Genomic DNA, 55,829 nt, shown 5'->3' with positions numbered 1-55,829 from the left:
TGCGTTTCTTCGAGGACCGCTACGGTGATTTCGTGCGCTACGAACCACCTTTCAAGCCCATCACCTGGCTGCTGTGGCTGGGTCCGTTCGCGCTGCTGGCGCTGGGCTTCGCGGTGCTGTGGCGCACCGTGGCGCGGCGGCCCCGCAGCCGGCCGCCGCTGACCGCCGACGAACGCGCCCGCGCGGCGCGCTACCTGGATAGCGGCCCATGACCGCGCTCTGGCTATCCGTACTGGTACTGTTGCTGGCCACCCTGCTGTGCCTGGTGCCGCCGCTGCTGCGCCGTCCGCCGCCGGCCGAGGACAACGCGGCCGATGCCGGCCTGCGCGCCTTCTACCTGGCGCAGCGCGAGCAGCTGCGGCGCGACCAGCGCGATGGCGCCCTGAGCGCCGACGCGGCCATGCGCGCCGACGAGGAACTGCAGCGCGACCTGCTGCAGGACCTGGCCCGGCGCGGCGCGGCGGCGCCGTCGGCCGCGGGCCAGCGCGCCGGCATCGCCGTCGCCTGCCTGTTGAGTCTGGCGGTGCCGCTGGCGGCGGCCCTGCTCTATCAGCACCTGGGCAACCCGCGCGCCGCCGCCACCGTGGCCACGGCCGGCGCCGCCGAACCGCATGCCGGCGACGACGGCGACGCCATGGCGCTGGCCATCAACGCGCTGGCCCAGCGCCTGCGCGCCGCGCCGGATGACGCCGATGGCTGGTACACGCTGGCGCGCTCCTACGAAACCCTGGGCCGCTACACCGACGCGGCCGCCGCCTACCGCGAAGTGCTGCGGCTGGCGCCGGCGCAGCCGCAGGTGCTGGCCGACCTGGCCGACGCGCTGCTGTCCGCCAACCAGGGCGCGCCGGACGCGGCCTCGATCGCGGCGGTGGCACAGGCGCTGGCGGTCAACCCCGACCAGCCCAAGGCCCTGGCGCTGGCCGGCATGATGGCCCTGCGGCGCGGCGACGCCGCCCAGGCGCTGGAATACTGGCAGCGCCTGCAAAGCTTGCTGCCGCCGGATTCCGAGGCCGCGCGCCAGATCGAATCCAACATCGCCCAGGCCCGCGCGGTCGCATCGGCTGGCGGCACGCCACCGGCGAGCCAGGCCGCCGCCCCGGGCCGCCTCAGCGGCCAGGCTCGGATCGCCCCCGCCCTGATGGCCCAGGTGCAACCGACCGACACCGTCTTCATCCTGGCGCGCCCCGCCTCGGGTTCGCGCATGCCGCTGGCCGTGTTGCGGCTGCGCGCCGCCGACCTGCCGCGCGCCTTCACGCTCGACGACAGCAACGCCATGTCGCCGCAGGCGCTGTTGTCCAGCGCCGGCCGCGTGCGCGTCGAAATCCGCGTCAGCCGCTCGGGCACGGCGATGCCGCAGCCCGGCGACGTGGGCGGCACGCCGGTGGAAACCGACGTGCCGGCCAGCGGGCTGGAACTGGTGGCCGACACCGTGCTGCGCTAGCGCCCCAGCGCCGTCGCCCATCGCGGCGCCGGCGTTGCCCGGCGCCGCGACGCAGCCTCAGGCCCGCTCGATGCGCGCCGGCAACCCCTGCCGCACCGCCGCGCCCGAGACCCAGTCGATCCAGACGTTGGCATGTTCGCCGCGCGTCGCATCGCCGAACCCCAGGTCGTTCAGGTTCACGCCCGCCGCCAGCGCCGGATCGTGCGGCATCGGCTGACCATCCACCAGATGGGCGCGCGCGCCCAGCTCGGTATGGCCGTAACCGTGCTCGATGCCGACCGCCCCCGGCTGGATGCCGTCGCGCAGCAACGCCAGGCCGGTCACCGCCCCGCCCGGCGTGACGATGCGCACCCGGTCGCCATTGCGCAAGCCCATCCGTTCGCCGTCCTGGCGGTTGATCGACACCGGGTTGTGCGGATGCACCTGGCGCAGCCGGTCTACCCCGATCGACATCGAGCTCATCAGGTTGGACTTGAACGAACTCAAGAGGAACGGCCAGTCCGCCCGCGGATACTGCTGGCGCACGTCGCGCCCGTCGGCCAGCCGCGCCGGGTACCAGGTCGGGCAGCCGCTATAGCGCTCGCCCGTCATCGCGTGGCGAAAGCCCGCCAGTTCCTCGCTCCAGACCTGCAGCGGCTTGGCCCAGGCCTGACGCGTCTGGCCGGCATCGTTCCAGGCATCCGGCATGCGGTCGAAGCGTCCGCCCCGGCTCATCACCATGGCCACGCGCCGCCATTCCTCGGGCTTGAGCTTGCCTTGCAGCGTATCGCGATAGCGCGCCACGCCGGTCAGTTCCAGGTCGTCATCGCTGGCCTCGGGCACCGGCCGCCCCGCGCCGAAGGCGATGTTGGCGATGCCGCGCAGGAAGAAGTCCTCGGCCGTGTCCAGCGGATAGCGGTTGCCATCCTGGTCGGCGATGGCGTTGGCGCCGAAGCCCGGCATGCCGATGCGCTTGGCGCAGGCGATCAGGAACGACTCCAGGCACACCGGCGCGCCGTCGGCGCTGCGCGCCACGCGCGGCTCGACCGCCGGCCAGCGCACCGTCGACGCCTTGGCCACCACGTCGGCCCACGGCGCCGACACGCCCCAGCTTTCATAGGTGACGGTGTCGGGCACGATGTAGTCGGCCAGCGCGTTGGTCTCGTTGATGAACGGATTGATCGACACCGACAGCGGCAGGAGCTTCGGATCCTTCAGCTTGTCCAGCAGCACGTTCTTCAGCCCGGCGATGCCGTAGACCGGGTTGCTCATGTGGTTGAACCAGACCTTGGCGCGGTACGGATAGCCCGCCAGCGCCGACGCCAGCATCTCGGAACTCAGCCCGCCGGTGGCCGGATACCAGGGCGCCGCGGCCGGATAAACCGGCTGGCCGGCGGCCTGCTTGCGCTTGAACTCGCTCGATTTCTCGTACGGGAAACGGTTGCGCGACAGGCCCACGCCCTTGGGCGTGGCGCGGTTGGCGAAGCCCGCGATGTTGTAGCGCGGCCCCGCGCCATACGGCGGGAACGGGCCGGCGTCCAGCACCAGGCCGCCCTCGACGTTGAGGTTGCCCACCAGCGTGTTGAGCATGGCGATGGCATACGCGGTGTAGAAGCCCGCCCCGCTCATGGTGCCGCCGTGCGCATCCGCCACGGCGCGCTTGCCGTGGCTGGTGAAACGTTCGGCCAGCTCGGCGATCTTGGCCGCCGGCACGCCGCACAGCGCGGCGTATTCCGCCGGCGACTTGCGCCGCGCTTCATCGCGCAGCAGCGCCAGCGCGCTGCATACCCGCAGCGCGGCCGGCGCGCCCGCCAGGCCCGGCGCCGCGACCGCCTCGTCCACGAACAGCGTGGCCGGCAGCGCGCCGGTATGCGGCGCCAGCGTGCCGTCCTCTCGCCGCACCACGTACACGTCTTCCCATTTCTCGCCGGCATCGGCCGGCCTGGCCCAACCCAGGTCGGCGCCGCGCAGGAAGCTGCCCAGGCGCGGATGGCCGGGTTCGGCGATCACCAGGTGCGTGGCATTGGTCCACGCGGCCTCGCCCGCCGCCGTCATAGCCGCGGGCCCCGGCTGCGCCAGCGCCCGCGCATCGAAGCGCTCGTTGTCCAGGATCCAGCGGATCAGCCCCATCGCCAACGCCAGGTCGCTGGCGGGATTGACCGGCACCCACTCATTGCCCGAGCCCGCCGACAGACTGGACGAGGCCGGCAGCATCGGCGACACCACCACATAGGTGAAGCCGGTTTCCTCCGGCCGGGTGCGGGCCTCGGCCAGCTGGCGCGCCTGGCGCTGGAACGGGTTGCCGGCCTGCGCCGGCGCCGCGCCGATGAACAGGCCGAAGCGGGCGTTGTCCCAATCCGGCTTGCCGTGCGGCATGCCCTTCAGATCGCCCAGCGCCGCGCCCGCGCCGACGCGGAAGCTCTGGCCGCAGTACGAGCCGTGGTTGCTGAAGTTGACGGTGCCGAACGACTGGCCGGCAAAGCGCTGGATCAGCGGCGTGCGGCCTTCGTTGGACGCATCGGTGAACAGGAACTGGTTGACCTTGGCGCCGTACTCCGGGTTGGCCGGGTCCAGCGGCGTGTCGCGGTCGAAGATCGCGCGCAGGCCGTCCACGTGGCCCTCGCCGAACAGGTCGCCGCCCTCGCACACCTCCTGCACCAGCTGCTCGAACGAAATCGTCTGCCACTTGCCTTCGCCCCGGCCGCCGACGCGCTTGAGCGGCTGCAGCACGCGGTACGGACTGTGCATCTGCTCCAGCATGGCCGAGCCGCGCGCACAGGACGTGGCGCGCCCTTCCAGGCCGTTGTCGCCGCCCAGTTGCGCGTAGGTCTCGCGCACCGGCGTCTCCATCGCCGCCGGCCGCGTGGTGGCCAGCGGGTGGTACGGGTTGCCGGCCACCCGCAGGATGCGGTTGGCCGCGGTATCGACGCGCAGGCGCACGCCGCACTGGGTCCAGCAGCCCAGGCAGCTGGAAGGGCTGACGGTCTGGCCCGGCTGGGCCGACAGCAGCCCGCTGACCGGATCGATGCGGAATTCCGGCGTCAGCGAATTGCCGCGCACGGCGTGCGCGGTGGGCACGCCGGCCGTGCCCTGCGCCAGGCCTTTCACGGCCTTGGCGACGGTCTCGCCATAGCCGGCCGCGAACGCGGCCATGCCGCCGGCGACCACACCGCCGCGCGCGATCAGCTTGCGGCGCGCGGCGTTGTCGGGTTGATCGGGTCCGTCCGCGTGGGCGTCGGGCTTGTCGTCTTGGTGTCGCTTGTCCATGGTCATCTCGATGCGAATTCGTGTCGGGCCGGCGCCCTCAGGCGGCCAGGCCGCGGGTGCGGGCCGGGAACAGTTCCAGCGCGTAGGTCACGGCGGCGACCAGCGCGGCGCACAGGCCCAGCACGCCGATCATGCCGAGCAGGCCGTCGCTGCCCCAGGGCATGTCGTACAGGTACAGGCCGGCGCCATACTTGGGCACGCCCTGCACGCTCATGAACACCACCCAGCGGAAGATCCAGGCGGCGGCCAGCATGGTCAGCGCCAGCGCCGCCGACGGCAGCGGCGCCGCCAGCGCGCGCGGCGCGCGTTGCAGCAGCGCGATCATGCAGAACCCGGTGGCCACGGCGCCGGCCAGGCTGGCGCGCCATACCGGGAATTCGCCGAACAGGCGCAACGCGGCATCAAACGAGGGGTCCTGGCCGAGCAGGCCCAGCAGCACCCAGGCGCCCGCGCCGATCAGCATCATCACCACCGCCGTCACGCTCAGGCGGCGCAGCAGCTCGACCGGCAGCGCCTTCAGGCCGCCCGGCAGCCAGCGCGCCACCAGGAACATCGCCCCCAGCGCCCCCAGCCACGCGGTCAGCGCGAAATTCAGCGGCAGGAACGGCGTGTGCCACAGCGGCCGCGCCCGCAGCACCATCACCTCGGCGCCGGTGTAGACCAGGATCGACACCGCCGACAGCGCCAGCGCGATGCCCAGCAGCCGCACCCAGACCATGCGCCCCCACCACCAGGCGGCGCAGAACAGCACCGCCAGTCCGGTGAAGACCGGCAGCAGCAACGCCCCCAGCCACATCCACGACCACGGCGTCAGCCGGGTATAGAAATGCCAGAACCGGCCCGGCTGGTGCAGGTCGGCCAGCAGCGACACGGGCGCCGCGATGGCGCACACCAGCAACACGGTGACCGCGGCCGGCAGCAGGCGGCGCGCCGACGAGCCGGCCTCGCCAAAGGCGGCGCCGGCGGCGGTCAACGCCGCGGTCGCGGCGATGCCGATAAGGAAAAAATACTGCACGGCCCACGGCAGCCAGGCGGCGTCGTAGACCGGCGTCAGCAATTCAGTGATCTGCATGGCGCTCCCCTTCTCAATGACCACCGGCCAGCCGCACGCCGGCCTGGCCGTCGATCTGGTGCACGAAGGCATCGGGCAGGCCGATGTAATAGACGTGCGGATCGGTCTTCATCTCGGGCTTGAGCACCTTGATGTCGGCGCGGTGCTCGGCCAGCCGTTGCGAGATGGCGCTGTCGGGATCGTTCAGGTCGCCGATGACGCGGGCGCCGCCCACGCAGCTTTCGACGCAGGCCGGCAGCAGGCCGGCTTCGAGCCGGTGCTCGCAGAAGGTGCACTTGTCGGCGGTCTGGGTGTCGTGGTTGATGAAGCGGGCGTCATACGGACAGGCCTGCACGCAATAGCCGCAGCCGACGCAGCGCTGGTTGTCGACCAGCACGATGCCGTCCTCGCGCTGGAACGTGGCCTGCACCGGACAGACCGGCACGCAGGGCGGGTTGTCGCAGTGGTTGCACAGGCGCGGCAGCATCACCATGGCGCAGGGGCTGCCGCTGTCGGGCTGGACTTCGTATTGCAGGACGGTGGTGCGGAACTGGCCGACCGGCGGCAGGTTCTCGAGCGAACAGCTGACCGTACAGGACTGGCAGCCGATGCATTTGCGCAGGTCGACGAGCATGCCGTAGCGCTTGCCGGGGATGCCGGGACGACGAGGGGGTTGCTGGTTGATGCCGGTGCCGGCTTCGGCACGGATGGGGATGATGGTGGCGGCGGCGCTCAGGCCGAGCAGGTTCTTCAGGAAACCGCGTTTGCCCGGGAGGGGGACTTCGGGTGGGGGGTGAGGCACAGACTTCTCCGCGAATTGTGTTGTTGTGGCATTAACTTATCGCTTTTGGTTATATAGAGAGTTGATACGGGTCAATGGGGGACGGGTTTATTTAGGAATTGTCTTAGCCTGCGCGGTCGTGCCCATCGGGTCCGGGAGGCGGGCGATCTGCGCGCGGACCCATTCAAGGTCCTCGTCGTCCAGGCCGCCCTGGGTCAGGACGCGCTCCCAGGTGCGCCGGGCAAGTCCGAAGTCGCCTCGCTCGTAGGCCGAGGCGCCCTTGAGCATCAGGGCGTTGGCGTGGGACGGGTCGGCCGCCAGGGCGCGCTGCAGGAGCTCATCGGGCTTGCCGGAAAAGCCGCCTCGGTAAATGGCGAGGGTGGCGGCGAACAGGGCCAGTTCGTCGGGGTCGTCCTGCACCAGGGGCCACGCCTTGCCGAAGGCGTGGACGGCGTCGGCATGGCGGCCCATGGCGCGATAGCCGTGCGCGAGCAGCCGCTGGGCGGCGTAGTCCTGCGGCGCCTGGGCGGTGCGTTGCTCCAGGCGAGTGACCGCGGCGATGAGCTGGGCGACGTCGCCGCTTTCACGGAAGGCGACGGCCGGGTCGCGGGATGACCAGAACTGCACCGCGCCATAGCAGGTCAACGCGCCGGCCACGAGCACGATGGCCACGCGGCGCGACGGCCGCGCCGCGCGCAGCATGCGCCGCGTCAGGCTCAGCGGAAGGTGTTCAGGCATTCCAGGTCCACGCGCACGAAGGCGGCCAGCAAGGCGCCCACGGCCGGGTAGAAACGGAAGGCCAGGCCATCGACCGCGTCCATCCGGGCCTGCCAGGCCGCCAGCCAGGACGTCAGGGCGGATTCGATGAATGCCGCCTGATCGCGCGCCTGCGCCGTGATGTCCGCGGCGCGGTCGCACGCCTTGGTCCACCACGACAGCAACGCCAGGATGACGGACAGGTGGTCTTCCGGTTCCTTGAACTGTTCATCGAGGCGCAACTGACTGGACGCCAGGAACGACCGCATCAACTGCGCCGGCTTGCCATAGAGCAGCCCCCCGTCGCCCAGGTAGTACGAGGCATAGGGGATCGGGCAATGCCGCCCTTCCAGCAGGAACAGCGCGGCAAAGTCGGCGGCGTTCTCCAGCAAGGCATCACCGTGTTGCGCCCACTCCCGCAGGACGCCGTCCACCGCCTCGGCCTCCCGCGCCAGCCCCAGGTTCGAAAAGACGGACAGCAGCGGCTCGACGCCGCCCGCCAGGTAAAGCGCCATGGCTTCACGGCCCAGCTCCTTGGCGAAGACCGTCGAAAACCAGCCATAGATTTGCGACCGCGCATGGGAGATCGCGGCCCAATCCAGATCGATACGAGCGTTATCCAATTGATGCTCCAGGAAAACCGGGTGCCGGCCGGGCACGCGCGCGGATGGCGGCCCGGCGATTGCGTCAATGCCCCGCCAGGACCTTGCCGCCGATGTCCACCTCGATGGGGCCGCCGAACGCAGTCACCGCGGGCGCGGCTCCCTGGAACAGCTCGATTTCCACCAGGCAGGTATTGGCGCTCGGCGCCTGCGCCAGTTCGGAGGTGCCGATGTCCAGCGTCAGCGTGTTGGGATCCCCGTAGGTATCCAGCGCGCCGATCTCGGGGCCGGTGGGCCCGTACCAGGCCCCTTCCTGGATGCGGACGACGCCCGGCGGGAAGTTGGCGGAAATGGACGCCCCCGCCAGCAACTGGCCCCGGCCGTTGAAGACGCGCACCAGGTCTCCGTGCCTGATGCCGCGCCGCTTGGCATCCTCGGGGCTGAGGTAGACCGGCTCGCGCCCCTGGATCGTGTAGGTCGCGCGTCGCGTCGGCGATTCGCAGGTCTGCGAATGCAGGCGGGTATCCGGGTGCGCCGATTGCAGCCAGAGCGGATACTTGTCCGAATGCGGCCCGTTGTGGGAACGCTCGGCCTTTTCCATCCAGACCGGATGCCCCTTGCAGTCGCGGTAACCAAATCCCGCGATCTTGCGGCTGTAGATCTCGATGAACCCGGACGGCGTGCCCAGCGCGTTGACCTCCGGGTCCTCGCGGAAATCGGCGTGCCGCACCCAGGGCTGGCCTTCGGGGAACAGCACATAGCCTGTCTCCCAGAATTCGGCGAACGGCGGCATCGCATACCCCTTGCCGGCGTTTTCCTTGCGGCAGTCTTCGTACAGCGATTCGACCCACTGCATCTCGCTCATGTTGCGGGTGTATTCGACGTCGCGCTGCATGCGCTTGCAGAAGTCCGTCCAGATGTCGAAATCCGAGCGCGAGTGATACAGCGGATCGACCAGCTTGTGCATGGCGATCACGCCGCGGTTCGAATATGAGCCATACGCGTCGATGTCATTGCGCTCGTACGGCGTGCAGGCCGGCAGCACGATATCGGCGAAACGGCAGGTGGCGGTCCAGTTGTAGTCGATGGCCACCACCGTCTCGAGCTTCTGGTAGGCCGCCTTCATCCGGTTGCGGTCCTGCTGCCGGTGCCACTGGTTGCACCCCGAGAACAGGGCCACCTTGTACGGCGGCAGTTTCACCTTGTGCCCGTTGAAGTTGATTTCCTTGCCCGGCTCCAGCAGTGCGTCGATGACGCGGGACACCGGCACGACGGCGCTGTATCCCTGGTAGTCGCTGTTCTCGTGGCGGGGCGTGCGCCCGGTATCCAGATTCAGGGGAAAGGCGCCAGGCATCGACGCGCCGGAGGACGACACGCCCACCGAACTGTAGTGATGCGAAAAGCTGATGCCGCCGCCGGGCAGGCCGATCTGGCCCAGCATCGCCGCCAGGATGGCGCCCATCCAGTAGGGTTGCTCGCCATGCTGCTGGCGCTGTATCGCCCAGCCGAACATCAGCTGGGTGCGATGGGCCGCCATCAGGCGCGCCAGTTCGCGTATCCGCGCCGCCGGCACGCCGCAGATGGACTCGGCCCATTCCGGCGTTCTTTCGATCTTGTCCTCGGTCTTGCCATCCAGGTAGGCGGTGAATTCGTCGAAGCCCACCGCATAGGTCTCGAGGAACTTCTTGTCGTGCAGACCTTCCTTCCACAGCGTATGGGCGATACCCAGCATGAAGGCCACGTCCGTCAGCGGGTTGACGTACTGCTGCTCGCACTCCAGGTAATTGCGCGTCTTGCTTTTCACCGGATCGACGCAGATCACCTGGATCTCGTTGTTGGCCACCTTCTGCTTCAACTGCTCGAAGTACGCGTAGGCCTCGTGCGTCTCGGTGTTCCAACCCACCTGCAGGTTCTTGATCGGATCGCTCGCCCAGAAAACCAGTACCTGGGTTTCCTTGAGGATGATGTCCCAGGACGTGCCCTGCGAATACACCTCGGTCGACCCCAGCACGTAAGGCAATATGGTCTGCCCGGCGCCGGTCGAGTAATCGCCCGCCGTCCCCACGCTGTAGCTGTGCATCCCCATGGCCCGCAGCATATGGTTGCCGCAGCTGTGCATCAGCCCCACCGAACGCCAGCCCACGTTGCCCACGTGCAGCGCCCACGGTCCGTAGTCCTTCTGGACCCGCTCGACCTCGCTATAGACCAGGTCCAGCGCCTCGTCCCACCCCACCCGGATGAAGCGGTTGTCGCCGCGCAGGCCGCCGGACTGGCCGCGCTTGCGGTACCAGTCCAGCCGCACCATGGGATAGCGCACCCGCGAGGCGCTGTACAGCACGTCGAGCGTGCCATCGAGGATCGGCGTCGGGTGCTTGTCGAACTCGAACGGCTTGATTTCGACCACGCGGCCGGCCACGACGCGCGCCCGGAAGGCGCCCCAGTGGGCGCCGGAAAATCGCCAGCGCCCGGGGCCGGCATCGCCCGAGCCCCCCTGCGCGGCGCGCACCACATTGCCATTGCGCAACAGCGGCGGGATGGCGAAAGAACCCAGCGAAGCGGCGATACCGCCCATGAACCGGCGACGGGAAATCTTCATGACTATCTCAGTGGGCCGAGGCCACACCGTCCTTTACAACGAAATCAGAGGAATGCAATTGCAGATACTTCAGGACCAGCTTCGCGGTCGGGTCGTCCATGTTGGTGAATCCGACCATGCCGCCAAACAGCCCGGGCCATTGGTTGGCGTCGTGCGAAGCCTCGTTCGGCTGGCGATGGCACACGCTGCAGCTTTGCGAATAGCTCTGCCGGGCCACGCCCCAGATCGGCTCGACGTTGTCGACCAGCCCGCCGCCGCGCAGCCAGACCGTGGCGGAAATCTTCTGCCACTCCAGGCCGGTGACCTTGTCGACCTGGGTCTCGAGCACGTGGATCAGGTCATCGTCCCGCGAGACCTCCTTGGCCAGCACGGCGCTGGTGATGTTCAGGCCGAAGCGGCCGTACAACACGCGCGCATACCCCTTGTTCTTCCGCCAGAGCTGCAGCTCGACCTGCACCGCGTCGTTCTTTTTCTGCAGCACCTTGGCGTCGGTGGCGATCTCGATGGCGCCGATCTCCCGCGTCAGTTCCGGGTCCGCGTAGAGCGGCTGGGGCATGACGCTGTAATAGCGCTTGCCGGTCTCGATGGCCGCGCCGCGGGCCTCGGATGTGAGCGCCGCCAGCGCCGGATTGCCCTGCGACTTGACCTCGGGCAGGTGGTGCGCGATGCCCTTGTGGCAGTCGACGCAGCTGGCGTTGCGTTCCGCCGCGCCATGCATGATGGTCTGCGACGTCACGCGCATCTTGTCGAAGTCCATGCTGGCGTAGTCATGGCAGTTGCGGCATTCCTTGGAGTTGTTGGCCTTGAAGCGGGCCCACTCGCGCGTGGCGAGCACGATGCGGTGCTCCTTGAATTTCTCGGGCGTGCCGATGGTTCCCATCAGATGCCCCAGCACCTCGCGCGAAGCCTGCATCTTGCGCGCCACCTTGGACGTGAAGTCGTGCGGCACGTGGCAATCGGGACAATGGGCGCGCACCCCCGAGCGGTTCTTCCAGTGCACCGTCTGCTTCAGCTCGGGCAGCACCGTGTCGCTCATCGAGTGGCACGAGATACAGAAGGCCTCAGAATTGGTGGCGTTCATGCTGGTATTGAACAGCGCGAGGAACGTCACGCCGCCGATGAATCCACCGATGACCAGGACGCCCAGTCCGATTCTGGTGGAGGGGCGCAGCAACAACGCGAGCACCCAGTGAATTGCAGTCTTGACTGCCTTGAAGCGATTTTTCATGTGTAGGCCCAACCGGCTGGTTTCTCGGATTTCGTTTTCAGGCCGGCGGGCCCCAAAACAGAATCTGTCCGAACCACACGATGAATCCAAACACGCAGATCATCAGGAAGGCCACGACGGGACATGCGACGAAGGCCAGCGACAGGAATTTCGCCCACTCCGCGGCCATGCCGGTTTGATGCTTTGATTTGTTTTTCACTGGATACGACTTTGCAAATTTCATCTACGACCGGCCGCGCGCCGTGCGCTTGCACGACGCGGGACCGCTACAACCAGCGCGGCCTGTGGCCAGACCGTCGCCTTTTTTTATTTGACGCGACGGTGCGACATTCATGTTGATCTCGGTCAATCGTCGACCCCGCAACACGGCCTCAGCGGAACAACTCGGACCGATCCGAATCGGCCACCCGCCAGCAGTTGAATTCGCGCGAACCGCGGGCATTTTTGCCTACAGGTAAATCAGTCCGACAAAGTCGAAAAACGGCCTGAACGGGGCAAACCGGCGGCGCGGATTATTTAATATCCCACTCCGTTGTCGGCGTCGCGCCACCTTGGCCAAGCGGGGGTTGTTTACATGAATATCTGGATGGGCGCCGGCCATGCTTGAAGCACGCGATCTCACCTGTTCGAAAGGGGACCGCCTGCTGTTCCCGCCCCTGTCGTTCCAATTGCGGGCCGGGCAGATGCTGCGCGTGGTCGCGCCCAACGGCCATGGCAAGACCAGCCTGCTGCGCACCCTGTGCGGCCTGGCCCGCGCGGATAGCGGCGCGGTGTGGTGGCGCGGCACGGACATCCAGCGCCTGGGCGCCGGCTTCCGCCAGCATCTGCTCTACCTCGGCCATGCCGATGCGCTCAACGACCTGCTGACGCCGCTGGAAAACCTGCGCCTGCTCTGCCAGGCCCAGGCCCTGCCCGCGACGGCGGCGGCCTGTCGGGACGCGCTCTGCCGGATGGGCCTGGAAGCCGGGCTCGACCTGCCCGTGGGCGTCCTGTCGCAAGGCCAGCGGCGGCGCGCCGTGCTGGCGCGGCTGCTGCTGCATCCGGCGCGTGCACTGTGGTTGCTGGATGAACCCTTCACCGCGCTCGACGCCGCCACCGTGGCGCACCTTGCGCGCCTCCTGACGCGTCATTGCGATGACGGCGGACGGGTCGTCCTGACCACCCACCAGGACGTGCCGCTCGAGCGCGCGCCGCGCGTGCTCGACCTGGCCGGAGGCACGGCATGAAGCCGTCCGCCCAGCCCGCCTCCCAGGCCGCGCCCGCAACCGCCGCGTCCCGGTCCGCCGCATCGCTGTGGTCCACCCCCTTCTTCGCCGTTCTGCGGCGAGACCTGCTGCTCGCCTGCCGGGCGCGGGCCGACCTCGTCGTCTCCCTGCTTTTTTTCGTGCTGGTCGCCTGCCTGTTTCCCCTGGCCGTGGGCGCCGACGCCGCGCGCCTGCGGGCGATGGCGCCCGGGATACTGTGGGTCGCCGCCCTGCTGTCGGCCTTGTTGTCGCAACACCGGCTGTTCGCGCAGGACCACGCCGACGGCGCGCTCGAACAATGGCTGCTGTCGCCCGAGCCCGCCGCGCTATGGGTGCTGGCCAAGATCCTCGCGCACTGGATCGGAACCGGTCTGCCTTTGGTGCTGATGGCGCCGGCCATGGGCCTGCTGTTTGACCTGAGTCAGTGTTCCCGCTGGACCCTGTCGATATCGTTCGCGCTGGGAACGCCGGTACTGGCGCTGCTGGGCGCCCTCGGCGCCGCGCTGACATTGGGACTGCGCGGCGGCGGCGTGCTGCAGGCCCTGCTGCTGCTGCCCCTGTTCGCGCCGGTGCTGATCTTCGGCGCCGGATCGGTCACGGCGTGCGCGGCGGGCCAGGTCCCCGCAACGCCGTTCCTGCTGCTCGGCGCCGCGCTGCTGGCGGCGCTGGCCCTGGTTCCTCCCGCTTGTGCGCTGGCACTGCGGTTCGCCGTCGAATGATGAAGATGCACAGACCGTCCCCCGACCTTCCCGCCCCGCCGCGCCGACCCGCGCGCCTGCTGCGATTCGCCGCGCCGCAGGTCTTCTATCCGCTGGCGGGCAGGCTCATCCCCTGGTGCGCGGCCCTGGCCGCCCTGTTCGGCCTGGCGGCGTGCTGGACCGGCTTTTTCGTCGCGCCCACCGATGCGACCCAGGGCGAGGTCTACCGCATCATCTTCATCCATGTGGCCGCCGCCTGGATGTCCATGTTCGTCTATCTGTTGATGGCCTTCTGGTCGGCGCTCGGCCTGATCCTGCAGACCCGCCTGTCCTTCATCATGGCCCGCGCCCTGGCGCCCACCGGCGCGATGTTCTGCTTCGTCGCGCTCTGGAGCGGCGCGTTGTGGGGACGGCCGGCCTGGGGCGCCTACTGGGTCTGGGATGCCCGCCTGACCTCGCAACTGCTGCTGTTCTTCCTGTACCTGGGCTACCTGGCGCTCACCGCCCTGCATGTCGATCCGCGCCGCGGCGACCGCGCCGGGGCCCTGCTCGCCCTGGTCGGCGCCATCAACGTTCCCGTCATCTACTTCTCGGTGACGTGGTGGAACACGCTGCACCAGGGCGCTTCGGTCAGCCTGACCCGGGCGCCCTCGATGGCGACCACCATGCTGGTCGCCATGCTGCTCATGACGCTCGCCGCCTGGGCCTACACGGCGGCCATCGCGCTGATGCGCGCGCGCACCTTGATCCTGGAGCGGGACTGCCACGCCGGCTGGGTCCGGGACCTGATCGAGCCGCGCGGCATCCCGGACAGCAAGGACGCGCGCGCCCTCAAGCAAGGAGCGGCCTGATGCAATGGGAATCCTGGGCAGCGTTCTGGCACATGGGCGGCAGCGGCGCCTTCGTCTGGGGCAGCTACGGCGCGCTGGCGCTGCTGGTGCTGGCCGAGTGCGTGGCGCTGGCGCGGCGCCGCCGCCGCGCGATCCGCCGCATCGCCGCGCGCCATCGCGCCCGCCGCGCCCCCGGGGAACCGCTTTGATGCCCCCGCGCCGCAAACGCCTGTTCCTGCTGCTCGGGGCGCTGGCGCTGCTGGCGTCGGCCGTCGCCCTGATGCTGACGGCGATGCGCCAGAACCTGGTGTTCTTCCATACCCCCAGCGAGATCGCCCGCGGCGAGGCCCCGCGCGAACGGCTGCTGCGCATCGGCGGCCTGGTGCAGGCCGGATCGCTGCGGCGCCAGGCCGATGGCCTGACCGTCCGCTTCGTCATCACCGACACCGCTCGCAGCGTGCCCGTGACCTACCGCGGGTCCTTGCCCGACCTGTTCCAGGAAGGCAAGGGCGTGGTGGCCCAGGGCATGCTGGGCGGCGACGGGGTGTTCGTCGCCACCAGCGTGCTCGCCCGCCACGACGAAAACTACACTCCGGTCGAGGCGCAACATGCCCTCGACCGCGCCCACGACGCCGAAAAGACGCTACAGCGATGATTGCGGAACTGGGCCATTTCTCGCTGATGATCGCGTTCGCCCTGGCGCTGGTCCAGGCCATCCCGCCCCTGTATGGCGCCTGGCGCGGCCGCGCCGCGCTAATGGCGGTCGGCCGCGCCGCCGCGCGCGGGCAGTTGCTCTTCATCCTGCTGTCCTATGCCTGCCTGAACCTGCTGTTCATCGGCAATGATTTCTCGGTGCGGCTGGTCGCCGCCAACTCGCACACCCAGACCCCGCTGATCTACCGCATCACCGGCGTCTGGGGCAACCACGAAGGGTCCATGCTGTTGTGGATCGTCTCGCTGTCGCTATGGACGGCGGCGGTCACGCGGTTCAGCCGCCACCTGCCCGAGGCCTTCATGGCGCGGGTGCTCGGCATCATGGGCTGCGTCAGCGCCGGCTTCATCGCCTTCACGCTGCTGACCTCCAACCCCTTCGAACGACTGCTGCCCGCGCCCGCCCAGGGCAACGACCTGAACCCGATGCTGCAGGACCCGGGCATGATCATCCACCCGCCCCTGCTGTACCTGGGCTACGTCGGCTTCAGCGTCGCCTTTGCCTTCGCCATCGCCGCCTTGCTCACGGGTCGCCTGGACGCGGCCTGGGCGCGCTGGTCGCGGCCCTGGACCGTGGCCGCCTGGGTCCTGCTGACGGCGGGGATCGCGGTCGGATCGAGCTGGGCCTACTACGAACTGGGCTGGGGCGGCTGGTGGTTCTGGGACCCGGTGGAAAACGCCTCGTTCATGCCGTGGCTGCTGGGCACCGCCCTGATCCATTCACTCGCCGTGACCGAAAAGCGCGGGGCGTTCCGCAGCTGGACCGTGCTGCTGGCCATCGGCGCCTTCTCGCTGTCGTTGCTGGGCACCTTCCTGGTCCGTTCCGGCGTGGTCACCTCGGTGCACGCCTTTGCCACCGATCCGGCGCGCGGCCTGTTCATCCTGTGCCTGCTGGTCGCGGTGATCGGCGCGTCGCTGATCCTGTTCGCCTGGCGCGCGCCAAGGCTGCAGGGCGGCGGCAGCTTCCAGCTGATATCACGCGACGCCGCCTTGCTGGCCAACAACGCGCTGCTGGCGGTCGCCTGCGCCGCGGTGCTGCTGGGCACCCTGTATCCGCTGTTCCTGGACGCGCTGGACCTGGGCAAGATCTCGGTCGGTCCGCCCTACTTCGACTCGACGTTCGTGCCCTTGATGACGCCGGTGCTGGCGCTGGTCGTGCTGGGCACCTTCGTGCGCTGGAAGGCAGATACCGGGCAACGGCTGGCGCGGCGCCTGGGGCCCACACTGCTGGCGAGCGTCTTGATGGCGATGGGCCTGGCGGGCGGACTCGGGCATTTCACCTGGCGCACCTGCCTGGGCCTGTTCCTGGCGGCCTGGCTCGTCCTGGGCAGCGCGCAACTGCTCAGGGACCGCCTCGCCAGCGGCGCCCGAGCCGCGCTGGCGACGCGCCTGCGCGGCATTCCCGCGGCCTGGTGGGGCATGTGGCTGGCCCATCTCGGCCTGGGCGTGTTCGTCATCGGCGTCACCATGGTCAACAGTTTCCAGTCCAGCCTGGACGTGAAGATGCTGCCCGGGCAGACCGCGCAATTGGCCGGATACACCTTTACTTTCGACGGCGTGCGGCAGGAACAAGGCCCCAACTGGGTCGCGGCGCGCGCCACGCTCGAGGTCGCGCGCAACGGCCGCCACGTCGCGACCCTGCGGCCCGAAACGCGCACCTACGTGGCGCACGCCATGCCGATGACGCAATCGGCCATCGACGTCGGCCCGCTGCGCGACGTGTACACCGCCCTGGGCGAACCGCTGCCCGACGGCAGCTGGATCGTCAATCTCTTCCACAAGCCGTTCATCAGCTGGATCTGGGCCGGCTGCGGCCTGATGATCCTGGGCGGCCTGTGCGCGGCCAGCGACCGGCGCTACCGCAAACTGGCGCAACGGGACGTTGGCGGCGCCGCCCGGGCGGTCCCGGACGCGGGCACGGCGGGCGCGCCATGAAGCTCAGGTTCCTCATCCCTTTCCTGCTGTTCCTGGGGCTGGCCGGCTTTCTCGCCATGGGCCTGGGCCGCGATCCGCGTGAACTGCCATCGCCCCTCATCGCGCAGCCCGCGCCGCCATTCCGCCTGGCGCGGCTGGATGCGCCGGAGCGCCACTTCGGCCTGGACGACATGCGCGGCAAGGTGTGGCTGTTCAACGTCTGGGCCAGCTGGTGCGTCGCCTGCCGCGCCGAACATGCCGTGCTGCTGCGCGCCGCGCGCGACGGCCGCATCCCCATCATCGGCCTCGACTACAAGGACGACGCCGCCGACGCGCGCGCCTGGCTGGCCCGGTTGGGCACCCCCTACGACGTCTCGGTGGCCGACCCTGACGGCAGGGTCGGCATCGACTACGGCGTCTACGGCGTGCCCGAGACCTTCCTGATCGACGCCAACGGCATCATCCGCTACAAGCATATCGGCCCCGTCACCCAGGAGGTGCTTGACACCATCCTGATGCCGCGGGCGCGGGAGGCGCGGGATGAACGCTGATCGCGCCTTTTCACTGCGCCCCGGCCTGCGCGCAGCACCGTCCCGCCGGTCCAGTCCGGCACGCCACCGCGCCCGCGCCTGGGCGACCGCGCTTGCGCTGACCCTGGCCTTCGGCGCCCAGGCGGCCAACGAAGCCCCCGCCGCCGCGCCGGACCCGGCGCTGGAGGCTCGCGTCCAGGCCTTCACCCGGGACCTGCGCTGCCTGGTGTGCCAGAACGAATCCCTGGCCGATTCGCGCGCACCGCTGGCGCGCGATCTACGCCGGGAAGTGCGCGAGCTTTTCCTGGCAGGCCGCAGCGAGGCGCAGGTGCGCCAGTTCCTGGTGTCCCGCTATGGCGACTTCGTGCTCTACGATCCGCCGCTCAAGGCCAGCACCGCCCTGCTCTGGACCGGCCCCGGGCTGTTGCTGGCCGCGGCGCTGGGCGGCCTGCTGTGGCGCTTGCGACGCCATGCGCGCCATGCCGAGCCCCCCTTGGGCCAGACCGACGCCGCCGAGGCCAGGGCCCTGCTGGCCGATGAGGCCGCGCCGCGGGTCGATTGCCGTCATCGGGAGGGCCAACCTTGACGCTGTTTCTCATCATGGCGGCCGCCCTGGTCCTGCTCGCCCTGCTGTTTGTCCTGCCGCCCCTGCTGGGATCGGGCGCCCCATCCCCCCCCGAGGCGCCACGCCAGGCGCAGGCATCATTGCGGGTCCTGCGGGAACAATGGGCGCAACTGCGGGCCAACCACGCCGGCGGCCGCATCGCAGCGGCCGACTACGCCCTGGCCTGCGCCGAGCTGGAACGGCGCGCGCTACAGGAAGGCCGCGCCACCGCCACCGCCGTCGATGCGCGGCCCGCGCGGCGCTGGGCCGCGGCCATCGCGCTGCTGCTGCCCTTGATTACCGCCGCCCTGTACGGCGCGCTGGGCAACCCCGCCGGCATCACGGCCGGCGGCGATCCCATGGTCACCGCCAGCGCGGATCATGACGCCCCCGGCCAGATGACCGATCTGCTGGCCGGCCTGATCCAGCGCCTCGAAGCCACCCCCGCCGACCCCGCCGGCTGGACCATGCTGGCCAACACCTACCTGACCCTGGAGGATTTTGCCGGCGGCGCGGCGACCTGGCAGCGCATCGGCGCCAAGGCGCCGGACGACCCCACGGTGCTGGCCGACTGGGCCGACATCCTGGCCACCGCCGCGAACGGCGATTTCACCGGCGAACCCGACCGGCTGATCGGCCGCGTGCTGGCGCGCGCGCCCGATGACGTGAAAGGCCTGGCCCTGGCCGGCACCAGCGCATTCTTCCGCCACGACTACCCGGCGGCCATCGGTTACTGGGAGCGCCTGCTGACCCGGGTCGAACCCGACGACCCCGTCCGTGCCCAGATCCAGACCGGACTGGACGAGGCCCGGCAACAGCTCGACCGGGCACCTGGCACGGCGGCAACCCCGGACGGCGCACGCGCGGTAGAACCCGCCGCCCCCTGAACAAGAAGCCCCCGCGCGGCCACCGCCCGGCCGGCAGCCCCCCGCATCAATCGCCGCGCGCGCAACCGGGCGGCGTCAAAGCCTCGCGCCAGACGGCCAGCTTCTTCTCGAACGACGCGGCGGCATGAGCCGGACTGGTGGAAGGCAGGTCGACGTATTGCAGCGCCAGGCCCGGCAGCCCCGGCAGGACATGGCGCCGAAACAGCGCGGCGGCCTTGCCCCCGTTGAAGCAGATGCGGATCAGGCGCGGATGGGCCTGGAGAAAGGCGGCGAAGTCGTTCGGAACCAGCGTGTCGCCGCGGATATCGGCGTCCAGGCTGCCCGGACGTTCGCAGGCCTGCAACACGTCCCATAACGCCACGCCGGCCTGCCGCAACGCCTGCAGCCGCTCGGCATACCCGGCGGCGGAATCGAAGCCCAACACCTGAGCGGCGATCGGCCAGAAGGCGTTGCGCGGGTGGGCGTAATAGCGGACCTGCCTGAGCGACGCGACGCCGGGCATGGACCCCAGCACCAGGATGCGGGCGTCGGCGGCGGCGACCGGGGCAAAGCCCTGGACGTGGGAGGACTGCCCGGGGTCAGCGATATCGGATTGTCGTGGCATGGCGCAAGAATACCCCGGGGTCGACGCATCGCTTCTGCTGCGAGCCAGGGGCCCACCTGCAGGCGGCCGCGGCAGGCTCGGGCGGCAGCCGCGGATATCAGGACGAACAAGCCAAGGAACGACGCGCCGGAACTGATGCCGGTTGTCTCGCCGCCTCGCAAACTGGAACCAATTTGAATCTCACCTCCCTGTAGTGTCCTATTCATGGAACAGTGCTTATCAATCGCGGGGACTACCGAAAGCAGCCCCGCGCCCTTATCTTGATAGGTATGACGAACGGCCCCGCAGGGGCCGCGCAACAGGAATGACGATCATGAAGAAGATTCTGGGTGTGCATGCCAGCCCGCGTCCCCACTGGGTGGGCGACGGCTTTCCGGTGCGCTCGATGTTCTCGTACAACGACAAGGGCAAGAACGTCAGCCCCTTCCTGCTCCTGGACTACGCCGGCCCGGCGCAATTCGCGCCGGCCACGCAACCGCGCGGCGTCGGCCAGCATCCGCACCGCGGCTTCGAGACCGTGACCATCGTCTACAGCGGCGAGGTCGAGCACCGTGACTCCACCGGCAACGGCGGCGTCATCGGGCCCGGCGACGTCCAGTGGATGACGGCCGCCTCGGGCATCCTGCACGAAGAGTTCCACTCCCCCGCGTTCACCCGCAAGGGCGGCGAGCTGGAGATGGTGCAGCTGTGGGTCAACCTGCCCGCCAAGGACAAGAAGGCGCCGGCCGGCTACCAGAGCCTGCTGAATGCGGAGATCCCGGTGGTGTCGCTGCCCGACGATGCCGGCTCGCTGCGCGTCATCGCCGGCAGCTACGGCGGCCAGACCGGCCCGGCCCGCACCTTCACGCCGATCGACGTGTGGGACGTGCGCCTGTCCGCCGGCAAGACCGCGACCTTCGCGATCCCGGCGGGCCGCAACAGCATGCTGGTGATGCTGCGCGGCACGGTGCTGGTCAACGGCGAAGCAGTGGCGCGCGACGCGCAGCTGACGCTGTTCGCGCAGGACGGTGACGAGATCACGGTCGAAGCCAACAACGACGCCGTGTTCCTGGTGTTGAGCGGTGAGCCGATCGACGAGCCCGTGGTGGGATATGGGCCGTTTGTGATGAACTCGCAGGCGGAGATCGTCGAGGCGATCCAGGATTTCAATGCCGGGAAGTATGGGCAGATGCATTGAAGGGGCGGGACCGGCGGTGGGTTGTCGGTCCTGCTGAATGAGGCCGCGTTTCCTGGGTTGGGGAACGCGGCTTTTTTTGGGGCGATGGGGTGGCGTGGGAGTCGCGTTACGACCCGTTGCTGTCGTTCGTTCTTCGGTTGCCAGTGCCTGTCGATCAAGTCGAGCGGATCGACGTGTTGTCGACAAAACGACATAGGCCCGCTCGCACGACGTCAGGCATTCTGAGCAGCGTATGCATCCTGCTTATCAAGGAAGGCCGACACACGACTATCCCCATGCGCCAAGTCTTGAGATACCTTGAATTCCTCAAAATTTTGTGCTGCTACCACCAATGCTCGGGTGGTAGTAGCGTTGCTAAGCGCAATGCCCCGGAAGAGAGGGTTAGCCCAAGGACGCTGATCGACTTTGACGAAGGCGAGAACCCCGCCGACCATTACCCGATACATGTTGAGGCCTTCCTTGCGATCTGGCTTGGGAGCACGATAGGCGAAGACGCCAGCATCGTCGGGGCTGAGCCGAAGACGCAGTAGCACGGCATCGAAGAAGTTGGGGATAGGCGCTGCCTCAAAGGCGACGCGCTGAAGCTCACTTTTGTAGGGGCCGAGATCGATTTTGCCAAGCTCGCGGCGAGCAACTGCGTATTTCCAGAGCAGCGCTGCATAGAAGCGCAATGTGACGTCTGGCGCCTGTTCAGCACTGACCACCTTGAGCTCCTGCACACCTACTCCAGCATTCCGTAGCGATACGAACGCCTTTGCGGTGCTCTCTTCAAAACGGCCAATAGACGAATCACAGTGTCCACAGAGAATACTTGAGTCCCAAAGGCCTGACTGACTCTCGAGATACCCAGGGCGTGAGGGTAATACGAAGGCATGCGCTTTCCCAACTTGGACCTCTGTAGCCATTACCCGCGGAATCAGGTGCGACTTGATCGTAGGACAAGCGCTGCAAATAAGACAGGTCATTTCGTTTTCGCAAGAATGAACATTGGCCGAATGAAAGCAAGGCTGGAATAGTACTCGCGAAGCAAAGTGACTTTCATCACGCGAAGTTTCCCACATCTGAGTAGCACTTGTACTTGGAGTCAAGTTCCGACGACTGCTTCTGGCCGGCAAACGACCGCTCGCCGGCCGGGATGCATCAAACCTCGGTTTGCTCTGCCATCTCAAGAGCATCGTCGACCTCGATGCCGAGATAGCGAACGGTGCTTTCCAGCTTCGTATGCCCGAGCAGCAGCTGTACAGCCCGAAGATTCTTCGTCCGGCGGTAGATCAGCGAGGCTTTTGTACGGCGCATAGTGTGGGTGCCATATGCGGTATCGTCGAGGCCAATCGATGCGACCCAGCGATGCACAATACGGGAGTACTGCCGCGTCGACAGATGCGGTGACGTATGCAAGCGGCTCGGAAACAGAAAATCCGCCGCCTTTAGTCCTCGCGCCTCGATCCATGCTTCAACGCTCTCACGGGTTTGCTCCGTTATCTCGAATTGAACCGGACGCTGGGTCTTTTGTTGCCTGACGGTGGCTCTCGCGGCCACATGGCTTCCGTGACGTATGTCCTGCACCTGCAATCGCGTGAGATCGCACGCTCGAAGCTTGCTATCGATTGCGAGATTGAACATTGCGAGTTCCCGGACGTTCGACGCCATCTTCAGTCTCGTTCGGATTGCCCAAATTTCTCCTAGCTTTAGCGGTGGCTTCTGCCCGGTGAGTTTGCCCTTGTTCCAAGGCACACGACGGCCAACGGTAACATTCGCGGATTCCATGACAATCTCCTTTCGCGTAAAGGGAGATTCAGTGTGCTCCTACGGAGGGTCTCTATCCCGACCCGGACCAGTCGACGGATATTCCTCGCGCAACGGCGGTTGATGGCCCGACTTCGACCAACAGCGCAAAACCGGGTGCAACGGCGCGCACAATCATCGCTGCCAAGAAGAAACAAGCACGCAAACTACACCGACTGTACAATTATGATGAGTTATTGGGTGGCAATAATTTATTAATTCATAAATATCCAAAAAGGCAACTTATGAGCGAAGAATTGACCAAAAGTTTGAATCGACTTAGTCTTTGTTTTGTTTATTTGGATGGTGCTTATAAGTTATCAAGGGAGAATATAGATGACCACGCAAAAAGGTCCATTCTACGATTCTTTTTCATTCAGCTTGATAATCTTATCGGCCTGACTGCAAGAGCGAAAAATCTCCTCTACAGGAACGGTTCAATTAATATCAAGCAGAAAAAAACGATAGAAGAAAAAATAGCCATCTTGGAAGGAAGCTATGGAAACGCCTATGACGCTATACGCGACAAAGTGGCAGCCCACACCCAGCCGATGGATCTCATAGAACTTCTGGGTTGGTGGAATGATATTGATAAAACGACGATTGAAGTGCTGTACGACGACGCCGAAGAGATAAAATCAAGCGTGGCTAGAGCTGCGCATATAACCTTTTCGGCTCTCCCTGAGCAAATACCGCTTCAGTTTCCGGATAATGGCAAAATCGCCGTCCGCTCGTCGCGGACGCCTTCAGTGTCAGCGGACCGATTGTCGTTAGCGAAGCAGAACGTTGTATCGATGATCGAGGGGCATGAAACTCAGAAGAAGGCACAGGCGGTGCTTTCGATCATCGACTTCCTTGAGTGCAATTTTTCGCTGACAGTCGCCGTCGACAATCCAGAAACTCTCTACAAAAGAGTGGTATTCGATATTGGATGGCTCCTTGCGATTGTCGATTTATGCTCGTTGATCGATAACTTGTTTAAGGATGATAAGTACGACAAATCCCTCCTTACATACTGGAAGGAGCATGGAATAAAGGGCCATGACATGCTATTTTCGCTTTTTCAGGCTAGGGAGTTGAGTCTTGAAAATGAACTTCGCGATATTAGAAATAAACTGGCCGCACACATTGATACCGAAGAAAGCATCCTAGATACCATAATTCGTTTCGAGAAAATTGATTTGGCGCAAGTCCATTCCTACGCGATAAGAATAGTTAACGCTTTCCGTGACGCGTGTCGTGTGGACATCAGGACCAAAGTCTTTCTTATCCACGGAATGACGGTCAATGCTGTCTCGATCGCTCGTGACTCTAGTGTCCCGTTCAGCGAGTAATCTGACTTTCGCTGCTGCGGGTTGCAAAAACCCGCAGCGCTACGCATACATGACGGCTCCGGCATAGGCGCCAAGTCGTTCGTGCCCAGAGGCTAGTTCGGCCTGCGAGCGGTCAGTCTAACTACACCTGTCATGGACCGCTTCTGGCCGAAAGCGGTCCTTGCCAAATCACATCAATAGCCCACATTAAGCTGACCAAGCACTTCCCCGACACTCGCCAAGGTTCCCTCCCCCACCTCAGACAAACCCGATTTCCCCCACCCCCCGCCCATCCCCCCACCCCATCGACTATAAAAACAAACCAATTCCCATTCGCACTTCACCCCCGCCGTCCCCACCCCATGAAAAAGTGCCTCGCCCCCACCGCCCACCAGGTCGGTGGCCTATACCGCGAGCATCACGGTTGGCTGCGCAACTGGCTTCGCACTAAAGTCCGCCGCGCCGAAGACGCCGACGATCTGACCCAGGACACTTTCGTCCGCGTGCTGTGCGCCGCCACTCCCCTCCATATCGACACCTCCCCCCTGCGCGAACCGCGCGCCTATCTGGCTACCGTGGCCGGACGGCTGGTGGCCAATTTCTACCGGCGGCAGGCGCTGGAAATCGCCTATCTCGAAGTCCTGGCCACCCTGCCGCCGCAGCAGGTGCCTTCCCTCGAAACCCAGGCGCTGGTGCGCGAGGCGTTGTTCGAGTTCGATCGCATGCTCGACGGCCTCGACCCGAAGGTGCGGCAGGCACTGGTGCTGTCGCAGTTCCAGGGGCTGCCCTACACGCAGATCGCCTTGAACTTGAATGTCTCGCTGCGCACGGTGAAGAACTACATCGCGCGCGCCATGGCGCACTGCTGCCTGGCGGCCTTCTGATCCCCGGGCAGTTTGCATGGCCGAGTCCCGCCCGCCGTCGTCCGCCGAGGAATCGGCCGTACACGAAGCCGCCCGCTGGTTTGCCTGCCTCATGGCAGAGGACGCAACGCCGCGCGATCGCGTTGACTGGCAGGCCTGGCTCGACGCCAGCCCCACGCATCGCCAGGCCTGGGAACGGCTGCAGAAGATGCGGTGCGCCTTCAGCCGCGTGCCGGCCAATGTCGCCACGGCCGTGCTCACCCCGTCCGCGCGCCGGCGCGCACAGCGCCGCAGCCTGCTGTCGTTGATGGGGATGGGCCTGCTGGCCACCGGCGCCTATGGCGTCATGCGGCCAGGGGAGCCGGGCACCTGGCAGACCGCGACCGGCGAGCTCCGCCAATTTCAACTGGACGACGGCTCGCAGCTCTATCTGAACACCGCCACCCGCGTGACGCTGGATTTCAGCGACGCGCGGCGTCGGGTGGTGCTGCGTGCCGGCGAGATCCTGATGCAGGTCCATCAGGACCAGACCTCGCGGGCCATGCCGCGCCCGTTCGTCGTCAGCACGCCGCATGGCGACATCCTGCCGCAGGAGGCCCGCTTCACGGTGCGCCTGGATACCCGCGACACGCGGGTGCAGGTGTTGCAACAGTCGGCCACCATCCTGCCCGGCCAGACGCAGGATCACCCTTCGATCCGCATCCCTGCGGTGCTGCTGCGCGCCGGTCAGGCGGTGTCGTTCGATGCCGACGGCGCGGAGCCGGTGAGCGCCGCGTCCGTGGATGCGCAGGCTTGGCTGCATGGCCGCCTGGTGGTGGAGGATCGGCCACTGGCCGAGGTCGTCGCCGAACTGGCGCGTTATCGGCCCGGCATCCTGCGGTGCGATCCGGCGGTGGCCGATCTGAAGGTCTCCGGGGTCTTCTCATTGCGGGACACCGACGAGGCGCTGGAAGCAATCTCGGACAGTTTCCCTGTGCAGGTGCGGCGGCATACGCGCAACTGGGTGACGGTGCTGGCTCGTCCAGGAGCGTAGCCGGGGCGGTGGCGCAGGCGGCGGCCTCGTGCCTGACGCCATGGATCAAGCGCAAAATCGATCACATAAGTATTTTTTTCAATCGCATTTGCACTTTCGTAGCACGTCGCGTGTCCTCAATGACGATGGCGCTCGCCATGGACGCGAACCGAACCGGTTCCGGTCATGGCCTCGCTTCCCGTTCAATCACTCTGCCGCGATATGTCCATGCACGATCCCTCCTCCGCTTCACCGGCCAGCGCGTCTGGCCGCTCCTCGCACCATGCCGCGCCGGGCGCGCGCCAGTTCACGCTGAATCTCACGCTCATATGCCTGTTGGCCGCCTTCACGCCGCTGCGCGCCACCCACGCGCAAACGCCCTCGGCAACCCTCACCGCCAGCACCTTGCAGGTGGACATCCCGGCCGGTCCGCTGACCACGGTGCTGAACCAGTACGCGCAGGCGGTCGACGTCAGCCTGTCGTTCGACGCCTCGCTGCTCGCGGGAAAGGAATCCGCCGGGTTGCGGGGAAGTTTTGAGGTGGAGGCGGGTTTCCGCCGCATCCTGCAAGGCAGCGGATTCGAAGCGGTGGCGCGTGCGCCGGGGCGCTACATGCTGCGCGGCTTGCCCAAGGCGGCAGGCGCGGACGCCACCGATGTGACCCAGCTAAACGCCGTCACCGTCAGCGGCTACTGCGAAGGCGACGCGCCCAACCGGGGCTACACCGTCAGCAGCACGTCCAGCGCCACCAAGCTCGACCTGGCGCCAAAAGAAACGCCGCAGAGCATCACCACGTTCACGGCGCAGCAGATTCAGGATCAGGGGTTGTTGACGGTCAGTGAAGTGCTGGACCAGACGCCGGGCATCACACTGATTACCGCCGGGGTGGCGGGCGCCGGCAACCAACCTGTCTATTCACGGACCTTTCCGGTCACCTCGGTGCAGATGGACGGCGTCATGGCCAGCAGCTACATCCTGTCCGGCTCCGCCAACGGCAACATCGGGCTGCAGGATTCCTTTCTGTACGAACGCATCGATGTGATCCGCGGCTCCAACAGCCTGACTGGCGGCGAAGGCGATGCGTCGGCCAGCTTGAACTTCGTGCGCAAGTATCCCTACCTGGATCGCCACCTGTCGGCGAATTTGAAATACGGCAGCTGGAACAATCGCCGCGCCGAGCTGGACTTCTCCACGCCGATCAATGACCGGTTCCGGGTGCGGCTGGCGGCAGCCATGCAGAAGGGCAATCACTGGGTCGAGCGGGTCAAGAGCGATCGAGGCGCGGTGTCGCTGATCGGGCAATTGGACGTGACGGAGAACAACCGCATCAGCGCCGGCGTGACGCAATTCGACTTCAAGCTGGACGGGGCCTCGCCGCATGGCTTGGCGAGGTATTCGGAAGTGTCAAACAACAGATTCCGGCCTGGAGAAAAGGAATTTCTACCGGAGGGCATACGCGACCTGCCGCCAGGCGACAGCGTATTGCCAACCGGAGGCGTTCCGCGCAGCTTCAATAACGCAACCCCTTGGTCACACACCCATCGCAATTACACCAATCTATTTCTCACCTGGGACCATGATTTCAACGACGACTGGTCATTCAAGGCCAGCTACAACCATGCCAGCAACATAGATGACCAGTTGTACGGGGAAATGGGATCCCGCTATTACGTGCCCCAAGCGGGGTTGGCCAGCTACGTTGCCAAACGCGACCATCAAGAGAACATCGTCAATGCCGTGGATGTTCACCTGAAAGGCCGTATTGAGGCATTCGGCCGGGACCAGGAATTCGTCGTGGGCGCCAATGCCTATAACGTGAATCACATGGTCTACGGTGGCTATGATTCCTTCGGGACGGCGGAATACCCCCTACTCGCTTTCGAGTCATGTGGCCGCCGCAATCGCTCTTGCCTCCCACCGAGGTCGCCCATGGGTCGCACGTCGATAGGTGCCATTCCCATCGAAGGCTGGACCGCTCGCCTTCCCGAGGAATCAGAGTTGGCCGGCTCCCGCAGGGACATGTACAGCGCCAGGGAACGATATATCACCAAGCGCCGGCAAACCGGGTACTACTTCAGCAGCCATTTACGACCGATTTCGCGCGTTCATCTCATTCTGGGCGGGCGTTGGGCCAAGGATGTGGAGACGGACCATGTCGACACCGACTGTCTAGTCGACCACTGCAACTCCACCCACTTCCTTCCCAATTCCACCAACCCCACCATGCGCCCGAAGTTCCTGCCTTATGGCGGTCTGATCGTCGAACTGACGCCGCAGATCAATGCCTACGGCAGCTATACAACGTCCTACGTGCGCGACCCCGTCTATAACGGTTCAAACGGTGGCACCAACGCCATTACCGGCGATTACCTCCCCCCGGTGCGCTCGATCACCGAGGAGGGAGGCCTCAAAGGCGCATTCTTCGACGAACGCCTCAATATCGCAGTCTCCTACTTCAGGATGACACAAAAGGACTTTCCCTTTCAAAGCTACGATCCCAACGCCCCGACCACTGACAACAACGGCTGGCGCGTCTATGGATGGGAATTCAATGCCACCGGCGCCATCACGAAAGACTGGAATATCGCCGTGGGCTACGTCAAACAAAAACAGGTCCTGCCGCCATTCAAGGGAGAGATCATGTTTTCGGCGGTTGACGACCTGACTGGCAGCTATCGCGCGCCCGAACAATCCTTCAAGTTGTTCACCACCTATCGCGTCAAACGCCTGACCATGGGCGCAGGCGTGCGCTGGCAGAGCCGCACACAGTCCGCCTGGATTCCCATGGACCTCGAGCGCCGCAAGCAGGACTACCTGATGCGACAGGACGCCTACTACGTCGTCGACCTAATGGCGCGCTACCAGATCGACCGGCACTTCAGCGTGCAACTGAACGTCAACAACGTATTCGACAAGGTCTACTACCAGCACGAACGCTCCTTTAATTCAGCACCGCCACGGAATGCGTTGCTGACCTTGAGCTACCGCTTGTGAGGGTACCCGGATCATCCGACGCGCAGCCGTCCTCTGCCGCATATAACCGAATCGGACGAAAGGACGCATGGGTTTGCAAAACGGCGTGCACTTTCACTACCGGTCGCGTGTCCTCCTAGATGTGTGGATCCTAGCCGATCAGATCCCAGTCCTGGCGACAACGCTGGCTGCCGGGTTCACCCAGGTCCCCAAAAAAAACCACCCATGTTGCCACTGGGGATCGTTCATCATCCCTTTTCAAGGACACGACCATGCGCAAACTCGCCTCACTTTCCGCCGCCTTGCTGATGACCGGATCCGCCGGCGTCGCCTCCGCAGGCTGGAACCAATTGGACCTCGACCAACCCAGCAACCTGGAAGAACAAGCAAATGTCGTCTACCAGGGCTCGTTCAATTACAACGGTCAGACCTACGGTCCCTCCACTTCCGCGACCGTTCCGACTCAGGCCAGCACAGGCATTTCCAACGTATTCGATCTGAACTCCCTGCAAGCCTTCACCCTGTATGGCAAGAACGGCCCCGGAGGCACGGGCCGCAACGATGATCTGAGCCTGACCTCCAATGACAATTCCGCGGCCGCCGGCGTCAAGTCTCCAGTGGTCTACCGCGTCTACCGTCAGAACTACTCGGCGGCGGTGGTCAACCTTGCACGTGGCACAGTGGGCCGCCACTTCGTCAAGAGCATCGTCGGCGAACAGACCGCGCCGGACACGCTGGTAAATGGCACCTACAACTACGCCGGTGTGACCTTCTCGAACTTCCCGCGTGGCATGTTCGATTACCAGGTCACGGTAACGGGCCCCAGCTCCGCCACGGGCCAGGGGTCATTCTCGTTGGACGAGATCAAGATTCCTGCCAAGATATCTTCGACCGGCAAGGACATTGTCTTCAACATCAATAACGGCAAGCTGGATCCGACGGCTTTGGATGCGACCGGCAACGGTCTGGTCTTCGCCGGAGACGTGACTATCACCACGAACGACGTCAGCAATCCCGACGCGTGGAAGGAAATCGGTGGTCTCGTGGCGAAGCCGGAATATGACCTGACTCTCTTTGGCCCCAACGGCGCGGAAATCGCCGGCGCCATCAGCGGCCTGCCTGACCGCATCGGCTCCGTCGCGGTCATCGGCGCAAAACAGTAATCGCTACCAGAAGGGCGGAGCAATATCTCTTCAACATCAAATAGACATCGACCCAAATCGGACTGCTATTTGATATTGATCGCCATTGAATTGCGATTTTGCCCATCACGGACTGCAGGGATTCCCCTGCAGTCCTTTTGCCTATTCAAGCCGCCGCATCCGGGAGGCCCGTGCCGCACCCTCTCTCGTCCAACCCCTCTCGCCGTCATTCACTGTTCACCGCAATCGTCATCAGCCTGCTGGTCACGGGCTATCCGCTTACGCCCCAGGCCCAACCCGCCACGCCGTCACCCGCCGTCCTGCCGGCTCCCGTCCGCCCGCTGGAGCCGGACACCCCGACGCTCCCCCCTCCCCCTCGCCCCACGCCCGCCATCACGCACCGCCCGCCCACCCAACCGGCCCAGCCACCCGTCGAACTGACCGACCAGGACCTGGCCCACGACCTCAGGCTGACCGAACGCATCCTCAACCAGGCGATGCTGCAAGAGGACTGGAGCACCCTGCGCCGGGTGATGCGCTTCTACCCCTGGATGGCCGGCGTCGATCCGATCCTGCGCGACTACGTGCATGGCGCGCTGCTGCGCCACGACGGGCGGCTGGCCGAGGCCATCGCGTTGTACCGCCAACTGGTGGCGCAGCATCCCGACCTGGGCTACGTGCGGCTGGAACTGGCCACCATGCTGATGGAGGATCGCCAATTCGCGCAGTCCGACGCCGAGCTGGCCGACCTGCGGCTGGGGTCGCTGGAGCCGGCGGCGCAGCGCAGCGTCATGCTTTACCGTCAGGCATTGGCGCAGCAGCGCCGCTGGAATTTCCGCCTGGGCGCGGGCACGGCCTACAGCAACAACGTCAATTCGGCCAACCGCGACCCGATGCTGTACCTGCCGGTCGCGACACGGCAAGGTCCCTTGTGGGTGCCGTTCGCGAAGGGCCGCGACGCGTTGCCCAAGGCGGATTGGGGGTTGAAATACAGCGGCAGCGCCAATGTCGAACGCAATCTCGGCGGGCATCACTACTACACGCTGGGCGCGGATATCGACGGCACCGCGTATCGCGTGCAACGCGACTACAGCGACCGCTCCCTGACCTTGCGCGGCGGCTACAAGTGGCAGGACGCCACGCGCTGGTTTGCCGCGACGCCCCAGGCGGGCCGCAGCTGGATGGGCAGCCGGCGCTATAGCCACAACCGCGGCTTGAGTCTGGAGTACGGGTGGCGGCCAACGCCGGGGTGGCAGTTGATGGGGGCCTGGCTGTGGCTCAAGCGCGGCTATGGCGACCGGGCCTATGCCGCCTATGACGGCCATCTGGAAGTGCTGTCGCTGACGGCCATCCGCGTGTTCTCGCCCGCGCTGTTGGCTTACGCCAGCGTCGGGCTGCAGCGCGAGGCGGTGGCGGCGGGCGAATACACCTATCGCTTTCCCTGGGCGCAGCTGGGCGTGGTCAAGACCTTCGGGCAAATGTTGGGCACGCGCTTGAGCGCCCGCTATGGCAGACAGGCGTATGAGGCGCCCTATGCCCTGTTCCTGAACCAGCGACGGCGCGATCATGAGCTGCGCGTGGACGCCTCGGTCTGGACGCCGGACTTCAAGATCGCCGGGTTGGAGCCGAAGCTGAACCTCAGTTACCTCAAGATCACCAGCAATCTGCCCATGTATGCGCGGGACCGGACCGAGGTCAGCCTAATGCTGGAGAGGCGGTTCTAGACGGCAGCCATGTCGGCGACTAACGCAAATCCGTCCATGCTCACGCCTTCTGGTCCTGTCTCACGGCCATGGACATCTCCTTGAGCATTCCGGCGAAAGTCGTCACGGCGCAAGACGCCCAGCCGCGCGAGCGCGTGCCCACCAAGACTCGAACTCATCCCGCGTGGTTTCACGCTCGGCGAGTTCCGGGTCCCACAAGTCTTCCGGCGGATTGAAACACCAATCCTCGGGACCCGTGCTTTCCGCGTCGCCACTGGCCGACACAACGACCTGGCGCGTGCGATACCCCTTTTCGTCGTACTCGACGAAATAGGTCTCCTGATCTTCAGGAAATTCCTGCTTGATGTAGACGTTGCCTCGCCCGACCAGCGCGCCGAATTTCGGATTGGCGCGCTGGAGGCGGCGCTGCGCTTGCAGGTCGTCAAGGCCCGCGGGAGCGGGATCGCCGATGCGAATCGACGGAATGTCCGTAAACCTCCCAGGATCCACCTCGGTCTGGTCGACAACCACAACTTCGGCATAGGTCTGGACGATTGCCGCTTCCGAAGGCGCCTCTATCCACCACCACAGGGATCCCATGCCGTAATCATGGGCGACGAGGAATCGCTTCATTCGGAAACCTCATCCGGATACGTGATCAGGTCGGCCGCGTCGGAAACCCAGCCATCCTTGTCATTCCGATAGAATCCCAGCCGCTGGCGCATGTCCTCCGTCCAGCCAATCCTGTTCGACATTTCGCGCAGCAAGCCCAGGCCGATCCGCCGCATGCGGGCATTGCCTTCGGCCCCCAGCAATGCTTCGACCTGGATGAGTTGATCCGGGCGCGCACCAGACGCCGTCTCTGCAAGCGAATCCAGGACATCCCCGACGACGCCGGGATGCAGCAATTCCGAAGAATCGAATTGCCGCGCGGTCATCAACGCGGCCTCCGGACTCAATACCGAGAATGCGAGCCGCAGCGCCAGCCCCGGATGCCAGCGCCTGGCCAGCAGGGCCTCGACCAGCAGGTTCGCCGACGCGGCCAGTTCCAGCTGGCCACGGTGCAACTGCCACAGATACGCATCGACAACGGCAGCCAATGACTGCGCCCGCGTCAAGCCGGCGAAACCGCCTGCCAGTTCCCGCGGCAAGCTGCCCGCATAGATACCCAGCAGCGCGCGCGCCGCCAGTTCAACCAGCGCGACATCGACGTCATCGAGCCGCGCGGCCAGCGCTTGGTACAGCGTCGGCTCGCCTTCCCCCGGCGGCATCGCGATCAGTCTTTCCAGGGTTTCCTTGCGGATTTGCGCGTCGGGATGTCCAAGCAGCAATGCAAGATGCCTGCTCAATGCGCGCTGGCTGTCCGGGGCAAGACCCACCGGCGGAATACGGATGGTTGCGCGCGCGAGCGCAGGCTGCTCGTTGCGGGCGGCGGCGTGCAATCGCTGCCAGACCTCAGGGCGATCAAGGAAGTTCCAGTACGCCCGCATCAAGGCGATCACCACATCCGGATGCAGCCTGGGTTCGGCTTCGATCCGGGTCAGGAATGCGAAGGCGCCGTCCGTCCTCAGATCGCCAGCGAGCCGAATGATCTCCTTGGCCACGGTGATCTTGCCGCGCGGCACGCGGTCGAGCAGGTCCAAGACCCGCGCGGGGGGCAGGTTCATCAGGGATCGACGCAAGGCATAGATGGCGATGCGGGCCCGGCCGTCATCCAATGCCTGCATCAGCGCTGCCACGCCGCGTCCCGCATCGGCGCGCCCGAGCACTTCCAGCGTCTTGTCACGCAGTCCCTGGTCAGGCGCGTCCAGCCGCGCGAAGTCGAAGAGCGGCGCCAGATCGATGGACGGCATGGCCGCGTATCGCTGGACGCAACCGTAGAGTTCCCAGGCGTTGCGTTGCGGGCTCGTGAGGATATCGAGCAGTTCGCCGGCATAGCATTGTTGCTGGGCGGCCGTCCACCGGGAGAAGCCGCTGTCATAGGCGGGAAGAAACGCCGCCTTGCCGCTCGGAAACCGCCCCTTGTAGACGCGGGCGCTCAGGAACGGCGTCAGCAGGTCCTGCCTGCGCACATGCAGATGCGAGGAAACCGCCGAAACCTGGATCCAGCTCGGATCGTCTCCCACCAATTGGGGGACCAACTCGGCCACCCGCTTGCTGAGTCCGAGCCTCACCAGCGTCTCCAGCCCCGACCGCGCCACATGGCCACGCTTGTCCCGGGTCAGGCCGGCCAGCAGGTCGACGAACAGATCCACGGCTTTGGCGCGGCATCCGAAGCCCAAGACCAGTTGCAGTGCAATCTGGCCGCGATCCCGCCGGATCCATGTCTGGAGCAACCCCATCAGATGCGGGGCGATCTCAAGCAATTCGTTGTCGCTCAAACGGGATTCCCAATACCCGTAGCGGAGATTTCCCATGCTGCCCATGCGCTCGACAAGGCGAGGCAGCGTCTCGACGACGAAAGCGGCATGGGTGGCGATGATGGCCATCAACCATTGCGTGGCCGCCAGCATGGTCTGGTGCGAGCAGTCCCTGGCACGCAACGCGGCATCGATCAGCGCGGAGAACCCGGGCAGATGCCGGGTTTCCCAACGCGAAGGCGGCAGCGCCGCCAGGGCGGTCAGCATGGCAAGCCGCACCGGGTCTTGCTCGTTTTCACGGGCCCGGCAGAAGTCCAGGATGGCGGACAAGCTGGATGCCTCGTATCTCCCGGCCCCCACCACCGCCGCCACGGCCTGCGCGCGCAATTCGCCATCAGGCTGCGACAGGAAAGGCTGGGCCAGGGCCAGCGCTTCCTGAAACGGCAGGCAGGACAGATACGGCAGGCGGATCATCGGCTCGGCAGCCAGCAGCCGCAGCGAAAACGCATGGCGCGCTTCGGCCTGCCGGGTGGCGCTGGACAGCTCCCGCACGAACTCAAACGGCAAGGCCCCGCTGTCCCGGCGCCAGGCTTCGCCGCCATGGCGGTAAAGCGCGTCCCGCTGGCTTGCGCGCAGCTGCGGGAAGACCGCCTGCAAATTGGGCAGCGCGTCGACCGACGACAGCCTGCACAGCGCGGGCGCGTCCAGGCGCCGCAAGGCTCGCGGCGTGAAGGGAATGCGCTGCCTGCTTCCCAGGCCTTCGACAATGGCGCCGATTTCCTTCGGGAAGAAGGAGGCATAGCGCGTCAGGGGAAGATCACTCACCGGGAGTCGGGTAACCGCCACGCGCAACAGGCTCAACCCAGCCGCCCGGTCGCTGCGCAACATGCGATAGAGCGAAGCTCGGACGGCAAGCCGCAACACGTAGGAAGGATTGCCGGACGTCTCCAGCGCCTGCACCAGCTGGTCGCGCACGAATCCCGGCAAGCGCTGCGCCAATGCCGCCCACTGCGGCGCCTCGAGCGCGGCCAGCAGCTCCGCGTCCAGATTGCCGCGGATGAACGCATCGGTCGTCCACGGCAGAAGATGGCGGCGCGCCGCACCGTCAAGTGTCGGGTAGACGGCATCGTTCACCTGTCCGCGCCCGGCTCGCCAGAGCTGGCTGGCAAGATCCCGGCGACACGCCTTCGTCATGTCCGGCATCAGCCGCACCAGCAGCTCGTCGGGCACGACACGCGCCGCCAGCCGGGCGGCACGCAATGCCAGCATGGGCGACGGATCGGCGAGCATCGTGACGATCAGATCCGTCGCATGGGAACCACTGACCGACATCAACGCCAACAGCCGCTCGTAGTGGACCTCCGATTGCGCCAATGACCGCAGGTCTTCGGCCAGAGGCGCACTCGTGAGGGATTCACGACCGAGCGCCACCATGCGCTTGTAGCGTTGATCATGGCTGAGGGGGGCAACATCCGCGAGAATGCGCCGCGCGGACGGGCGCGGTTCTTTCCGTGAGGGCGTCATGGTCATTCGGTAAGCGTGCGTAGGATTGGGCGCGGCGCCATTCACACAGCGCGGCCGGGAATTGTCAACGGCGATAGTAAAACGATTCGCTCAAGCGGTCTGCTTGCATCCGCCACCGATACTGCAATTCGTTGGAGAGGTGTTCCTCGGTCTATCCCCTCACGCTTTCTGGCCCTTTCTCACGGCCATGGACATTTCCTTGAGCATCCCGGCGAAAGTCGTCGCGGCGCGAGTCCGCCCTGCTCCCTTCGGCCACAGCAAGCCGAGTTGCCGGGACAATTCCGGCTGCGTGATAGGGATGAGATTGACGCGCTCGAAGCCCGTCGCCGCCGTTTCAGGGACGATGGTCGCAAGCTGCCCTTCCGCGGCGACCGCCAGGAGCGACTCCGTGCTATCCATTTCCACCGCTACCTGCAATGGCACATTGGCCGTCTTGAACGCGTCTTCGATCAGGATGCGCGTCGAGAATTTCGGCGGGAACAGGGCTAGCGGAATCGAATCGAGCGTCTTCCACTGAACCCGACGCTTCCGTGCGAACGGGTGATCGTGGCCCACCGCCAGGACCAGCCGCTCAGAAAAAAGAGGTTCGGATTCGACGTCGTCGCGTGAGGCCGGATGAAAGGCGATGCCGAGATCAAGCATGCCCAGCGCCAGTCTTTCCTCGAGCTGCGCCGCGAGCAGATCCTGGACCACGATCCGCACCTTCGGGTGTCGCTGGTTGAAGGCCGAGACCGTGCGCGGCAGAAATGCCAGGGGAAATACCGGGATGGCGCCCAAGGTGAAGGTACCCGCGTCGAGCTCGTTCAACTCCTGCATCGCCCGCTTGGCCCGCGTCGCTTCATTGCATGTTCGCGCCGCATAGTCGCGGAACACCCGACCGGCCTGAGTGAGGCGCATGGTCCGCCCTACCCGGTCAAACAACGCGATGCCCAATTCTTCTTCAAGCTGACGCAGGGCGTGCGACAGCGTGGATTGCGCAACGCACAGCTTCTCGGCCGCGCGCGACAGATTGTCGAGTTCGACGATGGTCAAGAAATAGCGAAGGTGGCGCAGTTCCATCTGTCTCTCATTGAATCCCGGTTCAAGGCAGCGATATCCATCGACAGGATCGAACGATTTTATCGAATTAATTCATTTTTCAGATGATCGACATCTGCGTACCATCATGCGCTGACCTCCCCTCGGCATTCCTGCGGACCGATGAGCGGGCTATGAGCGGGCTCATCCCAGGTGGACGGCGTTCGTGGCAGGCGGTCAATTCACCTTTGGAGAATCCAATGAGCGACGCCATTGTGCGGCACCCTACCCCCAGGCGCCTCGAGGCATCGTGGGCTCGGGAATTCGCGGAAGCGATTGAAGTCCCCGCGAGCGCCCGGACCATCACGTTGAGCGGCGTCGGCGCACTGCCGTCGAATCTCGACGCCGAACCCCACTCGGTCAGCCACTTCGGCGATCTGCGCACGCAGACGAGAAGCGTGTTCGACCAGATTCAGGTAATCCTGGAAGGCAAAGGGTATGCGCTGGGCGATGTGATTGCCGTGCAAGCGCTTTTCGTCGTGGAACCCGCCAGGAACGGCCCGCCGGACTACGGCGCGTTTTCGAGCGTCTATGCCGACTACTTTGGTTCGCCCGCGCAACCCCATCTGCCCACCCGGACTCGGGCGCAGGTGGTGGGCCTTGTCGAACCCGGCTGGCTGGTGGAAGTGACGGTGACGGCGGCGAAGGTCGTGAACGGGTGAGCCCGATGATCCGCACGCTTTTCCAAGGACAATGAGACACACCGCCATCACTCGTTACACCGCCACGTCGCGCAGTCTCTAGAATGCAGGCTCGAATGGCGGGCATGCCGACCGGGAGCGCAACGCGACACCCGCCTGTGCGCCAGCCCATGGGTGTCTGTTTGCATAGCGATCGGGGGAGGTCACGGCGATGGCGGGTATTGGCGGGATCCAGGCGCATGGCCGCCTGAAAGGCAGGCTGGCCGGGATGGCGGCGATCATTGTCCTGTTGGGCGGCTGCTCGACGTCTTCGACGCTCTGCGACGCGCTCGGCCCCAGCCAGAGCGCCACGCTTCAGATTCCGCAGGACGCCGCCACCGAGGACGTGTTCGCGTGCATCGACCGCGCAACCGCCGCGAGCACGGCGGCCGGGCGGGAATATGACCAGGGCCATGCCATCCGCGACGCCAAGACCGGGGTGCTCGAAACCACCCACTACAGCAGCCCCAACACCAGCGGCTTTCGCCTGAAAGCCGAGGTCTCGAAGCGCGCCTCCACGCTCGCGCTCTCGTTGCGCGGCGCCGGCGCCTATTGCACCGATCTCGGCGTCGACCAGGAAATGGCCCGACTGACCGAGTCGGTGTCCAGCTGCCTCAAGCGTTGATGGGCGGCCGGCCTGACGGCCACGCCGCCGCGCCGCCTCAGCGCGCGTCAGTGAGCTGCTTGCCGGTCTTCATGTATAGCTTGGCGCGGGCGATGCTGTAGGCCAGGCCGTAATAGCCCTTGTCCGGATACTCGGTCTCGATCAGGTTCGAGGTCTCGGCCATCACGCGCCAGCGGGAATTGTTGGCGACGTAGCAGATGTCGCGCTCCCACATCAGCTTGCACCCGGTTGCGCCAATTGCCGCCTATCCGTTCCCTGGTCCTCCAGTGCGCCATCAACGTGGACATGTTGAGCACGGCATCCCTCACAAAGCTTGCCCGTCTGCGCTACGTTTGCACATCAGCACTGGCCGCCTCGCGCGGCACGCGCAGGGGGCCAACGTGGCCCCTTGGCCGCATTTTCGAGAATAGGACGAAAGCCTCGAGGAAATATCCACTCGGGCGCTTTAAATCATGCCCGAAGCGGGTACATTTAGGAACACTGATGAAACGCATCCTGAAGCGAAAACGCTTTGCCCGATGGCAGGCAGAGGAACGCCTGCCTGACGCCGCACTCTGCATGGCGGTCAGGGCAATGGAACACGGCTTGATCGACGCCAGCCTGGGAGGCCTGCTCTACAAACAACGAGTGTCCCGGCCAGGCGGGGGCAAAAGCCATGGATATCGCGCATTGCTTTCCGCTCGCCTTGGCCACCGCTATGTGTTTCTGCATGGCTTTTCCAAGAGCGACCAGGAAAACATAGCGCCGGAGGAACAGAAGGCACTGCAATTCGCAGGACGGGTATTCCTCGAACTATCCCCCGACGCCATCTCGAAAGCGCTCGGATCCGGCATCCTATTGGAGATCCATTGTGAGCAAGATCATTGAGGACATCCGCGACGATCTGGCCGCGTTGCACGACGCGGGCGCGGTCGGCAAGGTCACCCTGCGCGAATTCGACAGCCTCTGCCCTCCGCCGGTCCGTGACCTCGATGCGACGGACATCCGCCGCCTGCGCGAATCCCTGAACTTCAGCCAGCCGGTATTCGCGCTGCACCTGCACACCACCGCCTCGACCGTGCGCAAATGGGAACAAGGCCAGACCCGCCCCACCGGGCCGGCGCTCAAGCTGCTCAACCTGATCGCCGACAAAGGGCTGCAGGCCATCCTCTGAGGGCACGGGCCAGCCCGGCCCCCTGACGACAGCCGCCGGCCCCGGCCGCTTTCCCGCACGCCGCGGACAGCCAGCGCAAAAAACGGATAGTCCCATGCCCACCGGGACGGGTTTTCCAGCAGTCCCGCGCGGGGCGCGGCGTTTTACTATGAGGACCATCATAAAGGCGCGCCACGGACGTGGCCGCCAGGGGAACCGGCGGCCGCTGCCCGCCGGACATCAGGACCTGAGCAAGGAATCCCGGCCATGCTGAACACGACGCAGTCCGATGCCGAGACATCATGGCAACCCGCCGAGCCGCGCCCGGCCGCCGGGGCAATGGCCGGCGCCGCGGGGTGGCGCATCGACACCATTCTGGCGACGCCGGCGCAACAGCTGTTCGCCTCGGGCGACCTGGACGAGGCGCGCGCGATGGTGGGCCGGGTGATGCGGCCGCACCACCTGGGCGTGGTCGGGTCGACGCAGCGCCTGAACGCGCGCATGCATCACCAGCCGCTGGGCGAGGTGTCGCTGAACCGGCTGCGCTACGGGGCGAATGTCGAGATTCGGCCGGGGCCGCTGGAGGACTTCTTCCTGGTGCAGATGCCGCTGTCGGGCACCGCGCTGATCGAGAGCGGGCCGCAGCGGGTGGATTCGACGCCGGACGTGGCGTCGGTGGTCAGCCCGGATGACGACCTGGCGATGCATTGGGCCGACGACAACGACCAGTTCATGTTGCGGGTGGGCCGCTCGCTGCTGGAGCGCACGCTGGTGGGCCACCTGGGCTGTACGCTGGATCGGCCGCTGCGCTTCCAGCTGGGGTTCCGCTGGCGCGAGTGTCCGGCCTGGCGCTGCCTGATGGCGTATCTGCTGGATTGTTCGTCGCAGCACGCCGACCTGGCCCAGCACAAGCTGATCGTGCACCAGATGGAACAGCTGGTGGCGGCGACGCTGCTGTCCACCCTGCCCCACAACTACAGCGCCACGCCGGCGGGCCGGCGCGGCGCGGTGCTGCCGCGCCACGTGCGCTGCGTGCAGGATTATCTGCAGGCGCATGCGCACGAGCCGGTCAGCGCCGAGCAACTGGCGCGCATCGCGGGGGTCAGCGTGCGCAGCCTGTATGCCGGCTTCAAGGAATTCCTGGGGATCAGCCCCATGCACTATCTGCGCGACCTGCGCATGGAACGGGCGCGCGCCGAGCTGGTGGCGGGTGAATGCCAGAACGTCGCGGGGGTGGCGCTGCGCTGGGGTTTCGCGCACCTGGGGCGTTTCAGCGCCGGCTACAAGGCGCGCTACGGCGAGAGCCCCAGCCAGAGCGTGCGGCGGCACGGCTGACGCGGCACGCGCGGCGGCACGGCGGAAGCGGCAACTTTGTCAGGACTGGCCAGGCCTTGCGTTCAAACAACCCTGGGGATGGCCAACCGCAAACGATCGTCCGCTCACGCTGATGGCGTTCATTGCGGCATTCAGTTCGGCATTCAACGTGGCGTTCAGCGCGGCTTCCAGGTCAGCCCGTCGGTCGAGCGGTACTGCGGAGTGCCGGTGCAGCAGCCGCCGGCGCCGAACGCCTGGCGGCCGATGAAGGCCAGCACGAAGCCCTTGCCCGCCGTCAGTTCCTGGCGCACGCAGGCGGTGGGCAGCAGATAGAAATCGCCTTCCAGCACCAGCGTCCAGGCGACATTGCCGCCTTCCGCCGGGTCCACCTTGTAGACCTTGCATTCATGCATGAGCAGGTGGATGGGCTTGCCCGCCAAGGCGCCCTTGAACTGGAGTTCGGGCGGCGTTTCCTGGGTGGCCAGGGTCTCCGCCGTGAGCCTGGACCCGGCGGGCGGCGGCGGCAGCGACGAGTCGCAGCCCGCCAGCGCCACGGCCGCGCACAGGGTCAGGAGAGCCAGGCGGCGGGCGGGGCGTGTCATGAGGCCGCCGCGTCAGGCCACGTTCGCGTAGCGTTGTTCAAGGTAGGCGATGATGTCGCTGGACTCGTACATCCAGCGCGTGCCGCCCGCTTCCTCGATGCGCAGGCACGGCACCTTGACCTTGCCGCCGCCAGCCTGCAATTCGGCGCGCGCCTGCGGATCCCCCTTGGCATCGCGCAGCGCAACGGGCACGTTCAGGCGGTGGATGGCGCGCCGCGTCTTGACGCAGAACGGGCAGGCATGGAACTGGTAGAGCGACAGCGCGGCCGCCTCGCGGTCGACGGCGGCCTGGCCTTGGGCCGAGCGTTGCTGCGGGCGCGGGCGCGTCAGCGCATCGCCCAGGACAATCAGTTGACCCACACCGACACGCAAGGCTTTGACAATCATGGATGGCTACTTGAAACGAAGAGAGCCTTGAGTCTAGCCCATTCGCGGCGACGGGCGGGCGGCGCCCGCCTTGCTGCCGCCCCCTTCCCCGCGGCGGGCCCGCTGCCGGGCCGGCCCGCCGCACGCAGCCCCAAGGCCTGTCTATCCTGGAAGGAGCCAGGCGCGGGCCCTAGAACGGAATCGCCAGTTTGACGTACAGCTGCGCGCCCTCCGGCCGGTTCTTGACCTGGAATTCCTGCTGCCACTTGGCGGTGAACAGCCAGCCGCGGTCGTTCATGTAGCGCACCGACGGCCCCACGCCGAAGGCGCGGGCACGGCCGGCGGCGCTGTTGGGACCCTTGTCGTCGGTGACCTGCTGGAAGGCATGCCCGCCCACGCCCAGCACCCAGCCCTTGCCCACGCCCCAACCCACCGCGTAGTCGGCGTGGATGGCCTGGCCCGAGCGGGTGTCGGTGGCGGAGTTGCGGAAGTTGAAGTCGTACATCAGCTTCAGGTCGGCATTGAAGCCGTCCGGGCTGATGCGGCTGAGCGCGAACACGGGCTGGGCGGTCCAGTAGTTCTTGCCGAGGCTGGACGGGTCCTTGCGGTCGTATTCGCCGGTGGGCGCGTACATGTCCAGGCCGACCACGTAGTGCAGCGATTCGGACAGGTGATAGCCCAGCGCCACGCCCAGCGTCATGTCGCCCAGGCCGGTGCTGCGGTAGCGCTGGCCGCCGGCCTTGAAGGTGACGTCCAGCAGCGGCGCGATGGCATGGAAGGCCAGCTGGCCGCCCAGCACCTGCTGCGGCGTGACCCAGATCAGGCGCGGGGCCAGCACGTTGACGTCTACCTTGAAGTCCGGCACCGGCAGGCGTTCGCCATCGTTGCCGCGCAGCTTGTCGTAGCGCGCGCCGCCGCCGTAGACCAGCATGTGCACCCCGGGCGGCGGCAGCGCGCCCGACATGAAGTTCTCCAGGCCGTCCGGATAGATGCCCAGGCCGCCGCCTTCGGTGGCTTGCGCCACGCCACCGGCCAGCGCCAATGCCGCGGCGCAAGCCAGCCGGCGTGTCAGGTGTCTGCTCATGTTCCGCTCCTGCCCCCGCGGGGCGCGAGTTGTTGTGCGACGAGATAGCCGGAACCGCCGCCCAGTCCGGGACCCGGGTGGGTGGCGGCGCCGATGTGGAAAAGGTTGCGCAGCGGCGTGCGGTGGCCGCGCGCGCCCTGGCTGCCGGCGAACGGTCGCAGCCAGAAGAACTGGTCGGGCGAACAGATGCCCGCGTACGGATCGCCGCCCACCAGGTTGCAGTTCAGCGCCTCCAGGTCGGCCGGCGAGTAGCTGCGGCGGCCGACGATGCGTTGCGCCAGGCCGGGCATGACCGGTTCCAGCCGCGCCTGCACGCGGTCGGCGACGGCCTCGCGCAGGGCCTCGGTCCAGCGGCCGTCGGCGGGCGTGTCGATCAGGCCGGCGGCATCGCCCTTGACGCGCACCGGCAGCTCCTGCATCTGCACCCACAGGATCCAGCCGCCGGCCGGCGCGCGCGACGGATCGACGGCGACCGGCTGGCCGATTGCCAGCGTCGGCCGCGCCGGCAACAGGCCGTTGTTGGCCTCGGTGACCGAGGCGCAGACCTGCTCCATGCTCTCGGTCAGGTGCACCAGCGGCACGTGGCGCAGTTCGGGCGTGCGCCAGTCGGGCGGCGCGTCGAGCGCGAAATGGATCTGCATGCCGCCGCGGCCGTGGCGGTAGCCGGCGGCGCGGCGCCGCAGCGGCTCGGGCGCGTCGGGCAGCAGCGTGCAGTACAGCTGGCCGGGCGTGACGTTGCAGACCACGGCCTCGCGGGCGCGGTACTCGCGGCTGGCGGCCACGACGCCGACGGCGCGGCGGCGGCGGCCTTCGCCATGCGTCAGGATGCGTTCGACGGCGGCGCCAGTCTGCAGCCGGCCGCCGTGGTGCTCGATGACCTTTGCCAGGGCGTCCACCACGCCCTGGCTGCCGCCCTTGACCACCGGCATGCCGCCGGCCACCACCGCGGCGAAGGTCAGCTTGCCGATCAGCGCCGAACAGGCGTCGTCCGGTCCCAGGCCGGTGTGTAGCACCCAGGGCGCGATCAACGCGCGCGCCGCGTCGGATTGCAATTCACGGTCGGACCAGCGGCGAAAGCTCTCCAGCGAATCGGCGGCGAACGCCATCAGCCCGTCCAGGCCGCGCCGGCGCCACTCGCCGAACAGCAGCTTGAGCATGCCGGCGCCATAGGGGTTCTGGCCCAGCAGGCCGAAGGTCAGCGCGGCGTCTTCGCCGAACAGGCGTTGCGCCATGGCGCCGAACGCGGCGCCGTCGCCGGGCGCCCAGGCGTCCAGGCGCCGCGCGCTGTCCGCGATGTCCTGCTTGAGGGCGATGCCGCTGCCGTCGGGCAGCGCCAGGCCGGTGGTGTAGTCGCACTGGGCGAATTCCAGGCCGGCCGCCTGCAGGGCCGGCTTGAGAGCGGCGTAGGCGGGACCGCCGACGAACAGCGGATACCAGCTCGACAGCACGTCGTGGCGGTAGCCGGGAAACAATTCCTCGGTGCGGATGCAGCCGCCCAGGCGGTCGTTGCGCTCCAGCACCAGCACCGATTTGCCGCGCTGCGCCAGCAGCGCGGCGCACACCAGCGAATTCATGCCGCTGCCCACCACGATGATCTGGGCGTCGGACGCGGAAGATGAGGGCATCATAGGGTCAGCGCCGTGAAGCGCCCCGCATGGAACACCAGCGGCGTGGCCTCCAGGCTGGCCACGCGCAGCACCCGGCCGAACAGCAGCAGGTGGTCGCCGGCCGGGCTCTGCTGGTCGTTGGCGCAGACCAGCGTGGCCACGGCGCCGGCGATGGCAGGCACGCCCTCGGGCACCTCGTGCAGCTCGGCGCCTTCGAACTTGTCCGGCACCGCCGGATCGGCGAAACGCCGCGCCAGCGCCTCCTGGCCGCAGGCCAGCACGCTGATGGTGAAGTGGTCGCAGTCGCGGAACGCCGCCAGGTTGGGCGAGCGGTTCACCAGGCTCCACAGCACCAGCGGCGGATCGAGCGACAGCGAGGCGAAGGAGTTGATGGTCAGCCCGACCTTGCGGCCGTCCGGACAGCGCGTGGCGACGATGGCCACGCCGGTCGGGTAGCTGCCCAGCACGCCGCGCAGGACCTTGGGGTGCAGGTCGGTGCTGCCCCAGTCCAGGGCCGCCATCACGCCGCCGCCCGGGTGGATTTGGCGGCGATGAAGGCCTCGCAGGCGGTGGCGTCGGTCCACCACGGGAAGAAGTTGGGCGGATGGTTGAAGCCGTTGGCGACGGCGCTGGCCAGGGCGGGCGCGTCGCCGGCGGCCTGCAGCAGGTGCAGCAGATGCGGCGGCGGCGGCAGCAGCATCGAGTTGGTCCAGTCGACCACGGCGCTGGCGTAGTCCCAGAAGCGCTCGAAGGTCTGCTGCATCCACTCGGCCGTGAAAGCCTGGTCGCCGCGCGCCAGGATCGCCTCCAGATAGACGGCGCAGGCCTTGGTGGCGTTGTTCGAGCCCTGGCCGGTGATGGGGTCGTTGGTGACCACGGCGTCGCCCAGGCCGAACACCAGGCGGCCCGACGGCAACGTCATGACCGGCTTGCGCACCGTGGGCGCGAAGCTGCCGGCCAGGATGCCGTTGGCATCGGTCAGCTCGACCGACGCGCAGCGCTCGGCCTCCCAGGGCAGGAAGGTGCGCAGGATGTCCAGGCTCTTGGCCAGGTGGTCCTGCGGCGTCTTGATATCGCGCCAGCAGTCCATCGGGCCGCCCGGCACGCCTTCGAACACCATGATTTCGCAGGGGCCGGTGGTGGTGAGCGCGGGGAACACGAAGTACTCGCCGACGCCGGGGATCAGGTTGAAGGCGACCCGCGAGAACACCGGCGCCGGGCGCATGCCGTGCACGTAGGTCAGGGCCAGCGCGCGCTGCGGCTTGTCGAAGCGCGAGCGCGCGGTGTCGCGCTCGAACAGCTTGACCACGTCGCCCTTGCCGGCGGCCAGCAGCACCAGGTCGTGCGAGGCGGCCAGCAGCTCCAGTTCGGCCACGCCGCCATCCTGGATCAGCAGGCGGCCGCCGCGTGCGGCGAACAATTCCATCCAGGCCGGCATCTTGATGCGCTGGTCCACCGCCTGCGCCGGGCGGTCCAGGCGCGCTGCCCAGTCGATCAGCTTGTGGCCGGGGCGCTCGGGGTGCGGCACGGCCAGGCCGATGCCTTCGACCGGCGGACAGTCGGCTTCCCACTGGTTCAGGCCCAGATCGCGCTCGATCTGCAGCGAGGCATCGAACATGCACTGGCTGGACATGACCTTGCCGCGGCGGATGTCATCGGGCTCGCGGTTGGTGACCACGGTCACCTCGTAGCCCTTGTCCAGCAGGCCCAGTGCCAACGGCAGGCCGGCCTGCCCTCCTCCGACGATCGCGATTCGACGCATGATGGATCTCCTGTTTGGTGTGCGGGTCCGCCGGGTTCCTGGCGGCCCGATGAGCGGTAAGGCCGGCCTTATTCGGCCAGGCGCGGGATGGCGGGACGGGCCTGTTCGGGGCCCATGGCGGAATAGCCGCCGTCGACGGCGTAGTCGGCGCCGGTGACGAAGCTGGCGTGGTCCGACAGCAGGAAGGCGACCACCTCGGCCACCTCGGCCGGATCGCCGGCGCGGCCCAGCAGGTGGAAGTCGGCGGCGACGCGGTCGGTCTTGGCGCGGTCGCCCTGGGTCAGTTCGTCCATCACGCGCGACCAGGTCCAGCCGGGCGAGACCGAGTTGACGCGGATGCGGTCGCCGGCGTAGTCCATCGCCAGGCTGCGGGTGACCTGCAGCAAGGCGGCCTTGGAGACCGGATAGAGCCAGCGGCCGGTCTGCGCGACGCGCGACGAGATGCTGGTGAAGTTGACGATGGCGCCGCCGCCGGCGGCCACCAGGTGCGGATGCACGGCGCGGGCGGCCATGACGGCGCTGACGACGTTGATGTCCAGGGCGCGCAGCCAGTCGGCGCGGCCGGAGGCGGCGCCGTCGTCGAGGTAGGTGGCGGCGAGGTTGACGAGGTAGTCGATGCGGCCGAAGTGGGCGGCGACCTCGGTGACGGCGCGGGCCAGCTGGGCGTCGTCGGTAATGTCGAGCGGCCAGGCGCGGATGCCGTCGGGGTCGGTGGCGGCGACGCGGGCGGCGCCGCCGGCGTCGATATCGAAGATGGCGACGCGCACGCCCTTGGCGCGCAGCGCGGCGACGACGCCGGCGCCGATCAGCGTGGCGCCGCCGGTGACGATGGCGGTTTTGTGGGCCAGTCCCTTCATTTGCTTGCCTCTTGGGTTGCTGAGATCGTGAGGCGGATGTTGAGGGCGGGCGCGGGCGGGGCGGTAGCCGGATTTGGCGGCGGGTATCCAGGGAGTGCGGGTATTGCGGGGTGGGTTGACGGGGATCCAGGGGGAGTGGCCGGTGGCTGCGGTGGGTATCCGGTTTTTGCTTTGCTTTGTTCGCCTGGGGAAGGGGGTGATCGGGGTGATGGGCTTTGTAGGCTGGCTCTGCTTCGTAGGCTGCCCCTCGGGCGGGCGCAGTCGGTGGCGGGCGCCCACGATTGCGGTCCGGAGCGTTCGCTCCGGACTTGCCTAGGCGGCCCCCCCCGTTGTCATCTTCGTTGTCGCCTGCGGCGACTGCCTTCAGATTCCCTCGGGCGCATCGAGGTTGCCCGCCACCGACTGCGCCCGCCCGAGGGGCTACGTGCGTCTTGGCTTGTCGCGCTGCTGGACCTGTGATCGGGGAAGGGAATTTTCAGGGCTGCCCATCGTGGCCGCGCGGGCGGCCGCGATGGGCGTCTGGGTGTGTGAAGGCGGGAGGATGCGCTGCGCGCGGGTGATGCGTGTATCGCGTCGTGCGGTCAGTCCGCCCTTCTCCACACACTGGCGAGCCAGGGTTGTTGTTCGCGTGGCAGGCCGTCGGGGCGGTAGTAGTGTTCGAGTTCTTCGAAGCCTGCGGCTTGCAGCAGGGTGCGCCAGCCGTCCAGGTCGTGGTAGGCGCCGTAGCGGCCGCGGTTCCAGCCTTCCTGGTTGCCGCCGCGGGGGTTGGAGCTGAAGAGGACGCCGCGGGGTTTGAGGGTGGCGCGCAGGTCGCGCAGGACGCGGGGCAGTTCCTGGGTGGGGACGTGGAACAGGACGGCGTTGGCGAAGATGCCGTCGAAGCGGGCGGCGGGCAGTTGCAGGCGCAGGAAGTCCTGGTGCCAGACTTCGCAGCCGCTGGCGGCGCGGGCCATGGCGACGAAGCTGGGGGTGCCGTCCAAGCCGACGGGGCGGTGGCCGAGTGCGGCGAAGGTCTTGAGGTCGCGGCCGGGGCCGCAGCCGAGGTCGAGGATGTCGCAGGGGGGCTCGCCCTCGATGTGGCGCAGCAACGCGGCGATGTTCTGGCTGACGTCGTGGTCGCGCGTGCCTTCCTCGAAGGACCGGGCGCTTTCTTCGTAGTGGGCCAGGGTCAGTTCGGTGATCTTGGCGAGGTCTTCGGCGTCGAGTTTCATAGGGCGATTGTGCCGTAAAAAAACCCGCGCACGTCACCGTGCGCGGGTTTGTGATCGAGCGCGGCCGGCCAGGCGCGGCCGGCTAGGCGCGGCCGGCCAGGCGCCCCCGGCCTCAGGCGGCCAGGCGCCCTTCGATCTTGACCTTGGTGGCGGGCAGGTCTTCCGGCAGGCCCTGGGCCAGCTGGCCGAACAGCTCGTCGTGCAGCGCCAGTTCGTCGCGCCAGGCGCCGGCGTCGACCGACATGACCTGTTCGAACTTGTCGGGGCTGAACTCCAGGCCGGTCCAGTCGATGTCCTGGTAGCTGGGCGAGACGCCGAACACCTGGTCGACGCCGCTGGCCTGGCCGTCGATGCGGCCCAGCATCCAGCGCAGCACGCGCATGTTCTCGCCGAAGCCGGGCCAGACGAACTTGCCGTCGGGGCCCTTGCGGAACCAGTTGACGCAGTAGATGCGCGGCAGCGTGGCGCCGGCGGCTTCGAGCTGCTTGCCCAGGTTGAGCCAGTGGTTGAAGTAGTCGCTCATGTTGTAGCCGCAGAACGGCAACATGGCGAACGGATCGCGCCGCACCACGCCCTGCTGGCCGACGGCGGCGGCGGTGGTTTCCGAGCCCATGGTGGCGGCCATGTAGACGCCTTCGACCCAGCTGCGGGCCTCGGTCACCAGCGGCACGGTGGTGGAGCGGCGGCCGCCGAAGATGAAGGCGTCGATCACCACGCCCTGCGGGTTCTCCCACTCGGGGTCGATCGACGGGCACTGCGCCGCCGGGGCGGTGAAACGCGCGTTGGGATGGGCGGCCTTGCGACCGGTCTCGCGGGCGATGGCCGGGGTCCAGTCCTGGCCCTGCCAGTCGATCAGGTGCGCGGGCGGCGTGTCGGTCATGCCTTCCCACCAGACGTCGCCGTCGTCGGTCAGGGCAACGTTGGTGAAGATGACGTTGGCCTTGAGCGTGGCCATGGCGTTGAAGTTGGTCTGCTCGCTGGTGCCCGGGGCCACGCCGAAATAGCCGGCCTCGGGGTTGATGGCGTGCAGGCGGCCGTCGGCGCCCGGCTTGATCCAGGCGATGTCGTCGCCGATGGTGGTGACCTTCCAGCCGTCCATGCCCTGCGGCGGGATCAGCATGGCGAAGTTGGTCTTGCCGCAGGCCGACGGGAACGCGGCGGCGACGTGGTACTTGCGGCCCTTGGGCGAGGTCACGCCCAGGATCAGCATGTGTTCGGCCAGCCAGCCCTGGTCGCGGCCCATGGTGGAGGCGATGCGCAGCGCGAAGCACTTCTTGCCCAGCAGCGCGTTGCCGCCGTAGCCCGAGCCGAAGCTCCAGATCTCGCGGCTCTTGGGGAAATGGACGATGTACTTGGTGGCGTTGCAGGGCCAGGCCACGTCGGCCTCGCCGGCGGCCAGCGGCTTGCCGACCGAGTGCACGCACGGCACGAAGTCGCCGTCGGCGCCCAGCACGTCGTAGACCTGCTTGCCCATGCGCGTCATGATGCGCATGTTGACCGCGACATACGGGCTGTCGGACAGCTCGACGCCGATGTGGGCGATGTCCGAACCCAGCGGCCCCATCGAGAACGGCACCACGTACAGCGTGCGGCCGCGCATGGCGCCGTCGAACAGGCCGTTGAGCGTGGCGCGCATCTCGGCCGGGTCGGCCCAGTTGTTGGTCGGGCCGGCGTCCTCGGGACGGTCGGAGCAGATGAAGGTGCGGTCTTCGACGCGCGCCACGTCCGACGGGTCGGAACAGGCCAGGAAGGAATTGGGCCGCTTGGCCGGGTTGAGCCGGCGCATGGTGCCGGCCTGGACCATGAGTTCGCACAGGCGATCGTATTCTTCCTGCGAACCGTCGCACCATTCGACGCGATCCGGTTTGGCCAGCGCCACCACACTGGCGACCCAGTCGATCAGGCCGCGGTGCTTGACGTACGCGGGTACGTTCAAGGCCGCCAGGCCCCCGTCCAAGGGCTTATTCATTAGGGTTATCTCCATACTAAGGCTAATGGCGATACGGCCCCTTTTGAGTGGGGCCGTATACATGTTTGCGCCATCATACTTGCAGCGGCCGGTCGGCCGTCAACCCGACCAAACGGACGAGTTTGTCACCGGGTTTGTCATCGCTTTTTTCAATGGCCGGCGCGGCTCAGGCATAGCTGCCGTCACGCAATGCGCGGCGGATGATCTTGCCGGTGGCAGTGCTGGGCAAACTGGTTACAAAGCGGATGCGGCGCGGGTATTCGTGCGCCGCCAGGCGGGTGCGCACGTGCGCCTGCAAGGCCTTGACCAGCGCCTCGTCGCCCGTCACGCCATCGTGCAGCACCACGTAGGCCATCACCACCTCGGTGCGCTCGGCGTCGGGCACGCCCACCACGGCGGCCATGCGCACGGCCGGGTGGCCCAGCAGGCAGTCCTCGATCGGCCCGGGGCCGATGCGGTAGCCGGCGCTGGTGATGACGTCGTCGTTGCGGCCGACGAAGCGGATGAAGCCGTCGGCGTCGCGCACGCCCATGTCGCCGGTCAGCAGGTAGTCGCCGGCGAATTTCTCGGCGGTGGCCTGCGGGTTGTTCCAGTAGCCCAGGAACATCACCGGGTCGGGCCGCAATACGCCGATGTTGCCTTCCTGGCCATCGGCCATTTCGGCGCCCTGCTCATCCACGATGGCGACCCGGTGTCCGGGCGCGGCGCGGCCGATGCTGCCGATGCGCGGCGCGAACAGCGACGAGCACGACGACACCAGCATGTTGCATTCGGTCTGGCCATAGAACTCGTTGATGGTCACGCCCAGCACGCGGCGGCCCCAGTCGATCAGCTCGGCGCCGAGCGATTCGCCGCCGCTGGCCACCGAGCGCAGCGCCAGCGCGCCGGGCGCGGGCGGGCTGGCCACGCCGCGCATCATCTTGAGCGCGGTGGGCGGCAGGAAGGTGTGGGTAACGCCATGGCGCGCCATCAGGTCGAAGGCCGAGGCGCCGTCGAATTTCTCGAAGCGCCGCGCCAGCACCGGCACACCGTGGTGCCAGGCCGGCAGCAGCACGTCCAGCAGGCCGCCGATCCAGGCCCAGTCGGCCGGCGTCCACATCAGCGTGGCGTGCTCGGGAAAGAATTCGTGCGACATCTCCACGCCCGGCAGGTGGCCGAGCAGCACACGATGGGCGTGCAGCGCGCCCTTGGGCTTGCCGGTGGTGCCGGACGTGTAGATGATGACGGCCGGGTCGTCGGCCGCGGTGGGCTCGGGCTCGAACAGTTCGGACTCGGCGTCGAGCGACGCGTGCAGCGGCAGCGCCCCGCCCTCGCCCGGGCCGTCGATGCAATAGACCGTCTGCAAAGCCGGCAGCGTCGCGCGGATCTCCTGCAGGCGGCGGCAGCCCTCGGCGTCGGTGACCAGCGCGGCGGCGCCGCTGTCGGCCAGGCGGTACTGGATCGCGTCGACGCCGAACAAGGTGAACAGCGGCACCGCCACCGCGCCCATCTTGTAGACGGCGATGTGGGTCACGGCGGTCTCGGGCGCCTGCGGCAGGTACACCGCCACCCGGTCGCCGCGCCGCACGCCCTGGCGCCGCAGCGCGTTGGCCAGCTGATTGGCGCGCGCCTTGATATCGTCGAAGCTGTAGCGCGTCTGGCTGCCGTCGCTTTTCTCGTGGATCAGCGCCAGGCGGCCGCTGCCATCGGCCCACTTGTCGCAGGCGTCCACGCCGATGTTGTAGGCCGCCGGCACGCGCCATTGGAAGGAAGACGCCAACTGCGCGTAGGTCTCGGTTCTGGACAGCATGATGCTCAGGTCTCCGTGTCGCTGTTCTTGTGGTCGCTGTTCTTGTGGTCGCGGTTCTTGTGGTCGCGGGTCTTGTGGTCGCGGGTCTCGTGTTCGCGTGTCTTTAAGGCGCGGCGCCGCGGGTCGTTATGATAGTAAGCCCCGGCCACTTCCCATCGCCCTGCCTCCACCTATGCAGAAAACCGCCGCCGTCCCGATGCGCCGCCCGCCGGCCAGCGCCAAGTCCGAGCAACGGATACGGGACATCCTGCGGGTCGCGCGGCAGGTGTTTTCCGAGGCCGGCTTCCAGGCCGCCACCACCACCGAGATCGCGCAGCGGCTGGGCGTGTCCGAAGGCACGGTGTTCACTTATTTCGGCGGCAAGCGCGAGCTGTGCGTGCGCGTCATCAGCGACTGGTACGACGAGATCATCGCCAAGGTCGAGGACAACCTGCCGCTGGTGCAGGGCACGCGCGCCCGGCTGCATTACCTGGTGCATGCCCACCTGCGCCACCTGCTGGCCGAGGGCACCGGGCTGTGCGCGTTCATCCTGTCCGAAGGCCGCGCCCGCAATGACGATTTCGGCGAGATCTACGCCGGCCTGCAACGGCGCTACACCGCGCCGCTGATGCGCATCCTGGCGCAGGGCCAGGCCGACGGCCATATCCGCCAGGACATGCCGCTGCGCCTGCTGCGCTCGGCGGTCTATGGCCCGATGGAGCACGTGCTGTGGGACGCCATCCTGGGCGGCGCGCGGGTCGACGTGGCCGCCACCGCCGACCACCTGGTCGACTTCCTGTGGCAGGCGCTGCAGCCGCCGCGGCGCGATGCCCTGGCGCTGGCGCAGTTCCGCGGCGAGGTGCAAGACGCCCTGCATCGGCTTCAGTCCGCCGAGAACAAGGACGGCGGCGCGTACTGAGGAAAGCCGTCGTAGGTGTCGCCGCGCGCGGCCGGCGGCAGGGTCCAGGAATGGCGCGCGTTGGGCACGCCGCCATCGACGCGGATGACGCTGCCGGTGATGAAGGCCGCCGCCGGCGACAGCAGGAACACCACCGCCGCCGCCAATTCGGCCTCGGTGCCGAAGCGCTGCAACGGCACCTTGGCGGCCAGGCCGCGCAGCACCGCGCGGTAGTCCTCGTCGTAGCTGTCCATGCCGCTGGAGGCGATCCAGCCCGGCGCCACCGCGTTCACGCGCACGCCGGCATGGGCCCATTCGCAGGCCGCCGTCTCGGTCAGGTTCCAGACGCCGGCGCGGGCCGCGCCGGAATGCCCCATGCCGGGCATGCCGCCCCAGATGTCGGCCAGCATGTTGACGATGGCGCCGCCGTGCTGGCGCATGTGCTGGGTGTAGACCTCGCGCGCCACCAGGAAAGTGCCGTGCAGGTTGTTCTGCACCACCGCGTTCCAGCCGTTGAAGCTGATCTGCTCCAGCGGCGCCGGGAACTGGCCGCCGGCGCAGTTGAACAGGCCGTCGATGGCCCCATGCGCGGCCAGGGCGTCGGCCACCGCGCCGCGCACGCCGGCTTCGTCGCGGATGTCGCAGGCGTGCAGTGTGATGCGGCCGGCGGCCTCGGGGTAGACGCGCGCCAGTTCATCGCGCGTGGCCGTCAGCTTTTCCGGCTTGCGGCCCACCAGCGCCAGGCCCGCGCCCAGCGAGGCCAGCTCGTGCGCGGTGCAGCGGCCCAGGCCGCTGCCGCCGCCGGTCACCATGACGGTCTTGCCGTCGAACAGGCCAGGCCGGAAGACCGACGCGTAGCGCGCCGCGGCGCCGGCGGCGTCGGGGAAATGGCTCATGTCTCGCTCCATCGTTATTTTTTTGAGGATAACTCAATATCCTCCAGATAAATATCCTGACTTGGCGTAATACCCTATATCTGCGCTCAATCAGTCCGGGTTATTAATTGAGTTGAAATCAATATCTGGAGACACGCATGACGCCGGACAGTCCGCTGCTGGAGACCCGCGACGGCCCCATCGCCCGCCTGACGCTGAACCGCCCCGACCTGCGCAACGCCTTCGACGAGACGCTGATCGCGGCCCTGACCGCCGCGGTGCGCGCGGCGGCGGACGATCCGGCGGTGCGGGTGCTGCTGCTGACCGGGGCGGGCAAGGCGTTCTGCGCCGGCGGCGACCTGAACTGGATGCGCAAGATGGGCACGCTGACGGACGCCGACAATCGCGCCGACGCCGCCCGCCTGGCGGAGATGTTGCGCGTCATCTGGACCTGCCCCAAGCCGGTGGTGGCCGCGGTCAACGGCGACGCCTACGCCGGCGGCTTGGGCCTGGTGGCGGCCTGCGACGTCGCCATCGCCGCCGACCACGCGCAGTTCTGCCTGTCCGAAGCCCGGCTGGGCCTGCTGCCGGCCACCATCAGCCCCTACGTGATCCGCGCCCTGGGCGAACGCGCCGCCAACCGCTATTGCCTGACCGCCGAGCGCTTCGACGCCGCGGCGGCCTACCGCATGGGCCTGCTGCACGGCGTGGCGCCGGCGGCGCAATTGCAGGACGAAGCCGAGGCCGTGTGCCGCGCGCTGTGCGACAACGGCCCGCAGGCGGTGCAGGCCAGCAAGCGGCTGGTGCGCGATTTCGCCGGCCAGCCGCTGGATGCCGCGCTGATTGCCGATTCGGTCGAGCGCATCGCTACCGTGCGCGGCTCGGACGAAGCGCGGGAAGGCGTGAGCGCCTTCCTGGAAAAGCGCCCGCCGGCCTGGCGCGCGACATGACGCGCGACGCACGCGCCCGTCGCGCACGCGCCGCCGCGATGTCCCGCCCGGGCCAGGGGAAATATCCGGGTTAACCCCGAACGACGTTTAAGATGCGGGCTTCGTCTACAAGAGAAGCCGCATGCCCGCCCTTCGCCGCGCCGCCTGGAAACGTGAAATCGTCGCCACCCTGCTGCTGAGCCTGCCGCTGGTGCTGACCAATCTCGCCCAGATCGCGATGACGGTGACGGACGTCATGTTCATCGGCCACCTGGGTTCGCAGCCGCTGGCGGCGAGCGCGCTGGGCGCCAACCTGTATTCCGCCATCGCCTTCTTCGCGCTGGGCCTGGTCAGCGCCACCGCGCCGATGGCGGCGCGGGCCGAAGGCGCGCGCCGCAATTCCGTGCGCGACGTGCGCCGCACCGTGCGCCAGGGCCTGTGGACCGCGGCGCTGGTGTCGGTGCCGGGCTGCCTGGCGCTCTGGTATGGCGAGCAGATCCTGCTGTTGCTGCGCCAGCCGCCCGAACTGGCGGCGCCGGCCGGCCAGTACCTGCGCGCCCTGCTCTGGGCCATGCCGCCGTTCCTGGGGTTCCTGGTGCTGCGTTCGTTCGTGGCCGCGCTGCAGCAGGCGCGCTGGGCCTTCATCGTGGCGGTCGGCGCGATCCTGTTCAACGTGCTGGGCAACTGGGTGCTGGTGTTCGGCAACCTCGGCTTTCCGGCGCTGGGCCTGATCGGCGCGGGCGTGGCCAGCGCGGTCGCCAGCCTGAGCCTGTTCGTGGGCATGGTCGTGGTGGTGCTGCGCGACCGGCGCTTCCGCCGCTATCGCCTGTTCGGCGACCTGCTGCAACCCGACTGGCCGCGCCTGAAGGCGTTCTGGAAACTGGGCCTGCCGATCGGCGTGGCCACCGCCTTCGAGGTCACCATCTTCAACGCCGCGGCCTTCCTGATCGGCTGGCTGGGCGAGGCCGAACTGGCGGCGCACGCCATCGCCATCCAGATCGCCAGCGTGACCTTCATGATTCCCTACGGCGTGGCGCAGGCGGCCACGGTGCGGGTCGGCTACGCCCAGGGCGCGGGCGACGGCGCGGGCGTGACGCGCGCCGGCTGGAGCGCCTTCGGCCTGGGCATCGGCTCGATGGTGATCGCCGCGGCCCTGATGCTGACCGTGCCGTACGCGCTGGTGTCGGTGTTCATGGACGTGCACGATCCGGCCAACGCCAAGGTGCTGGCCTTCGCGGTCAGCTACCTGGCCGTGGCGGCGGTGTTCCAGATCGTCGACGGCGCGCAGGTGCTGGGCGCGGGCATGCTGCGCGGCCTGCACGACACGCGCGTGCCGATGATCTACGCGGCCATCGGCTACTGGGGCGTGGGCCTGCCGTGCGGCGCCTGGCTGGCGTTCCGCGCCGACTGGCGTGGCGTCGGCATCTGGAGCGGGCTGGCGACCGGCCTGGCGGTGGTGGCGGTGCTGATGATGCAGCGCTGGGCCCGGCGCGCGCCG

The 55,829-nt window shown here is 67.2% G+C and carries 52 protein-coding genes (1 of these 52 running past the window's edge); 26 read left to right on the top strand and 26 right to left on the bottom strand.

Going from position 1 to position 55,829, the window contains the following annotated elements:
• A protein-coding gene (locus AOZ53_RS17385) for a cytochrome c-type biogenesis protein (protein WP_231690631.1) crosses the window boundary here: on the top strand, positions 1-212 show its 3' end. The gene continues 355 nt to the left of window position 1, outside the view; only the last 212 of its 567 coding nucleotides appear in the window; its start codon lies off the left edge, out of view; it ends in the stop codon at positions 210-212.
• Positions 209-1,441, top strand: coding sequence for a c-type cytochrome biogenesis protein CcmI (gene ccmI / locus AOZ53_RS17380; RefSeq protein ID WP_054488696.1), 1,233 nt, complete (start codon positions 209-211; stop codon positions 1,439-1,441). The genes AOZ53_RS17385 and ccmI (AOZ53_RS17380) overlap by 4 nt, the downstream gene beginning before the upstream one ends.
• A gap of 57 nt (positions 1,442-1,498) precedes the next feature.
• Here ccmI (AOZ53_RS17380) and AOZ53_RS17375 read toward each other — a convergent pair whose 3' ends face one another.
• The 8 genes from AOZ53_RS17375 to AOZ53_RS17340 form a co-directional block, all read right to left on the bottom strand.
• Positions 1,499-4,687 carry a tetrathionate reductase subunit A gene (locus AOZ53_RS17375; protein WP_156333422.1) on the bottom strand — a complete coding sequence of 1,063 codons (3,189 nt, stop codon included), beginning with the start codon at positions 4,685-4,687 and terminating at the stop codon, positions 1,499-1,501.
• Positions 4,688-4,724: 37 nt separating this feature from the next.
• A complete protein-coding gene (gene nrfD, locus AOZ53_RS17370; RefSeq protein WP_054488691.1) occupies positions 4,725-5,759 on the bottom strand; it encodes an NrfD/PsrC family molybdoenzyme membrane anchor subunit in 1,035 nt (344 codons plus the stop codon).
• A gap of 13 nt (positions 5,760-5,772) precedes the next feature.
• The gene (gene dsrO / locus AOZ53_RS17365) at positions 5,773-6,540 is read right to left on the bottom strand and encodes a sulfate reduction electron transfer complex DsrMKJOP subunit DsrO (protein ID WP_054475915.1); all 768 of its coding nucleotides are present in this window, start codon (positions 6,538-6,540) and stop codon (positions 5,773-5,775) included.
• An 87-nt stretch (positions 6,541-6,627) separates the two neighbouring features.
• Positions 6,628-7,257, bottom strand: a complete 630-nt coding sequence (locus tag AOZ53_RS17360; protein ID WP_156333421.1) for a tetratricopeptide repeat protein — start codon at positions 7,255-7,257, stop codon at positions 6,628-6,630.
• Positions 7,236-7,898 (bottom strand): molecular chaperone TorD, encoded by a 663-nt coding sequence (torD, locus tag AOZ53_RS17355; RefSeq protein ID WP_231689903.1) that lies wholly within the window; start codon positions 7,896-7,898, stop codon positions 7,236-7,238. The genes AOZ53_RS17360 and torD overlap by 22 nt, the downstream gene beginning before the upstream one ends.
• A 64-nt stretch (positions 7,899-7,962) precedes the next feature.
• The gene (torA, locus tag AOZ53_RS17350) at positions 7,963-10,473 is read right to left on the bottom strand and encodes a trimethylamine-N-oxide reductase TorA (protein WP_054488688.1); all 2,511 of its coding nucleotides are present in this window, start codon (positions 10,471-10,473) and stop codon (positions 7,963-7,965) included.
• A 7-nt stretch (positions 10,474-10,480) separates the two neighbouring features.
• A complete protein-coding gene (torC, locus tag AOZ53_RS17345) occupies positions 10,481-11,701 on the bottom strand; it encodes a pentaheme c-type cytochrome TorC (RefSeq protein WP_054488686.1) in 1,221 nt (406 codons plus the stop codon).
• 37 nt (positions 11,702-11,738) lie between these two features.
• Complete coding sequence (locus tag AOZ53_RS17340; protein WP_156333429.1) at positions 11,739-11,900, bottom strand: hypothetical protein; 162 nt, start codon at positions 11,898-11,900, stop codon at positions 11,739-11,741.
• Positions 11,901-12,300: 400 nt separating this feature from the next.
• Here AOZ53_RS17340 and ccmA point away from each other — a divergent pair, with 400 nt between their 5' ends.
• Genes ccmA through ccmI (AOZ53_RS17295) form a run of 9 tightly spaced genes read left to right on the top strand, consistent with a single transcriptional unit; the run spans position 12,301 to position 19,119 of the window.
• Positions 12,301-12,927: a cytochrome c biogenesis heme-transporting ATPase CcmA gene (gene ccmA / locus AOZ53_RS17335; protein ID WP_054432213.1), complete on the top strand. Its 627-nt coding sequence runs from the start codon at positions 12,301-12,303 to the stop codon at positions 12,925-12,927.
• Positions 12,924-13,664, top strand: a complete 741-nt coding sequence (ccmB, locus tag AOZ53_RS17330) for a heme exporter protein CcmB (RefSeq protein WP_082380440.1) — start codon at positions 12,924-12,926, stop codon at positions 13,662-13,664. Before ccmA ends, ccmB begins: the two co-directional genes overlap by 4 nt.
• A gap of 5 nt (positions 13,665-13,669) precedes the next feature.
• A complete protein-coding gene (ccmC, locus tag AOZ53_RS17325; protein WP_054488760.1) occupies positions 13,670-14,494 on the top strand; it encodes a heme ABC transporter permease CcmC in 825 nt (274 codons plus the stop codon).
• Positions 14,494-14,682 carry a heme exporter protein CcmD gene (gene ccmD, locus AOZ53_RS17320; RefSeq protein ID WP_054488683.1) on the top strand — a complete coding sequence of 63 codons (189 nt, stop codon included), beginning with the start codon at positions 14,494-14,496 and terminating at the stop codon, positions 14,680-14,682. Before ccmC ends, ccmD begins: the two co-directional genes overlap by 1 nt.
• Entirely contained in the window at positions 14,682-15,128 is a 447-nt protein-coding gene (gene ccmE / locus AOZ53_RS17315; RefSeq protein ID WP_054475920.1) for a cytochrome c maturation protein CcmE, read from the top strand. Before ccmD ends, ccmE begins: the two co-directional genes overlap by 1 nt.
• Positions 15,125-17,119 (top strand): heme lyase CcmF/NrfE family subunit, encoded by a 1,995-nt coding sequence (locus AOZ53_RS17310; RefSeq protein ID WP_054432216.1) that lies wholly within the window; start codon positions 15,125-15,127, stop codon positions 17,117-17,119. Before ccmE ends, AOZ53_RS17310 begins: the two co-directional genes overlap by 4 nt.
• Positions 17,116-17,649 carry a DsbE family thiol:disulfide interchange protein gene (locus AOZ53_RS17305; protein WP_054432217.1) on the top strand — a complete coding sequence of 178 codons (534 nt, stop codon included), beginning with the start codon at positions 17,116-17,118 and terminating at the stop codon, positions 17,647-17,649. The genes AOZ53_RS17310 and AOZ53_RS17305 overlap by 4 nt, the downstream gene beginning before the upstream one ends.
• A complete protein-coding gene (locus AOZ53_RS17300) occupies positions 17,639-18,214 on the top strand; it encodes a cytochrome c-type biogenesis protein (protein WP_082385668.1) in 576 nt (191 codons plus the stop codon). The genes AOZ53_RS17305 and AOZ53_RS17300 overlap by 11 nt, the downstream gene beginning before the upstream one ends.
• Entirely contained in the window at positions 18,211-19,119 is a 909-nt protein-coding gene (ccmI, locus tag AOZ53_RS17295; RefSeq protein WP_054488681.1) for a c-type cytochrome biogenesis protein CcmI, read from the top strand. Before AOZ53_RS17300 ends, ccmI (AOZ53_RS17295) begins: the two co-directional genes overlap by 4 nt.
• 46 nt (positions 19,120-19,165) lie before the next feature.
• On the opposite strand, the gene AOZ53_RS17290 is transcribed toward ccmI (AOZ53_RS17295), so the two are convergent.
• Positions 19,166-19,723: a DNA-deoxyinosine glycosylase gene (locus AOZ53_RS17290; RefSeq protein WP_082385667.1), complete on the bottom strand. Its 558-nt coding sequence runs from the start codon at positions 19,721-19,723 to the stop codon at positions 19,166-19,168.
• 313 nt (positions 19,724-20,036) lie between these two features.
• On the opposite strand from AOZ53_RS17290, the gene AOZ53_RS17285 reads away from it, so the two are divergent.
• The gene (locus AOZ53_RS17285; protein ID WP_054475928.1) at positions 20,037-20,900 is read left to right on the top strand and encodes a pirin family protein; all 864 of its coding nucleotides are present in this window, start codon (positions 20,037-20,039) and stop codon (positions 20,898-20,900) included.
• A 212-nt stretch (positions 20,901-21,112) separates the two neighbouring features.
• On the opposite strand, the gene AOZ53_RS34210 is transcribed toward AOZ53_RS17285, so the two are convergent.
• Together AOZ53_RS34210 and AOZ53_RS17275 are read right to left on the bottom strand one after the other, a co-directional pair.
• Positions 21,113-21,619: a hypothetical protein gene (locus tag AOZ53_RS34210; protein ID WP_156333420.1), complete on the bottom strand. Its 507-nt coding sequence runs from the start codon at positions 21,617-21,619 to the stop codon at positions 21,113-21,115.
• A 421-nt stretch (positions 21,620-22,040) separates the two neighbouring features.
• On the bottom strand, positions 22,041-22,667 hold the full coding sequence (locus AOZ53_RS17275) for a tyrosine-type recombinase/integrase (protein ID WP_054488677.1): 627 nt from the start codon (positions 22,665-22,667) through the stop codon (positions 22,041-22,043).
• A 263-nt stretch (positions 22,668-22,930) separates the two neighbouring features.
• On the opposite strand from AOZ53_RS17275, the gene AOZ53_RS34205 reads away from it, so the two are divergent.
• The 6 genes from AOZ53_RS34205 to AOZ53_RS17240 all read left to right on the top strand — a co-directional run bounded on the left by AOZ53_RS34205 (position 22,931) and on the right by AOZ53_RS17240 (position 31,712).
• Positions 22,931-24,019 carry a hypothetical protein gene (locus tag AOZ53_RS34205; RefSeq protein ID WP_156333419.1) on the top strand — a complete coding sequence of 363 codons (1,089 nt, stop codon included), beginning with the start codon at positions 22,931-22,933 and terminating at the stop codon, positions 24,017-24,019.
• Between the two features lie 341 nt (positions 24,020-24,360).
• The gene (locus tag AOZ53_RS17265) at positions 24,361-24,882 is read left to right on the top strand and encodes a sigma-70 family RNA polymerase sigma factor (protein ID WP_054488673.1); all 522 of its coding nucleotides are present in this window, start codon (positions 24,361-24,363) and stop codon (positions 24,880-24,882) included.
• 16 nt (positions 24,883-24,898) lie between these two features.
• Positions 24,899-25,894, top strand: a complete 996-nt coding sequence (locus tag AOZ53_RS17260; protein WP_054488671.1) for a FecR domain-containing protein — start codon at positions 24,899-24,901, stop codon at positions 25,892-25,894.
• 207 nt (positions 25,895-26,101) lie between these two features.
• Positions 26,102-28,867 (top strand): TonB-dependent siderophore receptor, encoded by a 2,766-nt coding sequence (locus tag AOZ53_RS17255; RefSeq protein ID WP_082385670.1) that lies wholly within the window; start codon positions 26,102-26,104, stop codon positions 28,865-28,867.
• Between the two features lie 251 nt (positions 28,868-29,118).
• Complete coding sequence (locus AOZ53_RS17250) at positions 29,119-30,009, top strand: hypothetical protein (protein ID WP_054479326.1); 891 nt, start codon at positions 29,119-29,121, stop codon at positions 30,007-30,009.
• A 170-nt stretch (positions 30,010-30,179) separates the two neighbouring features.
• Positions 30,180-31,712: a surface lipoprotein assembly modifier gene (locus tag AOZ53_RS17240; protein ID WP_231690630.1), complete on the top strand. Its 1,533-nt coding sequence runs from the start codon at positions 30,180-30,182 to the stop codon at positions 31,710-31,712.
• A 102-nt stretch (positions 31,713-31,814) separates the two neighbouring features.
• Here the strand turns inward: AOZ53_RS17240 and AOZ53_RS17235 are convergent, their stop codons facing one another.
• From AOZ53_RS17235 to AOZ53_RS17225, 3 genes are all read right to left on the bottom strand, one after another.
• Positions 31,815-32,324 carry a hypothetical protein gene (locus AOZ53_RS17235; RefSeq protein WP_054488665.1) on the bottom strand — a complete coding sequence of 170 codons (510 nt, stop codon included), beginning with the start codon at positions 32,322-32,324 and terminating at the stop codon, positions 31,815-31,817.
• Positions 32,321-35,581 (bottom strand): hypothetical protein, encoded by a 3,261-nt coding sequence (locus tag AOZ53_RS17230; protein ID WP_156333418.1) that lies wholly within the window; start codon positions 35,579-35,581, stop codon positions 32,321-32,323. Before AOZ53_RS17230 ends, AOZ53_RS17235 begins: the two co-directional genes overlap by 4 nt.
• A 153-nt stretch (positions 35,582-35,734) precedes the next feature.
• The gene (locus AOZ53_RS17225; protein WP_054488661.1) at positions 35,735-36,634 is read right to left on the bottom strand and encodes a LysR substrate-binding domain-containing protein; all 900 of its coding nucleotides are present in this window, start codon (positions 36,632-36,634) and stop codon (positions 35,735-35,737) included.
• Positions 36,635-36,852: 218 nt separating this feature from the next.
• Between AOZ53_RS17225 and AOZ53_RS17220 the strand changes: the two genes are divergently transcribed.
• Positions 36,853-37,314, top strand: coding sequence for a Rid family hydrolase (locus tag AOZ53_RS17220; RefSeq protein WP_054488659.1), 462 nt, complete (start codon positions 36,853-36,855; stop codon positions 37,312-37,314).
• Between the two features lie 190 nt (positions 37,315-37,504).
• Positions 37,505-37,957 (top strand): hypothetical protein, encoded by a 453-nt coding sequence (locus AOZ53_RS17215; protein ID WP_054488657.1) that lies wholly within the window; start codon positions 37,505-37,507, stop codon positions 37,955-37,957.
• 37 nt (positions 37,958-37,994) lie between these two features.
• Here AOZ53_RS17215 and AOZ53_RS34200 read toward each other — a convergent pair whose 3' ends face one another.
• Positions 37,995-38,171 (bottom strand): hypothetical protein, encoded by a 177-nt coding sequence (locus AOZ53_RS34200; RefSeq protein ID WP_156333417.1) that lies wholly within the window; start codon positions 38,169-38,171, stop codon positions 37,995-37,997.
• 269 nt (positions 38,172-38,440) lie between these two features.
• On the opposite strand from AOZ53_RS34200, the gene AOZ53_RS33465 reads away from it, so the two are divergent.
• From AOZ53_RS33465 to AOZ53_RS17200, 3 genes are all read left to right on the top strand, one after another.
• A complete protein-coding gene (locus AOZ53_RS33465) occupies positions 38,441-38,824 on the top strand; it encodes a type II toxin-antitoxin system RelE/ParE family toxin (RefSeq protein ID WP_082385666.1) in 384 nt (127 codons plus the stop codon).
• On the top strand, positions 38,808-39,110 hold the full coding sequence (locus AOZ53_RS17205; RefSeq protein WP_054432229.1) for a helix-turn-helix domain-containing protein: 303 nt from the start codon (positions 38,808-38,810) through the stop codon (positions 39,108-39,110). Before AOZ53_RS33465 ends, AOZ53_RS17205 begins: the two co-directional genes overlap by 17 nt.
• Before the next feature lie 246 nt (positions 39,111-39,356).
• Complete coding sequence (locus AOZ53_RS17200; protein WP_054479339.1) at positions 39,357-40,424, top strand: AraC family transcriptional regulator; 1,068 nt, start codon at positions 39,357-39,359, stop codon at positions 40,422-40,424.
• Between the two features lie 155 nt (positions 40,425-40,579).
• On the opposite strand, the gene AOZ53_RS17195 is transcribed toward AOZ53_RS17200, so the two are convergent.
• The 10 genes from AOZ53_RS17195 to AOZ53_RS17150 all read right to left on the bottom strand — a co-directional run bounded on the left by AOZ53_RS17195 (position 40,580) and on the right by AOZ53_RS17150 (position 51,650).
• Positions 40,580-41,005, bottom strand: a complete 426-nt coding sequence (locus AOZ53_RS17195; RefSeq protein ID WP_054488655.1) for a hypothetical protein — start codon at positions 41,003-41,005, stop codon at positions 40,580-40,582.
• 12 nt (positions 41,006-41,017) lie between these two features.
• Complete coding sequence (locus AOZ53_RS17190; protein ID WP_054432232.1) at positions 41,018-41,392, bottom strand: glutaredoxin family protein; 375 nt, start codon at positions 41,390-41,392, stop codon at positions 41,018-41,020.
• A gap of 169 nt (positions 41,393-41,561) precedes the next feature.
• Positions 41,562-42,455: a SphA family protein gene (locus AOZ53_RS17185; protein ID WP_054488653.1), complete on the bottom strand. Its 894-nt coding sequence runs from the start codon at positions 42,453-42,455 to the stop codon at positions 41,562-41,564.
• Positions 42,452-44,083, bottom strand: coding sequence for a phytoene desaturase family protein (locus AOZ53_RS17180; protein ID WP_369816832.1), 1,632 nt, complete (start codon positions 44,081-44,083; stop codon positions 42,452-42,454). The genes AOZ53_RS17185 and AOZ53_RS17180 overlap by 4 nt, the downstream gene beginning before the upstream one ends.
• A complete protein-coding gene (locus AOZ53_RS17175) occupies positions 44,080-44,583 on the bottom strand; it encodes a flavin reductase family protein (protein ID WP_054432234.1) in 504 nt (167 codons plus the stop codon). The genes AOZ53_RS17180 and AOZ53_RS17175 overlap by 4 nt, the downstream gene beginning before the upstream one ends.
• Positions 44,583-45,824 (bottom strand): styrene monooxygenase/indole monooxygenase family protein, encoded by a 1,242-nt coding sequence (locus AOZ53_RS17170; protein WP_054432235.1) that lies wholly within the window; start codon positions 45,822-45,824, stop codon positions 44,583-44,585. Before AOZ53_RS17170 ends, AOZ53_RS17175 begins: the two co-directional genes overlap by 1 nt.
• A 68-nt stretch (positions 45,825-45,892) precedes the next feature.
• On the bottom strand, positions 45,893-46,681 hold the full coding sequence (locus AOZ53_RS17165) for an SDR family oxidoreductase (protein WP_054488651.1): 789 nt from the start codon (positions 46,679-46,681) through the stop codon (positions 45,893-45,895).
• A 581-nt stretch (positions 46,682-47,262) separates the two neighbouring features.
• Positions 47,263-47,892, bottom strand: coding sequence for a class I SAM-dependent DNA methyltransferase (locus AOZ53_RS17160; protein WP_054488649.1), 630 nt, complete (start codon positions 47,890-47,892; stop codon positions 47,263-47,265).
• A gap of 112 nt (positions 47,893-48,004) precedes the next feature.
• Positions 48,005-49,861, bottom strand: coding sequence for a phosphoenolpyruvate carboxykinase (GTP) (locus tag AOZ53_RS17155; RefSeq protein WP_054432238.1), 1,857 nt, complete (start codon positions 49,859-49,861; stop codon positions 48,005-48,007).
• A 166-nt stretch (positions 49,862-50,027) separates the two neighbouring features.
• Entirely contained in the window at positions 50,028-51,650 is a 1,623-nt protein-coding gene (locus AOZ53_RS17150; protein ID WP_054432239.1) for an acyl-CoA synthetase, read from the bottom strand.
• A gap of 172 nt (positions 51,651-51,822) precedes the next feature.
• On the opposite strand from AOZ53_RS17150, the gene AOZ53_RS17145 reads away from it, so the two are divergent.
• On the top strand, positions 51,823-52,548 hold the full coding sequence (locus tag AOZ53_RS17145) for a TetR/AcrR family transcriptional regulator (protein WP_054432240.1): 726 nt from the start codon (positions 51,823-51,825) through the stop codon (positions 52,546-52,548).
• Here the strand turns inward: AOZ53_RS17145 and AOZ53_RS17140 are convergent.
• Positions 52,512-53,423, bottom strand: coding sequence for an SDR family oxidoreductase (locus tag AOZ53_RS17140; RefSeq protein WP_054488648.1), 912 nt, complete (start codon positions 53,421-53,423; stop codon positions 52,512-52,514). The genes AOZ53_RS17145 and AOZ53_RS17140 overlap by 37 nt on opposite strands.
• A gap of 137 nt (positions 53,424-53,560) precedes the next feature.
• On the opposite strand from AOZ53_RS17140, the gene AOZ53_RS17135 reads away from it, so the two are divergent.
• Positions 53,561-54,352: an enoyl-CoA hydratase/isomerase family protein gene (locus AOZ53_RS17135; RefSeq protein WP_054488646.1), complete on the top strand. Its 792-nt coding sequence runs from the start codon at positions 53,561-53,563 to the stop codon at positions 54,350-54,352.
• 121 nt (positions 54,353-54,473) lie between these two features.
• On the top strand, positions 54,474-55,829 hold a 1,356-nt coding region (locus AOZ53_RS17130; RefSeq protein WP_082385665.1), incomplete at its 3' end, for an MATE family efflux transporter.

Origin of the sequence: Achromobacter sp. 2789STDY5608621, assembly GCF_001299375.1 — a bacterium.
Lineage (GTDB): Bacteria > Pseudomonadota > Gammaproteobacteria > Burkholderiales > Burkholderiaceae_B > Achromobacter > Achromobacter insuavis.
The sequence above is the reverse complement of the archived record's forward strand: the minus strand, read 5'-3'. Positions and strand labels throughout refer to the sequence as shown.

What these genes read in the sequence shown, in the direction of transcription:
- AOZ53_RS17200 (WP_054479339.1), top strand. Translation starts at nt 39,357, where the DNA reads ATGCTGAACACGACGCAGTCCGATGCCGAGACATCATGGCAACCCGCC.
- AOZ53_RS17250 (WP_054479326.1), top strand. Translation starts at nt 29,119, where the DNA reads ATGCGCAAACTCGCCTCACTTTCCGCCGCCTTGCTGATGACCGGATCC.
- AOZ53_RS17150 (WP_054432239.1), bottom strand. Translation starts at nt 51,650, where the DNA reads ATGCTGTCCAGAACCGAGACCTACGCGCAGTTGGCGTCTTCCTTCCAA.
- ccmE (WP_054475920.1), top strand. Translation starts at nt 14,682, where the DNA reads ATGCCCCCGCGCCGCAAACGCCTGTTCCTGCTGCTCGGGGCGCTGGCG.
- AOZ53_RS17190 (WP_054432232.1), bottom strand. Translation starts at nt 41,392, where the DNA reads ATGATTGTCAAAGCCTTGCGTGTCGGTGTGGGTCAACTGATTGTCCTG.
- AOZ53_RS17255 (WP_082385670.1), top strand. Translation starts at nt 26,102, where the DNA reads ATGCACGATCCCTCCTCCGCTTCACCGGCCAGCGCGTCTGGCCGCTCC.
- AOZ53_RS17185 (WP_054488653.1), bottom strand. Translation starts at nt 42,455, where the DNA reads ATGAGCAGACACCTGACACGCCGGCTGGCTTGCGCCGCGGCATTGGCG.
- AOZ53_RS17145 (WP_054432240.1), top strand. Translation starts at nt 51,823, where the DNA reads ATGCAGAAAACCGCCGCCGTCCCGATGCGCCGCCCGCCGGCCAGCGCC.
- AOZ53_RS17260 (WP_054488671.1), top strand. Translation starts at nt 24,899, where the DNA reads ATGGCCGAGTCCCGCCCGCCGTCGTCCGCCGAGGAATCGGCCGTACAC.
- AOZ53_RS17230 (WP_156333418.1), bottom strand. Translation starts at nt 35,581, where the DNA reads ATGACCATGACGCCCTCACGGAAAGAACCGCGCCCGTCCGCGCGGCGC.
- AOZ53_RS17300 (WP_082385668.1), top strand. Translation starts at nt 17,639, where the DNA reads ATGAACGCTGATCGCGCCTTTTCACTGCGCCCCGGCCTGCGCGCAGCA.
- AOZ53_RS17135 (WP_054488646.1), top strand. Translation starts at nt 53,561, where the DNA reads ATGACGCCGGACAGTCCGCTGCTGGAGACCCGCGACGGCCCCATCGCC.
- AOZ53_RS17290 (WP_082385667.1), bottom strand. Translation starts at nt 19,723, where the DNA reads ATGCCACGACAATCCGATATCGCTGACCCCGGGCAGTCCTCCCACGTC.
- torA (WP_054488688.1), bottom strand. Translation starts at nt 10,473, where the DNA reads ATGAAGATTTCCCGTCGCCGGTTCATGGGCGGTATCGCCGCTTCGCTG.
- AOZ53_RS17360 (WP_156333421.1), bottom strand. Translation starts at nt 7,257, where the DNA reads ATGCCTGAACACCTTCCGCTGAGCCTGACGCGGCGCATGCTGCGCGCG.
- AOZ53_RS17310 (WP_054432216.1), top strand. Translation starts at nt 15,125, where the DNA reads ATGATTGCGGAACTGGGCCATTTCTCGCTGATGATCGCGTTCGCCCTG.
- AOZ53_RS34205 (WP_156333419.1), top strand. Translation starts at nt 22,931, where the DNA reads ATGAGCGAAGAATTGACCAAAAGTTTGAATCGACTTAGTCTTTGTTTT.
- AOZ53_RS17170 (WP_054432235.1), bottom strand. Translation starts at nt 45,824, where the DNA reads ATGCGTCGAATCGCGATCGTCGGAGGAGGGCAGGCCGGCCTGCCGTTG.
- AOZ53_RS17220 (WP_054488659.1), top strand. Translation starts at nt 36,853, where the DNA reads ATGAGCGACGCCATTGTGCGGCACCCTACCCCCAGGCGCCTCGAGGCA.
- AOZ53_RS17305 (WP_054432217.1), top strand. Translation starts at nt 17,116, where the DNA reads ATGAAGCTCAGGTTCCTCATCCCTTTCCTGCTGTTCCTGGGGCTGGCC.
- AOZ53_RS17165 (WP_054488651.1), bottom strand. Translation starts at nt 46,681, where the DNA reads ATGAAGGGACTGGCCCACAAAACCGCCATCGTCACCGGCGGCGCCACG.
- AOZ53_RS17275 (WP_054488677.1), bottom strand. Translation starts at nt 22,667, where the DNA reads ATGGAATCCGCGAATGTTACCGTTGGCCGTCGTGTGCCTTGGAACAAG.
- AOZ53_RS17160 (WP_054488649.1), bottom strand. Translation starts at nt 47,892, where the DNA reads ATGAAACTCGACGCCGAAGACCTCGCCAAGATCACCGAACTGACCCTG.
- AOZ53_RS33465 (WP_082385666.1), top strand. Translation starts at nt 38,441, where the DNA reads ATGAAACGCATCCTGAAGCGAAAACGCTTTGCCCGATGGCAGGCAGAG.
- AOZ53_RS17235 (WP_054488665.1), bottom strand. Translation starts at nt 32,324, where the DNA reads ATGAAGCGATTCCTCGTCGCCCATGATTACGGCATGGGATCCCTGTGG.
- AOZ53_RS17215 (WP_054488657.1), top strand. Translation starts at nt 37,505, where the DNA reads ATGGCGGGTATTGGCGGGATCCAGGCGCATGGCCGCCTGAAAGGCAGG.
- ccmA (WP_054432213.1), top strand. Translation starts at nt 12,301, where the DNA reads ATGCTTGAAGCACGCGATCTCACCTGTTCGAAAGGGGACCGCCTGCTG.
- AOZ53_RS17155 (WP_054432238.1), bottom strand. Translation starts at nt 49,861, where the DNA reads ATGAATAAGCCCTTGGACGGGGGCCTGGCGGCCTTGAACGTACCCGCG.
- AOZ53_RS17225 (WP_054488661.1), bottom strand. Translation starts at nt 36,634, where the DNA reads ATGGAACTGCGCCACCTTCGCTATTTCTTGACCATCGTCGAACTCGAC.
- torC (WP_054488686.1), bottom strand. Translation starts at nt 11,701, where the DNA reads ATGAAAAATCGCTTCAAGGCAGTCAAGACTGCAATTCACTGGGTGCTC.
- ccmB (WP_082380440.1), top strand. Translation starts at nt 12,924, where the DNA reads ATGAAGCCGTCCGCCCAGCCCGCCTCCCAGGCCGCGCCCGCAACCGCC.
- AOZ53_RS17265 (WP_054488673.1), top strand. Translation starts at nt 24,361, where the DNA reads ATGAAAAAGTGCCTCGCCCCCACCGCCCACCAGGTCGGTGGCCTATAC.
- AOZ53_RS17375 (WP_156333422.1), bottom strand. Translation starts at nt 4,687, where the DNA reads ATGGACAAGCGACACCAAGACGACAAGCCCGACGCCCACGCGGACGGA.
- AOZ53_RS34200 (WP_156333417.1), bottom strand. Translation starts at nt 38,171, where the DNA reads ATGTGGGAGCGCGACATCTGCTACGTCGCCAACAATTCCCGCTGGCGC.
- AOZ53_RS17180 (WP_369816832.1), bottom strand. Translation starts at nt 44,083, where the DNA reads ATGATGCCCTCATCTTCCGCGTCCGACGCCCAGATCATCGTGGTGGGC.
- ccmI (WP_054488696.1), top strand. Translation starts at nt 209, where the DNA reads ATGACCGCGCTCTGGCTATCCGTACTGGTACTGTTGCTGGCCACCCTG.
- AOZ53_RS17140 (WP_054488648.1), bottom strand. Translation starts at nt 53,423, where the DNA reads ATGAGCCATTTCCCCGACGCCGCCGGCGCCGCGGCGCGCTACGCGTCG.
- nrfD (WP_054488691.1), bottom strand. Translation starts at nt 5,759, where the DNA reads ATGCAGATCACTGAATTGCTGACGCCGGTCTACGACGCCGCCTGGCTG.
- AOZ53_RS17285 (WP_054475928.1), top strand. Translation starts at nt 20,037, where the DNA reads ATGAAGAAGATTCTGGGTGTGCATGCCAGCCCGCGTCCCCACTGGGTG.
- ccmD (WP_054488683.1), top strand. Translation starts at nt 14,494, where the DNA reads ATGCAATGGGAATCCTGGGCAGCGTTCTGGCACATGGGCGGCAGCGGC.
- AOZ53_RS17175 (WP_054432234.1), bottom strand. Translation starts at nt 44,583, where the DNA reads ATGGCGGCCCTGGACTGGGGCAGCACCGACCTGCACCCCAAGGTCCTG.
- AOZ53_RS17195 (WP_054488655.1), bottom strand. Translation starts at nt 41,005, where the DNA reads ATGACACGCCCCGCCCGCCGCCTGGCTCTCCTGACCCTGTGCGCGGCC.
- ccmC (WP_054488760.1), top strand. Translation starts at nt 13,670, where the DNA reads ATGCACAGACCGTCCCCCGACCTTCCCGCCCCGCCGCGCCGACCCGCG.